Raw genomic sequence first — 57671 nt, forward strand, 5'->3', positions numbered from 1 at the left:
AAAGGCTACACTATCCATCAGTTTTTTTACGCATTAGAAGGCAAAAACCCCTTCCGAAAACAATTCGCAAGGGGTCTTTGAAAGGCTTTTTTAAAAAGAGTTTTCAAGAGTCTTTTTGAGTCGGAAAAAGAACAAGTTTGAAACGGCTAAACTTAATTAGAACAATCCTGTTTTAGTTAGGATAGCCAAGTATTTGTCTTGCCAAAAAGAGTTTGAGTTCGTTACGTTGAGATAAACCACGCCGCCCTCTTCGGTAATGGTGTAAGAGCCGCTCGGACGGGCAGGCACTAATTTTACGTTCTTCGCCTTTACCTCGCTGCTGCTGCCTACTCTGATTTGGCTCACGTTGCGCTTATCGATAGAAGTGAAGTAACTTGCGCTTCGCGCGTCGGGCTTGAAGCCTTTTTTATCATTTACGATAATGTTTTGTTTCTTCAATTCTTTTTCTGTGCCGACAATATAAAATACGGTATTCAATTCGGTGCGGGTGTCATCTAAAACTACGCTGGTAGAATCGAGGGCGTATTCAGTAGCGGCAACTTTGGTTTTCAAACCTTCTACTTCCTGCTCCAATTCTGCTACACGACCGCGCAAGAGCGTAATTTCGGCTTCTTTGTCTTCTACGGTCTTTTTGAGCATCTCAATTTGCTTGGCTAAAAGTGCATTTTGAGAATTAGACTCCTTGTATTTTTTTTCTAATTCGCGAATCATAGCTTTGTTTTCACGCATCTGACGCTCGATTTCTTCTAAGTTTTGGTCTATGCCCAAACCTGCTGCATCTGCCGAAACGCGCTTTCCGCGAATGTCTGCCGTAATTTGGCGGATTTTTTCCTCTGCCTTACGCATAGAGTCCAATTTATTATAGACCATGTCCATCTCTTGGGTCAGACCGCTGATATAAACACTGTCTTTTTCTTTGGCACGCTTAAACTCTTCAAGTTCGAGGCGTAATTTTTTCTCTTCTTCGCTCATGCCACCTGTGCAGCTATAAAAAGCGAGCATTAGGCAAGAGAGTATAGTCAAATAAAGTAATTTCTTCATAAAACGATTGTGAAAAGGGTTAGGGTTCAAGATGCTAAAAAAAGCAAAATCGCGCACAAAGTTAAACACTTTTTAAAGATGCAAGCTATTTTCGCCCTACAAAATGCAAAGAAAATGCGGCGAGCAGCAACTTAGGTCTTTCTTCGCGCAATTTGACTTGTTAAAAGTACATTTTTTCGCGCTCTTACACAAGTTTTGGTAAAATTTATCGAACTATGGCAACTTTTTGAATAATTTTCAGTGCCAAAGGAAGCCCAATTTTACACTTAACAAGAAATTTTGGCGACTCTATTTTGGTGTCTGCCCCCTGCAAAAGGCGTTTCGAGAAACGCCACTACCATAGCCGCTGCGGTTTCAAAATCGACAAAACGGGCAGGAATACAAAGCACGTTGGCATCATTATGCTCACGCGCCAAAGTTGCCAATTCTACATTCCAACACAAAGCCGCACGAATTTGAGCATATTTATTGGCAGTAATGGCTACCCCATTGCCGCTACCACAGATAAGGATTCCGAAAGTCGCATTTCCTTCTACTACGGCTTTCGCTGTCGGGTGTGCAAAGTCGGGATAATCCACTGAATCTGCGCCGTCAGTGCCAAAATTGAGGACTTCGATGCCTTTTTCTGCCAAAAGAGCCGCGATTTTTGTTTTATAGTCTGTGCCTGCGTGGTCGTTTCCGATTGCTAATTTCATGGAAAAAGGAATTTGAGATGAGAAAATGTAGGCACAAAGTTAGGGAAAGTAGGCTACATGTGGCTCAAAAATCTATGCGCATGCCATGATAATTTTCGGCATTTCGGTAGTCTTTTCGCAAAGGAAAACCCTCCCAATCTTCGGGCATCAGGATACGGCGCAAATCGGGGTGCGCCTCGAAGCGGATTCCAAAAAGGTCGTATATTTCGCGCTCCTGCCAATCGGCAGTCTTGAAAAAAGCCGCCACAGAGGGCAAGGCAAAGGCTGCTTCGCCTTCTTTTTTGGGAATTTGCACCAAAATAGAAAAATCATACGCATACACAACCGAACGCCATTGATAGACAAGCTCGAAATGCGAAACGACATCTACGCCAATTTGTGCCACCAAAAAATCTACATAAAAGGCTTCCTCTTGACGTAAGATTTTTGCCACTTCTGCTATTTTTTGAGGAAAAAGCAGGTGCAGATGGGGCGTTTTTTGCTCAAAATAAGACGAAGACTGCGGGGCATTTTGTTGTAATTTGGCTTCTAAGGCTTCTGCAAGTGAGGCAAGTGAATGGAAAGGCGTTTGCATTTTTTATGATAATTTTATTATTTTAAACTTTTATTGATGATTTTTTATTTGTGATTTTTGTTGATTAGGCTCTATTTTCAAGGTGCGCCAAAGTAGCCTTTTTCCCCTCTGCCATCAGTGCCAATTTCTGCGCCTTGCTGATATTAAAATCCAAGTCGCGAATACCTAAAACCTCAATAAAGACCGTCCTTTTGAGGTCGTCGGGGCTATGTATAAGTTGCTGATACTGTGCCTGAAAGAGGGTATTGAAAAGGGCTTTAAGGTAGGAAGGTATGCCCTTGATGCGGTTGTCAGGGACTTTTTTATTAAAATAGAAACCCAATGTTTCATCTTTTGGGCTGCGCGAAAGGTGCAGTTTCAAAACTTCCCTATCAAAAATCTGAATGGCGTAGTTGAGCAAAGCTCCACCATCTACAAAATAGTCGCCTTTGTAGGTTTGGGCTGCAAAAAAGAAAAGCACTGACATAGAAATACGCACAGCCTTTGCCACTTCCATGTCGGGCGTGGTTTTGTAAGAAAAGATGTCAAAACGGTTTTTACTTACATTTGTACCAATTAAGTACAAATCCAACATGCCAGCTTCGTAAAAATCTTGGAAAGTAGCCTTTGGGTTGTCTAATTTGTCGGCAATAAGTTTTTCAAAAAAGTGTAGGAGTTTGTCGCCTTTATACCAGCCAAACTGCGTAAAAATCCTGAAAATACCCGTTGTGCCGCCGTCGGTGAGCTTGCGCATATCCAAATCGAGCAAAATTTGCTTACATTCGGCAGCGGTGTAGCCCAAAGAAAGAATCAGTGCCGCAATCGCTCCCGTAGAAGTACCTGCAATTTTTTCAATGCGCGGCATCAAACCCTGCTCCTCTAAGGCTTCATAAACGCCCTGATAAGCCGCACCCAAGACTCCGCCGCCCTCGAAGACCAGATTTTTAATGGGAGTGTTCATTTCAAAAAAGTTGATTTATTTTTCAACGATTAGTGCTTAGGCGCACAAGATAAAAAATATCTTTGCTATTTCAAAAACAAAGGTAGCTATCACAAAGCAGGCTACTCCTGTCGTATGTCTTTTTGATACAACCTCAACAAGTCAAAGAAATAAGGATAAACAGTGTATTGTTTGTTTCGTACAAATTGCACTGACAAAGTTTGCAGTAAATCATCAATTTTGAAGTTAGCAGGCTTCTGGTAATAATGTAGTCTGCGAATTTTTATGCTTTTGTCCATTGACATTCCCATACTTTTTTCGCCAACAGTATAAATGTTTTCCGTTTCCGAAAAATAAATGCCTTCTAAGGCGGTTTTACTTTCTATTATTCTTTGGCTTTCAGTTTTCTGTGTTGCGGACGTGTCAAACAAAACTCTTTCTTCGGTTTCTTCAATAGCTAATACTAAGTCTTTTGCAAACACAAAATGAGTTTGTTTTAGATTTTCTTCGTGTTTGTCTTTGGTTTCGCCATTTTTTTGGTAGGTCTTGTTTTGTCCGTTTTCATTTCGAGTGTAGTTGCGGTCTGCAAACTGCTTTTCAAATTGAAACCAATCAATTCCCCAATTTTTTAAAAATTCATTGCGTTTTTGTTTTTCGCTTGGATTATCCAAATTTAAAAACTGCAAAACATAGTGATTATCAACATACATAAATGTATTTTGATACATATAAGCAAAACTAACCAATGATGTATTTTTAGATGTTTCAAAACTATATACCAAAGGCAAAGAATTTCTCCTACCTTTGTCAAAAGTTCCATTTATTGGTAATTTATCAACAATATATTTTTTCAATAAAAGTTCATTCAAACAAACATCTAAACGGTACTTGTAGTCCTCAAACTTAAAAATGTCATACTCAAAATAAACATCTGCCGAATTAAAATCATCTGCCTTATTCAAATTGATATTGAGTGTTTGCATTGGAATTTTACTCGCAAACGCTTGATAAATTTCTCGTTTATGGTCATCATAACCTAACAAGAAACCGTCTTCTTCAAAGAGTTGTTTTTCAACGTCTTGCAAAACCAAAATAGGCTTTGTACTACTCTCCAAATCTTCTCTTTTGATTTCTGAAAAGCTAATTTCGTACAAATTCCCAAAATACTTATTCAGTAAATCAATGTAGTCTTGAAAATTATTTTGATTGGGCTTGGGAACATCTTTTTGACGTAAATCCAAAACGCCTATTTCACCTAATAATTTCAAATATAAGCCTGTACCTTCACCTGTTTTTTCATTAAAACCATAACCTTTTACACTGCCTACTTTTTTTGATTGTTTTCCCATTTGTTCCATTGGTATAACTTGAGTCATAAAATGACTTCGCTTTTCTGCTACCCTTTCGCCAAATACCTCGTTGTAATAAGCAACTAATTCACTTTGAAAGTTTCGTAATAATTCACTTCGGCAACCTTGAAAAGCGTTTGTATCGGTTTTGTGGCTATCATACCATTTAATCGCAGGTCTTCGTGGTTTGAAGTTTAGATTTTTAGCGTCTTGGGTGGTCGTATCTCTAAAAATTGTATTCAAATTTTGATTATTTTTTAATCGTTGTCCTACCTCACTCTGTTTGAGTTGGCGTAAATACCTTGTGCCTTGTATTTGCTCAAAATAGTTGTAAAAATTGATATATTTAATATCAAACTTACTATCAAGTTTCTTCAAATAACTTGCCTCTGATGTAATTTGAAATTCGCCTTTACTTTCTTGGATTTTTGCAAGTAAGGCGGTTGTTTTTTGCTTATCGTCTTTGCTATGAATATAAAAGTAATCTCCCTGACAAGTGCGGTGAGCCTTATAATACCAACTTGAAAGAAACAATTTGGCTAAAATGTGCAAATTGCTTTGGGTACAAAGGTCTATTATATTTTTTTCTTGGGCTGTTACCTTTTCTCCTTTCAAAAAATCAAAAGTTAAGGAAATACGCTTTTCAGGTTTTTCAGATTTATCAACCAAAACAAATATACACGCCTTTGGTTGTGCAAATGAGTAAAAATAATAAGGCAAATTTAATTGCTCTTTATAGGTGTTGTGCAGTTTGGCAAACTTATTTTTGTCTTGCGAAAACCTAAAACTATCAGGTACTTCAAGTGTAAAAAGTTGATACTTTTCTTGTAAGGCACTAATATTAATTTTGTCTAAATTGATGACAAAATTAGTGGTAGGCACGTTGTGCTGTTTAGGTGTAGATGTTTTAGCCATTGTTTAATTGGTTTTTAAGTTCAGAAATAAAATACTGAAAATTAGGTGAGTAGTTTTTATCTTTATCTACGGATTTTCCCGTTTTAAGCATGCTTTGAATAACAACGATTTTTGCCTTCTCAAAATTATTACCAACCTCATTAAAATTTTTATCATAATAATTAGTAGGTCTTTCTCCATTACCAAAAGCATTTATGTAGATAACTTTGCAATCTTCTTGTTTATGAAAATCTATAATCTTAGCCAATTTTTCTTGGGCTTTTTCTTTAAAATTTGCCTCGTTAAGTTTTGGGTGAAAAAAGTAGTCATCTTCGGCTAACTGAAAATGCGTAATAGTTTGCTCACTGTAATTTTTAGCATCAATGTACCAATTTTTACCTTCCACTTTCAAATCTATCAACTCAAAAAGTTCATTGGGGATTTCTCTTTCGGTGAGTTCAATTTTTTCATATTCAAAAACGGCTTTTACGGCTTCCTCGCCAATAGCACCCGCCAAAATACACTGATAAAAATAGGGCGTAAAGTAAATTCCTTTACCCGAAAAACCTTGCTCAAATTGGTTTAAGTCAAAATGACCTCTCAAAATTGTGTTGTTTTGCACATTCAGAAAAGCACTATCCAAATGCCATTTTCCAAAACTGCTATCAGGATTAGCCTCTCTTGGTACTATGTTTAGCGTATCTTTTTGTATCCAAAGACATTTTTCTTTGTGGTCGTAAAGGTCTGTTTCAAAAGTAGAAGCATACTTTTGGAATAGTTTGTATTCAAAAGTTTTAGTTGTTATTTTTATACCTTTGTCATTTTCAAATTCTTCAAATTTTGCAAAAGATTGTTTTAGTGCGTATTCTCTCAAATCTTGCCATTCTTTGCGAATTTGTACTGCCCTTTCTTGTGGTAATTTATTTTCTCTTACCAAATTTAGTTGTGCTAATAATTTTTTAATTTCGGCAATACACCTATTATTGATAATCTTCAAGCCTTCCCATTGAATTTGTCTTTGTTGGTATTCTCTACCAAATTTACTTTCAAGAATATAAGCAAATAAAGCCTTTATATTTTGAGAAAAATAAGGCTCATTTCGTTTGAAAACAGCATAAAAATCGTCTTTTGTCGCAAAGTCTTCTAATTGATTATAGACTTCATTTTCTAAGCGAATTATTTGTGTATTCATTTGTTCCCAAACTCTTTCAATACGCCCCAATGCCTGAATGTAAGTAGAAACACGATTGGAAAGCCCGTCTGGTGTATAAATGTAAAAATTATTAAAATTATCAATATTGCGAATGTTATTCAAATATACTTTAAACTGCTTTTCGGAAATAATTTTATTTTTTTCTAATTTTGCCAAATAGTAAATATTTGTCTTTATCTTTTCGTTTTTAGTTTGCTCATTGTCTTTTTCGTATTCAATCGGATTGAAAAAATAATACGGACTATCCAACAAATGAATATTGGAAAAATCTGTTTTTTGCGTTTTATCTTGGTCTTTGTAGAAAAATAGATTTACACCATTGCCCGCAGAAGGATAAGTTGTAACAAGCAAAACAGGCAAACCACGCCAAAACAATTCGTAATAAGCATTTTGCTCTTTTTCGTTTTGGGCAATTTCTTTGCCTTGACTTGCATCAAAAAATAACACTATAAAGTTTTTATCTTCAAACTGAATTTGAAAACAATTTTTGAGAGAATTATTAATTTTTTGAATTTTGTAAGCCTTATTTTCAGGTTCTTTCCAATCTTGAAAAAGTTTTAAAATGTGTTTATGAGAACTAAAAAACAAAAGATTGGTATTATTTTGTTCTTGGTTTTTTGCAACCCACTGCAAAGTGGCAAAAAAATGAACAAGCCGTTTTTTGCGATATTCTTGCTTTTTCCCGCTTTCAAACTCTTGTTGATTTGTATGCACAAAGTTATCAATCAATTTAGATATTTTCTCTGAAATATTGGTTTCCGCAATTTGTACTTGTGCTTGGTTTTTCCTCTTTTCAAACTTAGTTTCATTGGCTTTTTGAATTAGAGAAGTATTATCTTTGGAAATTTCATAATAACATTCACCTAACTCATTTTTCAACCAGTCTAAGTCAAAGTTTTTTACATAGCGATTTATCTCTGCGGTTGCAGACAAGCCAAAAACTAAGTTATTTTGTGTTAAATGCAATAAAATGCTTTCAGGCGTTGTAAAAAGTGAATAGTATTTTAGTTCAACTTCCTCGCTATCTGTTGCATAACCCAAATCGCAAACTTCGTACAAACCAAAGCCGTTGTAATACATTTTACTCTCGTTTGTCCCAACGACCATTCTTTTAAATGGGTGCTGACGAATTTGTTTTAAAATTCGCTTAAATTTATCGGAAGTGCCAAAACAATGCTCTGCCAAATCCCGATGAATTTTCGGGTGTTCTGACTCTAAATTTTTGAACAAACGAATAATGGCGGAGATGCTTTGATTAACAACATTCAACAAAACATAGGCATTTGGTCTGTTCTGTTCGGTGGCTATCTCAAGGTAGCAAGCCTCATCTCGAAAATTTAAAAAGATTGAAAAATTACCAATACTATAGCGGGTTTGGAAAATTGAAGTGCCTCTTAATTTCGCCTCATTACAAAGAAAATGATTCACTTCTGGATAACGCAATTTATACTTTTCTGTAAGATTTTTTATTTCAGTTGTAATTTTATCTAAATCCTGACGTATTTTAGGGTTATTTGGCAAAAAACGCTCCCTTGATAGCTTATACTTAGTAAGGGTTATATAAAAATACTCTACAAAACTAAATGGCTGCTCTACGGCTGTGTCTTTACAAATTTGCGTGAGCAGGTCATTTTCCAAAAAATCAAATTCATCGAGAAAAATAACATTTGTTTCTTCTTTTTCCTTGTTATTTTTGAGTTTATAGAGATTAATGACATCTTTTCCGTCAAAAAAACCATAAAAAGCCTTTTGTAAAGAAACTAAAAATATACGTTTTTCAGTAGGATTATTGACAAAATCCAAATAAGGAAAAAGTACCTTGATTGTTGGATTCTGGATTAGTTCGCTATATACTTTTTGGTTTTTTTCTGCTGAAGCACTTTTGATGATATTTCTAAAAAACGAAAAAATACTGCGGACTTTTTCACTCAGAAAGTCTGTAAGGTCGCTGTTATTAGGAAAATCGTTTGCCTGCTTTTTAGTAAATTCCTGAATCAGGGAATAATTTTGTTTAATGAAATTATTGTTTCCCTTGTAAAGTTTGTTTGCATATTGTTGAATAGCTGTATGGTTGAGAAGAGCCTCAAAATCTTCTTTTTTTATTTTTTTGATAATTTCCTCGTCACGTTCCTGCAAACAATAACCAATGTTAGCACCTTCCAAATCTTTTACCATGGCATCAAGCAACTGCAAACGATTTGCTACATAAAAAAATCGTTTGTTTTTCTCTGTATTCTGTTTAACAGTTTCAACAATGCCACTCGTTTTTCCCAAACCTGTTCCTCCCAAGACTAATTTGAAGCCTGTTGAGTTTTGTAAGGTATTTTGGTAATAAGTTGTGTAAAAAGATTTAGTCATTTTTTATATTCTAATTTCATTTGTTGTAACAATATAAGGAAAAATTATGCTAAGATAAAAGTTTATTCTACGATATATTTTCAGTCAAAATCCACCAAACATAGGACAAGGCAGTGCCTTGTCCCTACACAAACTACTGTTTTTCAGAACGCCCTTGCAAAAGCCTAACGCCTCCTCCTACCGCGCCTGCGCGTGCGTGAGGCAGTTTTTTGTATGATTGGTTCTAATTCTACCAAACGCAAATCTATCGTTCTGCGCTCGATATCTACGGCTTTGACTTCCACTTCTACATCAGCACCTAAGGCATAGACCTTTTGTGTGCGCTGCCCTATGTAGCGTTGGTTGCGTGCGTCGTATTCGTAATGGTCGTCTTTGAGGTCGGAAAGACGCGCCATGCCTTCGCAAGCCGTTTCGGTGATTTCTACATAAATCCCCCATTCGGTGATGCCTGTGATGATGCCTGCAAAGGTTTCCCCTATCATTTTAGACATGTACTCGGCTTGTTTGTAGCGAATAGAAGCGCGTTCGGCATCGGCAGCGCGTTTTTCCATTTCAGAGGCATGGCGACAGAGTTCCTCAAATTTCTGCTTGGCGACACCTTTTGTGTTGTTGTTGAGATATTTTTCCAAAAGCCTATGCGCCATCATGTCGGGGTAGCGGCGAATGGGCGAAGTAAAGTGTGAATAGTGTTCAAAAGCCAATCCGAAGTGTCCGATAGGCTGCGTGGTGTATTTCGCCTTTGCCATCGAGCGGATAGCAAGTTGCTGCAAAACGTTGGCTTCGGGCTTCCCTTCGGTGTCATCTATGAGCTTTTGGATAGAAAAGGCAACCTTTTCGGGGCGCGTATCTACTTCATAGCCAAAGCCTTTGGCAAAGTTTCGCAAGTTTTCGAGCTTTTCGGGGTCTGGATTGTCGTGTGTGCGATAGACCATGACGTTCTTTTCGCCTCCCCCTTGGTATTGATAGACAAATTCGGCTACTTTTTTATTCGCCAATAACATAAATTCTTCGATGAGCTTGTGCGCCTCTTTTCGCTCTTTTGGAATGACGGCAATCGGGATTCCATTTTCGTCTAATTTAAACTTCACCTCTTGGGTTTCGAAACCGATTGCACCCTGCTGAAAGCGTTTTTCTTGCAAATTTTTCGCAATCTGATTGAGCTTTAAAATTTCGGTAGCAAAGTCGCCTTCACCCGATTCGATGCGCTCTTGTGCCTCCTCGTAAGTAAAGCGGCGGTCGGAATGAATGACCGTTTTTCCAAACCACGACTTTAAAATTTTGCCTTCCTCGTTCATCTCAAAGACTGCCGAAAAGGTGAGTTTGTCTTCATGCGGACGCAAAGAGCAAAGTTCGTTTGAAAGGCGTTCAGGCAGCATAGGCACAACTCTATCTACCAAATAAACAGAAGTCGCGCGTTTTTGGGCTTCCTTTTCTAAAAGCGAAAGTGGGTGTACGTAATGGGTTACGTCGGCGATATGCACGCCAATTTCCCAAATGGAATCGGCTTGGCTTGTGCCTGCTTTAAGTTGGCGGATAGAAAGGGCATCATCGAAATCTTTGGCATCAAAAGGGTCGATGGTAAAAGTGGTAATAGGGCGCAAATCGCGTCTTTTGGCAATTTCTATCTCATCAATCGTGTCGGGAATTTGGCTTGCCTTTTCTATCAATTTTTCGTCAAAATCGGTAGGCAAATTAAATTCCAACATAATCGCATGGATTTCTGTTTCATTTTCGCCTGCCTGCCCTAATACGCGCACCACTTCCCCAACAGGATTCTTTTCGCGCTCACTGCTCCATTCAGTAATTCTGACCACTACCTTTTGCCCATGCTCGGCTTCATTGATGCCTTGCGGGGGAATGAAAACGTGCAACTGCACCTTTCGCTGGTCTATGATAGCAAAAGCATAGCGATTGAACATTTCCAAACGCGCCACAAACTCCTCTCGCTTGCGACTGACCACTTCTAAAACTTCCGCTTCGGGGTTTCTGCCGCGCGATTTGCCTGTGAGGAAAAACTCGACCTCGTCGCCATCTATTGCACCCAAAACTTTTCTACTATTGACAAAAGCGTCCTTTTCTAATTCTTCACAAAGAATATAGGAATATTCGCGACTGATGTAGTCAATCGTACCACGATAAGTCTTGCCTGCATATTTTCTGGGGGCAGGTTTTGGGGTAGCCACTTCTCTTTTGGATTCGGCGGTGGCTATTTGCTGTGGCTCTGCTTCTTCTTCTGCACTTTCTTGCGCAAAGGCTTCCAACGATTCAGAATAGGCTTTTTCGTAGGCTTCTTCGGGTGAAAGTGGCGTTTTGAGCGTCTTTGTGTTAGGCTTGTTTTGAGATTCGCTCTCGGCTTTATGTTCAGACTTGGGCGTTTCCGAAGGCGCGTCTTTTTTGGTAGGTTCTATTTTTTCGGAAATAGGCTCGGAAATAGGCTCGGAAATAGATAAGATAGGCAAGGGCGCATCTTCTTCTTGTAGGCGCGTTTCGAGGTGGTTTAAAATCTGGGTATCGTCGGTATTATCGATGAAGTGCATAAGATTGCCTACCCATTTTTTGAGCTTTCGTTTGAGCTGTTCTTTGAGATTTTGCAAAGGGCTATCTCCCATTTTCGGGGACTTTTCACTTTTTTTGCCTTTCTTGGCTTTGGGCGATTTTTCCGCCTGCTTTTTTTCTTTTTTCTTCACTTTACTTTTTTCTTTGTGATTTTTCTTTGATGAGGGTTGAGTAGAAGGATTTGAGTCAGCGTTGGGGTCGGAAGGATTTTCTTGGGGGTTAGCCTCTCCATTCGACAGGGTTTGCGGCATAAAAGGCGGCTGCGAGTCGGTATGTTTTTTCGTTTTTTTGTTTTTTTTAGACATATCTGAAAAGACAAGTGTTGAACAATTTTGATTAAAATTTTAAAAATAGCGAAAAAATTGAATCGTGAGGGTTATCTGATTTCACAATCTTACGCTAAAAAAAGAGAGGAGTTTGGGATAAGTATGGGCAAAAAGCCTACCTTTATCATACTACGCATAAAGGTAAGTAGAAAGTTCGAGAAATAAAAAAATAAGACGACTTTTGTAGCTTTGTTTGCAAAAGTATGCCCTAAACGGTATATTTTTCACAAAAAAAAAACGAACCCTGCGGCTTTTCAAAAATAAACGCTAAATTAGCACCCATAAGCCCCTAAGCCGCACAAGTGGGTGATTTTTGCCTCTGTGGGTTTTGTGCCACAAGGCGCAGGTCTGTTGATTTCAAAGCAAAACTTATGTTTGCATACATACGCAATAAAATTATTTACGGCAGTTCGGTCATTTTTGGCGTAATGGTAGTGGTTTTTCTTATCTTCCATACCCTTCCCGGCGACCCTGTGTCGCTCATTGCAGGGAATAGAGCCACACCCGAAACTATCGCCCAAATCAGACAGGATTTGGGCTTAGATAAGCCTTTGGTTGTGCAGCTTTTGTACTATATCAACGACCTTTCTCCGCTTTCTATCCATCAAAACAGCCCAACACAAGTCGAAAAATATAGTTATTGGCTTGCCATTCCGCTGGGCGATTACAGCCTGATGCTCAAACCGCCCTACCTACGGCGTTCCTACCACTCTAATAAACCTGTGAGCGAAATTTTGAGCGAGCGCATTGCCGAAACGCTTTGGCTGGCTTTGGTTTCGATGAGTTTCGCCACTGTCTTGGGCATTGCCTTGGGGCTATTTTCCGCCCTGAATCAAAACCGCTTTTGGGACAATCTTATCATCACCGCTTCGGTCATTGGTTTTTCCGCACCTTCTTTTATCGCTGCAATCCTGATTTCGCTGCTCTTTGGCTACTACCTAAGCGAATATACGGGGCTTAATATGACGGGTTCGCTCTGGGATAATGACGTATATGCAGGCAAAGGCTTGGAATTGAAAAATATCATCTTACCTGCCCTCACTTTGGGCATGCGTCCTTTGGCTATGATTGTGCAGATGACGCGCAACGCCATGATTGAAGAATTGAGCCGCGACTACATTCGCACTGCACGCGCCAAAGGCTTAAACAAATGGCAGGTTATCGTCAAACACGCGCTCAAAAACGCGCTCAATCCTGTCATTACTGCCGCTTCGGGTTGGCTTGCCTCTATGATGGCGGGCGCGTTTTTTGTAGAATATGTATTTAATTGGAAAGGCTTAGGCTGGGTTACTATCAATGCGGTCAATAACCTCGATTTGCCCGTTATTATGGGTTCTACCCTACTTGTGGCACTGTTTTTTGTTGTCATCAGTATCCTTGTCGATGTTTTGTATGCTTGGATAGACCCACGTGTGCGCCTGCGTTAGTCTGATGTAGCCGCTTTGTGCCAAAACCGTTCTGCTCATTTTTTATTTCCTACAATATGCCTCAAAAAACTACTTCTGCCCTTTTGATGCCCCTTTTTGTTGGCGTTTTTTTTCTCTTTCAAATGCTTTTTTCTGCCCCTTTGCAGGCACAAAATGCAGACGCACAAACTTTTTTGCGGCGTATTCCTTTTTCCGAAAAGCAAAATAAAGCCTTTTCAAAATTGCCCTATCTTTTGCTCAAAGCCTATTGCGAAGGGCGCGTAAAGGGCTACTACCCCTTAGCACCCGATTTAGAAGCCCCCTACGCCGAATTTTCAGCGCACTTTGGCTTTCCTTTAGCCGAAGAAATGCAGGCTGCCGATAATAGCCTCACGCCTACACTTTCTACCGACATTTGTCTGGAAGAAACCTGCCCCAATCTCGACCCACTTTCCTTAGATTGCTTCGAAGTTTATTTGGATTTATTTGAAGAACAAGCCCTCGATACGCGCAAAGGACGTTATAGCTACAAAACAAAGTGGATACGACTTGTCTATTCACACACCTGCACCAACACAGGATTGGAATATTATGGTGCAATTTTTAAGTATGAAGATTTACTAAAATTAGGGGAAAGGTTTGATGTCCCCAATGTAAAAAATCAAGCCCAAGCCCTTACTATCGGGCAAATTTTTTCGCAACGTCTTTTTTCGGGTTTTATCATCGAGCATAACGGCGAAACGATAGAAAACCCTGCCGAATACACCGAAGAACAAGACCGCAAGGTCATCTACAAAGACGTTCAAATCTATGAAGATTAAATCTATGAAGATTAAATTTTGAAGGCTAAATCTTGACAATTAGTTTTGACAATTAAGCCGATTTTCCTCCCTACAAACGGAAAAGAACACCTTTCCTGCCTGCCACTGCAACTTTTTGCCTTTTTTTGCATCTTTGCCTCTAAGGGGGTTAAAATTCATCTTTTTAATCTTCCTATTCTAACCTCACCCCAATAATGTTAAGTTCTGTACAAAGTCTTATGTTCTCAAATTTAATGCGAAATAAAATTTGGGCTAAACCCTTTTTTTAGGTCTGAAAGCCCTTTTTTATTTCAATCTCACTGCGGACAAGGCAATGTCCTGCATTTGCATCTGATTTTTAGAATTTAACACAACTGCCCTCAAACTCCCTTTGATGCTTATGAAATCTTTATTCTTTTTTTTATCTATTTTCTTTGCCTTTCTTACAACTGCCTTTGCACAAAAAACAGGCGTACAGGGAAAAGTTGTAGATGAAAATCGCGAACCGCTGCCCTTTCTCACCATCTACCTCGAAGACGGCACGCAAAGCACCACCACTAACGCCAACGGCGACTACTTTTTAGCCCTTCCAAAAGGCGAGTACCAAATTATTTTTCGCTTCGTTGGCTATGAAACAGTTTCAAAAACAGTTGAAATAAATCAAGAAGTTGTTACGCTTGACCTCGAAATGAAACCCGTTTCCTTTCTGCTCAAAGAAGTAGAAATCACCCCCGACAAGGAAAATCCCGCCTACGCCATTATTCGCCAAGCACAAAGAAAACGCACCTTTTATAGAGATGAACTCAAAGCCTATTCGTTTAAATCTTATATCAAATGTATTCAGAAATTAGACGAATTTGATGTGCCGCGCCTTTTTATTGGTAAGAAAGAGCAAGACGAAATCAAGCGACAGATGAAAGAAAACAAGGGAATTGTGTATCTGTCCGAATCCATTTCGCGCTGCTATTTCAAAGCCCCCAACAGCAAAAAAGAAGTGATGATTGCTTCAAAAGTTAGTGGAAATAGCAACGGTTTTAGTTGGAACAGTACAACAGATATGTTATTAAATTTATATGAAAATCAGCAAAATATACAGGTTGCGCCACGCCCTTTTGTGTCGCCTATCGCCCAAAATGCCTTTTCTCACTACGAATATCGCTATTTGGGTGAAACCAACGACAGAGGGCGGCTCGTGCATAAAATAGAAGTCTTGCCCAAAAATAAATATGGCGCACTTTATAGCGGCGAAATTTTTATTCAGGATAGCACTTGGCGGATTCATAGCGTCAATCTTTTAGTAAAAAAAGAAGCAGGTTTAGAATATTTAGAATATGTAAAAATAAAACAAGTATTTGTACCGCTGGCAGGCGACATTTGGCAGCTCGGTACGCAGGTTTTCGACTTTCGCTTAGATGTTGGCATGATGGGAGTCAAAGTAAAAGGCAATGGTTCTTATGCAGGCTCATTTTCAGAGTACAATTTAGAGCCGCGTTTTACACAAAATAGTTTAAAGAAAGATTTAGGTAATAAATACATTCCCACAAAAAGTGCGAAGGCGAAAACTAAAAAAGTAGCCTCTCGGCAGCAAACCCAAAAGCAATCCAACAAAGATTTGAAAACAAATCAGAAAGAAATTGTAAAAAAAGAAGATGAAATAGACAAAAAAGAAGCCAAAGCCTTCTTTAAAGGCGAAACGATGCTTATTCCCGACAGTGTGAATAAGAAAACAGAAGCCTTTTGGCTCGAACAACGCCCCGTACCGCTTACAGCCGAAGAAAAAGAAGATTATGTCCGTAAAGATAGCATAGAATTAGTGGTAAATTCCAAAGCATATTTAGACTCTACCGATAAGGTAAATAATCGTTTCAAGTTCAATAGCCTACTTTTTGGCTACACTTATCAAAATCGTCATAAAAAATACAGACTTAGTACAAGTTCGCTTATCAATGGATTGAGCTTTAATACCGTTGAGGGTTGGGTAGTGAATCCTTCCATCAATTTAGTTAAATATGATAATGAAAAATATCGCTATCACTCCAATCTTTTTTCTGTGCGATATGGTTTTTCCTCTAAAAAATGGTATTATACCTTTAATCATTTCACAACTTTCGATTTGGTCAAGCGGCGGCAGTTTCGCTTTATCGCCCAGCGCGACATAAATCAATTTCACGTAGGCGCGATACAGCCTTTTATCAATACGCTTTATACGATTTTTGCAGAAGAAAATTACATCAAGCTCTATGAGCGCGATTTGATACATTTTGCCTACAATCAAGAACTTTTCAATGGCGTTTCGATTTATTTGGCGGGACAATGGGAAAACAGAAGAACGCTACAAAATGCAACAAATTTGCCAAAAACTTACATAGACTACGAGCATAAAATCTTCGATACCAATAATCCCATTCCGATTGAAGACCCCAACGTGCTGCCCACACAAAGCAAGGCAGTTCTCCTTTCGGCAAACCTACGTGTGCGGCTCAAACAAACCTATTTGATGCGTCCTTATCAAAAAGTAGTGTTGGAAACGCCTTATCCTACCCTCTACCTACGCTACCAAATGGGCGTGCCAATCTTAGGCGCAAGCAGCAATTTTCACCGTATCACGTTGGAAATCAATGACCAAACCAAAGTAGGGCGCATAGGAAACCTGCAATATCTCTTTAAAGCAGGAACTTTCCTACAGGCTCAAAACCTAACCTTCTTCGATTATCAGCACTTCGATACCTCCCCAATCCTACTGGCTCGCAGCGAAAACCTGCTATTTTTAAATCTGCCTTACTACGCCCATAGCACCAACGGCAATTTCGTTGAGGGACATCTTGAACATGATTTTGGTGGTTTTTTGATGAAAAAATTACCTCTCTTTCGCAAAACCACCGCTACCTTTGTCATCAAAGGAAGTTACTTATACACGAGTCAGAATACACAAGTAAGCAAACCCGTTCATTATGCAGAAATTAGCTTTGGCGTAACTAAAATACTAAAAACCTTACGTCTTGATTTGGTGCATAGCTGGAAATCTAATTGGGCGACACAAGAAGGCATCTACTACCAAAACCCTTGGGGCTTGCGCTTACGCTTCAATAACTAAACGCGCTGCTTTCTACAAAAAAGTGTTATCTTTGTCTATCTATACCTCAAAAATGCAAAGATAACACTTCAAATTTGGTTCAGTTGGAAAAGTTACTCAAAATTTATCAAAAAAGATTAACTGCCTTACACGCCAAAAATCGCAACCTCTTCCTGCCACGCCTCTATGCAGGGCATTATTTGGACATCGAGGAGTTGAATTATGAATTAGCCGCCGACAAAAAGGAGCTAATTGATTATCTAATAGGACAGAATAAAAAGCCACTTTGCATTTTAAAGCAAACTGACAGCCGTAGTAGATTCAATAACCTTCTTAGCAAAAAAATCAATGAGCTATCAAAAAATTTACACCAAATAGAAGAAGAAAGTGGTGCGTATGATTTACAAGTTGGTTACCTTTTTGTTGAAGGGCAACTCCTCAATGGCATGCCTATCCGCTGCCCGTTGGTATTTTTTCCTGTGCGTTTGAAGAGGGTTTTGGATAGATGGTATCTCGAAAAAAGAGAAGAAGTAGGTATTTTTTTTAATAAAGTTTTTTTACAAGCCTACGCCTTATTTAATCAACACAAGTTTGAAGAAGATTTTTATGAAGGGACGCTCGATGCCTTCGAGCCAGATAAGGTTAGTTTTTTGGTAAAAATACACCAAACCTTACAAGCAAACTTTTTAGAATTGCGTTTCCAGACTCAAAATTTTACCAAACAGCTCGCCCCCTTTCAGACCACCACTGTTCAAGATTTCCTCCTCCATAGCCAATTAGGGCAGCTCAATCTTACCCCAAAGGCAGTGTTAGGAATTTTCCCTCCCTCCGACTCACAAATCGCAACAGACTACGATTTTCTATTAGCGCAAGCACCCGATTTTACCTTAGAAAAACATTTTGAAAGAGCAACGCCACCTACCACCACAAAAGCATTATTCGCCCCTTTTTCCTTAGATAGTTGGCAAGAAGATGCACTTTTAAAAATAAAAAATGGAAATTCTTTATTAGTAGAAGGTCCTCCGGGTACAGGCAAATCTCAACTCATTGCCAATATGATTGCCGATGCCTTAGCAGAAGACAAGAAGATATTGCTCGTCTGTCAGAAAAAAGCAGCCTTAGATGTTGTCTATAATCGCCTCAAAGAAAAGGACTTACATCATTTTATGGCAAAAATACACGATTTTAAACAAGATAGAAATAATCTTTTTGGTGAGATTGCCGAACAAATTAAAAATATTGAACAATATCAAATAGAAAATAATAGCCTTAATACCATTCAGTTGGAACGGCTATATAGCGACATAGAAAAGGAAATCATAGAAATAAATAGTGAATTAGAAAATTTAAAAAAAGGACTTTTTTCCGAAAAAGAGTTTGGTATTTCTGCTAAAGATTTGTACGGTTGGTTTGCCCAAAATAAAGTCCGCTATCCTTTTTCGTTACCCTTTGAAGTCGATGATTTTCTTTGGAATAAAGAAAATTTCAATTTATTTTTAAAACAGTTGCGCGAGATTAGCTTTCATTTTCCCAAGCCTCCTACTTCTGAAGTAATTTTTGAATTTATACAAAAAAGAAAACTTTTGGGTATAGAAAATGAAAAAAACTTACATAAAGTAGAAACACTGCTTTCTGATTTTTTCACAATCTATCAAGCCTTAGTGGTGTCATCGGAAAGGCTCAAAATTAAAATCTTTAAAAATAATATAAAAGAAACTAATTTTGATAAAATAAAAGAAAATTTTGATTTTTTAGTGAAAATAGAGGCAGTTTTGAAAGGCAACCCAAGCCATCAGAATATTTTTGAACAGCTAAAAAAATCTGCACCCAAGATAGAAAAAATACAAACTTACATTCAATATCTAACAAATTTGAGTCAGAAAAAGATAGAATGGCATTTGCCTCAAATTCAAGATTATCCTACGCCGATTGAGTTACAAAAATTTCAAAAGCAGCATCAAAATATTTTTTTAAAAATTAGCTCTCTTTTGTTTAGAAACGACATAGAAAAGAAAAAATTGAGATTAGCAAAAGAACTAATAGAAAAAAATAAGCTAAAAAAATACGATTTTTTAACGTTAAAAGTTATTATTTCTAACAGAACTAAATTTGAAAAAAAATTAGCACAATTTTACAAACTTGCTCAAAAATGGCAAGCCCCTAATTTTGATTTAAAAAGCCCAAATCTACTTATAGAAAATTTACAAAATTGGATAGAAAAAATAAAATATATACAAGAATTGCATCAGGAGGCAACCCGACAAAAACTCGCCTTTCAAGTTTCTTTTGAAGAAACGTATCAGGCATATCAAAATATTTTAAATTTAATCCAACAATTTGAACAAAAAAAACAAATTCTTCAACTCTACTTTACAGAAGCACAACTCGAAATTTTGTGCCAAAATCCTTTGGAGCGCGATAAAATTTGGTCGTATTGGGTAGAAAATTGGGAAGCCCTGCATCAGACGGATAAGATTCTTGCCCTTTTTTCAAAACAAGAACTTAACTTATTTGAAAGTTTTTTTTCTTATCTAAAATTCGATTTTGAGAGCTATGCTCCCCTTCTGACGCACTTTTTTCACGCCCGTTGGCTGGCTTTTTTAGAAATGCAGTATCCTTTGCTTAAAAGTGTGAGTACGAAAAAAGTTTTGTTTTTAGAAGAAAAATTACAAAGTTTAATTTTAGAAAAGCAAAAAATTGCCCATCAAATTATAATCATCAAAAATCGTGAACGGATTTATAAAAACAATAGTTACAACCGTCTGGGGAATCGTCTTAGCTATCGCGATTTATTACATCAAAGTCAGAAAAAAAGACAAATTTGGTCTATAAGAAAACTTATTAAACATTTCAAAAAAGAAATTTTCAAGCTCAAACCTTGCTGGTTGGCATCACCCGAAACCGTTTCAGCTATTTTTGAGATGGAAACCACTTTCGACCTTGTTATTTTTGATGAAGCCTCACAATGTTTTGCAGAAAAGGGACTGCCCTCGATTTATAGGGGAAAACAAGTGGTGGTAGTGGGCGATGAGCAGCAACTTTCGCCTTATGATTTATACGCAGTTCGCGCCGAAGAAACGGCTGATAATGAGGAAGATAGCCCTGCACTTTCAGTGGTTTCGCTCTTAGATTTGGCAAAACAGTATCTTTCAAAGGTTGCGTTAAGGGGACATTATCGCAGTCATTTAAGCGAACTAATAGATTTTTCTAATCAACATTTTTATCAAAATAAGCTACAAGTGCTGCCTTCTTTTCAAGATTTTATGCAGTATGAGCCGCCGATTGTGGTAGAAAAGGTGGAGGGCATTTGGGAAGAGGGTAGTAATGCAGAAGAGGCGGTCGCGGTGGTTAATCTTTTAACAAGGCTTATAGAAAAAGGTAAAAAAGATATAGGAATTATTAATTTTAATATCAAACAAAAAAAATGTATTGAAACGGAAATAGAAGCGCGAAATTTGGTTCTGCCCACTTCTATTTTCATAAAAAACATTGAAAATGTGCAAGGAGATGAAAGAGAGTACATCATATTTTCGATAGGATACGCGCCTAATAGGGAAGGAAAGCTACAAGCTAAGTTTGGAAGTTTGAATTTGCAGGGGGGCGAAAAGCGGCTGAATGTAGCCATCACACGCGCAAAGAAGAAAATTTATGTCGTTACAAGTATTTTGCCGCAGCAGCTCAAAGTAGAGCAAACTGCCAACTTGGGAGCAAAATTATTAAAATCTTACTTGGAATATGCCTATCAAGTTTCTAATTATGAGTATAGAAGCAAACTACCTTTTGAAGTAAGAGAAGACTTGCCGCTCTTTCGTTTGCGTCAGCAGTGGGCTACCCATTTTCCTTTTCAAGCCGATTTACCCTTTTCCGACCTCGCTTTATTTTCAAAATCGAACCAAGTATTTAAACTTATTCGCACCGATGATGAAAAATATCACGATTTGAGTAGCAAAGCCTTTCATGCTTATTTGCCGCTATTGTGGCAGGCAAAAGGTTGGGAAAGCGAAATGCTTTGGAGTAGAAATTACGCTTTACTTTTTGAAAAAGAATATGAAAAAATAGCGACTTGGTTTCAAGTATAAAGCAAAAACCGCCTTAGAGCGTGCTGCAAAGCGGTTTTTGGAGATACAAATTTTAGTGAGTAGAGGCGCGAACTTGAATTAAGTTAGCGTGTTACGTTGTTTTTTTCTTTAAATTTTTTGATTTGTCGGCGCAACGCTTCCACAGCGTCATCGGTAGCGGCTTCAAAGCTCTCATCTGCACTTGTGGCAAAGAGCGTGCTGCCCGGCACATTGAGTCGGACTTCAATGATTTTACTTTTCTTGGGTTCTGCGCCTTTTTCAGACTTGATATATACCTCGCCATCGATGATGCCGTCATAAAAAGTTTCAAGTTTGTCCAATTTCTTTTGGATAAAAGCACTAAGCGCGTCGCTACGGTCGTTATCGACATAATTCATTTCTATTTTCATAAAGTCTGACGTTTAAGATGAATTAAAAGGTTGAATAAACAAAGTTGCATCAAGAGTGGGAAAAAATCCGTTTCTTTGCAGAGCGTACTGACTCTGGCGTTAATTTGCGCTTTTTTTTTGAGAAAACCAAATCTTAGGACATAAAATTTTAACCATTCGATAACATGCAAATCACAAAGAGCTTATTTATAGGCAGTAGCCCTGCGGAAAAAGATTGTCCTACGGCATGGCTGCCCGAATACGCCTTTATCGGACGCTCCAACGTGGGCAAATCTTCACTTATCAATCTGCTGACAGCAAACCGCCATTTGGCAAAAACATCAAGCACACCCGGAAAAACACAACTTATCAATCATTTTTTAATCAATGATTTGTGGCACTTGGTAGATTTGCCCGGCTATGGCTGGGCGAAAGTGAGCAAAACACAGCGCGAAGGCTTTGGCGAAATGATAGAAACTTATATTAGAGAGCGCAAACAGCTCGTTACGACCTTTGTTTTAGTGGATAGCCGACTTGCACCGCAAGAAATAGACCTCGCCTTTTTGGAGTTTTTGGGGGAGGCGCAACTGCCTTTTGCTTTGGTATTTACAAAAATAGATAAACTAAATTTTTCCCAATTACAGAAAAATTTGAACCATTACAAAGAAATTCTGATGGAAACTTGGGAAGAGCTACCCCCAATTTTTCAAACGTCATCGGATAAAAAACAAGGGCGTGAGGAAATTTTAAGTTACATTCAAAAATCAAATCAAATATTTGTAAAGGAAAAAAGAGAATCTTACAAAAAGATACCTTTTAAGATAAAAGGAAAATAAAGGTGTAACCGTCGCCGAGGGCGTTGCCCGTCGGCGAGGTTTTCTAAATGCCTGATGTGTATGTGAGCGTTGCCCGTCGGCGAGGTTTTTTAAATGCTAAAAGTATTTGAAATGTAAGCCACAAATTTTTTAGACCTATTTAATATATTTTTTAATAGGACATTTTTTAATAGGTTTCTTTTTGTATCCTGCGAACTTCTTTATTTTGTTTTTTATATGGGATAACCATACGCAAAGAAAAAGCATGGCGATTTAGGTTCTGTATGATTTCTTTACCTTCGCCGATAAAAAGAAAGTTGTAAGAATAAACCAAATGAAGCGCGTTTCCAGCCTTTCCCAAGAGCCTTTTTGGAGAAACACCTGCCATAAAACGCAAACCAGTATTGACTTTTTCGAAGTCGGTATGAACAGTTGCACCCAAACCAAAGGCGGCATAACCTTGCGTCCAGAAGGAAAGATTGAGTCCGTAATAGTTGTTCCAAGGCGAAAGTTGGAGCGTATCATTGCGAAACTGCCCCGTATCACCCAAAGGAAGTTGGCGAATTTCGATTTCTTCTTTAAAAGAACTATTAAAAGGCGCGACTTCTAAGCCCAAACTGGCAGCAAAAAAATGCTTGTTCCATGCCCACCTTGCCTTTGCCAAACCAATTTCGAGGACAGGACTTTTATACATTTGCAAGCCCAAAAGCAGACCGTCGGCTTGCGTTTCCTGATAGATTTGGCGCGAATCGAAGTATTCTTTTTCACTATTTTCACCACAAATTTTATAGACTTCTAAATAATTATTTCGCTGTGTGATGTCCATTAGCACCAAACTGTCCTTTGATTGTCCGTAAAATTCTAAGGTGCGCACCACTTTTCCTTTTTCATTTTGTAGAATGAGAAAAGAATCTTTTTCTATGATATAATTTCCCGTAATTTTTCTATCATAAGTAGCATATTCATATTTTTTTCCGTCTATAAAATGTAAATATTCCATCTTACAGTCGCGAAGCTCGAAAAGGGTGTCGCCTTCTGCAAAAGCCTCTATAAAGAGTGCCAAGCCCCATTTTTCGCCCGCCTTGATGCGATAACTTTCCTGATTTTCTTGTGCTGCCACTCTTGTCGTTAGGGTTAGAAAGAGAGGCAAAGTAGCTATACAAAATTGTGTAAAAAGGCGTAGGAATTGTGTTTTTTTCATTTTTTGATGCGCAAGATGCTAAAATGGTACAATAAAATAATAAGATAAAACAAAGTTATTCCTCCAAATAAGTAGAATCAGGGCGGTGCTTTCGCTGCAAATCGCGCTGTTTCTTTTCTTTTTTGAGCGTTTCCAAATCTTCTCCTTTTTGGCGATTTCTATAAACTTCGAGGGCTAACAAGATAGAAGCCACCATCGATTCTTCGCTGGCGATATTTTTTCCTGCAATATCGTAGGCAGTGCCATGGTCGGGCGAAGTGCGGATAATGGGCAATCCTGCGGTAAAATTCACGCCATTGTGGAAGGCAAGGGTCTTGAAGGGAATCAGCCCTTGGTCGTGATACATGCCCAAAATGCCGTCAAATTTTTTATGGAGTTGCTTTCCAAAAAAACCGTCGGCGGGGTAGCTGCCATAAATGAGCAATCCTTTTTGTCGCAATTCTTCTATTGTAGGATTGATAATTTCGAGTTCTTCCCTGCCTAAAAGTCCCTCTTCGCCTGCGTGTGGGTTAAGCCCCAAAATGGCGATTTTGGGCTTTTCTATGCCAAAATCATAGCGCAAGGAATGTACCATTATTTCTACCTTTTGTATAATTTTTTCTCTATTTACACACTTAGGGACTTCGGCAAGGGGAATGTGTCCTGTCAAGACCCCCACTCTTAGGGTTTCGCTGACCAGAAACATAAGGCTTTCGGCAGTATTAAATTTTTGTGTAAAAAATTCGGTATGCCCTGCAAATTTGAACTTATCTGATTGGATATTGGACTTATTGATGGGTGCAGTAACGAGAGCCTCGATGCGCTTGGCTTGCAGGGCTTGTACGGCAGCTTGCAAAGATTCAAGAGCCGCCTTTCCGCCTTGGGGCGTAACTTTGCCAAACTCTATGTCTACATTTTTATCAGCACAACAGTTGAATACGTTAATTTTATGTGGATTTACACTATTTTCCTGCCAATAATTAAATTGATGATAAGCGAAATCATAGCCAAATGTTTTCTTGTACTTAGCCAGCCATTTGGCAGAGCCAAAAATAATAGGCGTGCAGAGGGTATTGAAGCGGTTTTCAGATAAAGCCTTCATGATAACCTCCATGCCTATACCGTTGATGTCGCCGATAGTAATGCCAATGCGCGGTTTTTTGGGAGCGTTCATTAGTTTTGATTTTAAAGTAAAAAACAAAGACTTTAAACCCCAAGAGCCTCGCAATCTCTTAGGGTTTTTGGGTCAGATGGCGTTAGAGTGGGATATTGCCGTGTTTCTTTTTGGGCAAAGTCGCCACTTTATTTTCGAGCATCTTGAAGGCGCGGATAAGTTTTTGGCGCGTTTCTTCGGGTAGGATAACTTCGTCGATGTAGCCTCTATGTGCGGCGCGGTAGGGATTGGCAAATTTGCGATTGTACTCTGCCTCCTTTTCTTTGAGTTTTTCGGCAGGGTCTTGGGCTTCGCTAATCTCTTTTCGGAAGATAATTTCGGCTGCCCCTTTTGCACCCATAACGGCAATTTCGGCGTTGGGGAAGGCAAAATTCATATCTGCGCCGATATGCTTCGAGTTCATGACATCATACGCCCCCCCGTAGGCTTTGCGCGTGATGACGGTAATGCGCGGCACAGTGGCTTCGCAAAAGGCATAGAGCAATTTTGCGCCGTTGGTGATAATGGCGTTCCATTCTTGGTCGGTGCCGGGAAGGAAGCCGGGTACATCTTCAAAGACCAAAAGTGGAACATTGAAGCTATCGCAAAAACGAACAAAACGCGCTGCCTTTTTGCTGGCGTTGATGTCGAGGCACCCTGCCAAATGTGCAGGCTGATTTGCCACAATTCCGATACTACGCCCTGCCAAACGTGCAAAACCTACCAAAATATTTTCGGCATAGTCTTTATGAATTTCGAAAAAAGAACCCTCATCGACGGTAGTTTCTATCACCTCGCGCATGTCGTAGGGTTTATTAGGGTCTAAGGGTACAATTTGATTCAGGGCAGGACGGCTTTCGTCAGCGGCTTGGTAGGGATAGGTAGGCGCGTCTTCTTCGCAATTTTGGGGAATGTAGGAAAGCAGTTTTTTGATGTTTTCGATACACTCGACCTCATTGGCACAAGAGAGATGTGAAACGCCACTTTTGCTCGCATGGGTATTTGCCCCTCCCAATTCTTCCGAAGTTACGGTTTCGTGTGTTACGGTCTTGACCACATTAGGACCCGTAACAAACATATAAGAGGTATTTTCTACCATCATAATAAAATCGGTAATGGCAGGCGAATAGACCGCTCCACCTGCACACGGACCCATGATGGCAGAAATTTGTGGCACAACGCCCGAAGCTAAGGTATTTCTATAAAAAATATCGGCATAACCTGCCAAAGAAACCACACCTTCCTGAATCCTTGCGCCCCCAGAGTCGTTGAGTCCGATAAGCGGTGCGCCATTTTTCATTGCCATATCCATGATTTTGCAGACCTTTTCGGCGTGTGCTTCGGAAAGCGACCCCCCAAAGACGGTAAAATCTTGCGAAAAGACATAGACAAGCCGTCCAGAAATGGTGCCATAGCCCGTAATGACACTATCGCCCAAGTAATATTCTTTGTCTAAGCCAAAATCTTTGCAGCGGTGCATCACAAAACGCCCAATTTCTTCGAAAGAGCCTTTGTCTAAGAGTAGCTCGATGCGCTCGCGTGCGGTGAGTTTGCCTTTTTTGTGTTGGGCTTCGATACGCGCCTTTCCGCCTGCAAGCAAGGCTTCGCTATTTTTTCGCGCCAAGACCTCTTGTGGGGTTTGGGCAGGGCTATTTGGTTCGGTGTTCATCATATTTTGGGAGGAAATAATGGGAAAACGTAAAGGGTTGTGGGTGCAAATTTGAGAGCAGAAACATTCCCAAAGCAAACAGCCAAGTATCACTTTCGGATAAAAACAAGGCTTTTGGCAAAGATACACAATTTGAAGCAATCTAAAACTGTTGGCGATTGTTTCCTACCCAAAAGCGCAGTAATGTTAAATTCTAATTCCGAATCTAAACCCTAAGGGTCTTGAAGACCCTTAGGGTTTAAGTGCAAATTTTATTTCGTGTCAAATTCGACAACACAAGGCTTTTCAGAATTTAATATCACTACCCAAAAGCGGCTTTCAGGGCAGCGCAGCCGTAGGCTTATGAATGGGCTTCTGGTAGAAAATCTGCCCCAATTAGAGAAAAAAGCGTACCTTTGCCTTTTCAAAACCTATCTCTCTCTTTCTTTTGTTGTTCTTATGGAAACCAAAAAACAGGTCAAGTATATCTTTGTTACAGGGGGCGTAACCTCTTCGTTGGGGAAGGGTATCGTTTCGGCTTCGCTTGCCAAACTTTTGCAGGCACGCGGACTTTCAGTTACGATTCAAAAATTTGACCCTTATCTGAATATAGACCCCGGCACGCTCAACCCTTATGAGCATGGCGAGTGTTATGTAACCGAAGATGGCGCGGAAACCGACTTAGACTTAGGACACTATGAACGCTTTTTGAACATTCCTACTTCGCAGGCAAACAACATCACGACAGGCAGGATTTATTTTTCCGTCATCAGCAAAGAAAGACGAGGCGATTATTTGGGCAAAACCGTACAGGTAATTCCACACATTACAGACGAAATCAAACACAACTTCTACGCCTTAGGTGAAACGGGCAAATACGACATCGTCATTACCGAAATCGGCGGCTGTGTAGGCGATATAGAATCGCTACCTTTTATCGAGGCAGTAAGGCAGGCACGTTGGGAATTGGGGTCAGAAAATACCTTAGTAATCCATCTTACCTTAGTGCCTTATCTAAAAGCGGCAGGCGAACTCAAAACCAAGCCGACTCAACACTCTGTCAAGATGCTTTCCGAAGAGGGGATTCACCCCGACATTTTAGTCTGTCGCACTGAATATACGCTACCTGTGGATATTCGCAAAAAAATCGCGCTCTTTTGCAACGTCGACCTCAAATCGGTCATAGAATCTATTGATGCCGAATCTATTTATGATGTGCCACTGCTGATGCGTCGCGAACATTTAGACGACATTGTGTTAGATAAATTGGGCATCAAAAACGAAATTAAGCCTGACCTAACCGAGTGGAAGCATTTTTTGGGCAAACTCAAAAATCCTACCGAGCAGGTCAATATCGCCTTAGTAGGCAAATACGTAGAACTGCCCGATGCCTACAAATCTATTGTAGAAGCCTTTATCCATGGCGGGGTAGCCAATGAATGTGAGGTCAAATTGCGCTGGATTCGCTCGGAAGACCTCGCCGAAACGGAAGAGTTTGAGAAGCACTTTAAAAATATTGATGCCATTTTGGTAGCACCCGGCTTTGGAGATAGGGGGATTGTAGGTAAAATCAATGCGGTTCGTTATGCACGTGAGCGCAAAATTCCCTTCTTAGGGATTTGTTTGGGTATGCAAATGGCAGTCATTGAATATGCGCGAAATGTTTTGGGTTGGGAGAATGCCCATTCTACCGAAATGATGGCAGAATCGCCCTATCCTGTTATTGATTTGATGCCTACGCAAAAAGCTATCACCGACAAAGGCGGCACGATGCGCTTAGGTGCTTACACTTGCCAAATTGCACCCAACAGTTTGGCGCAACAGGTCTATCAGAAAAGCGAAATCAGAGAACGCCATCGCCATCGCTACGAATTTAATAATGACTTTCGACAAGAGTTGGAGCAGGCAGGTCTGAAAGCCTCTGGTATCAATCCTGAAACCCAACTGGTAGAGATTGTAGAATTAGACACACAAACGCACCCTTTCTTTATCGGTGTGCAGTATCACCCCGAACTCAAAAGCACTGTCGCTGCCCCTCACCCACTTTTTAGTGCCTTCGTAAAGGCTGCCCTGCAATACAAACAGCAGTTGCAGGAGAAGTAGAAATATAGCCTCAAAGTTAGTTTTTTTTACAAAAAACTAACTTTGAGGCGTTCTTACACGTTTGGATTTAGAGTCTTCAAGGCTGCTTTAGATAGCCTCTTATTTTTCCGTGAATATTTCCCAAACTACCTATCAAATGATAGTAGAGTTCAGACTTATTTCCTATCTTTACTGAAACCAAAATTTGAAAGTATATGTTCAAGTTAAGACTAAACAATTATCGTGGATTTCTAAACGAAGAATTCGATTTCTCTCGCGTCAATGTATTGATTGGAGAAAATAGTGCAGGAAAAAGCAGTGTTTTCAAATTCTTGCGCGCATTAAAACAAAGTTTGCGTTTCCCAAATAATAGAGATTACAATCTTACTCTTTTCGCAGATGAAAAAGAAGGGAATGAAAACGTGGACTTAGGTAATTACTACGAAACAATATACAATCATGAAACAGACAGAAATTTGTTATTTGCTTTTGAGTTTAAGGAAGATTATTTTAATTTTTTCTTAACTGATGCTGTTTCAATTGCCAAAAAAAATAACAAAATCAATGAGGCTGTTCGCAAAGAACTATTAGAAGAAAGAGAAAAAATTACGCAAATATTGGGTGGTAAAATTACGACCCCTACCATTTTTACTTGTGAATTAAGCGAAGACTTGGCTAATCATAATAAAATTAAGACGACAATTAGTAACTCGACAGTTGGTGAAGTTGTGATTTTTTTCCCGAATATAGAACAAGAGGTTTATGTGAAAGGCGAAAGTCCGCTTTGCAATCTTACTTTTTGCAATACTCAAAACGAAACCTATACTTTTTCTGAAATTGAATATGAAAAAATGGGATTTACTACCATAGTTGACAGTGACAGTTTAAAAGAAAAAATAAAGCAAAAATTTGAGAACGGCGAAGCGGATAGATTATTTTGGTCTATCGCATTTCTGTTGATTACTCAAAACTATATTCGTAAAATCTTGTCCGACATTAAGTATATCAATCCCTTGCTTTCCGAACCTGCGGAAAGGGTGTATTTAAAAAGGGACGAAAAAATCTCTTTTGATATTAAAGATATTAAAGAAGTTGTATATTTGTTAAGTGGAGATAACTTTTTAAAAAATGAAAATTTAGAAAAGTTCAAATCAGATTATACACAACTGCTTTCGGAACTTGGTTTGTTAGAAGAAATAAAACCTATCAAAGAGAATTTTACTCGAGAATTAAGAGTGGTTGTTAATGGTATGGAAAATAATATCAAAGATGTCGGATTTGGTGTTTCTTTGCAAATGCCTATTTTTGCGCAAGCACTCATTTCCGAAAACCTCACAAAACAAAGCCGTTTAAATGGATTAACCAATAAAGGCGAAACTCTTCTAATAGAACAACCCGAAGTTCACTTGCACCCGCGCTTACAAGCCAAGTTTATTGAAACCTTATTAAGCATTGGAAATAATAACGTGTATTTCATTGAGACACATAGCGAACACATTATCAGAATGTTACAGATTTTGGTAAAAACCAAAAAATTTGACATTACACCTGATGATGTTTCAATTCATTATTTCAGGAAAGATGAGAAAAATATGATTAAATCTAAGCATGAGATAAATGCTAAAACAGGTGAATTATCTCCTGCTTTCCCTGATGGTTTTTTTGATATTTCATTCAATTTAGCATTCCAATTAATTGACTAAGTTATGCACATATTACTTTATGAGGACATCCTTGTGAATTACCTTAACTATAAAGAGGAAAGTAACGACCCTGAAAGTATGGTAAAGGCTATTTTAGAGAATAAAAACTCCATTTTTTTATTTTCTAAAAGGTTGCTATCCTTTCTGGAAGGTAAGGTTAGTAAAGAACTATATCAGAGATTTTTAACCAAATTAAACAATTTGAGAGAAAAAAAACTAGCAGTCAATTATGCAAGTACAGAGGAAACAAGTTCTTTTGAAGAAGAATTTATTAGACTTTATAACATTCATAAATCTAATGTTTTAATAACAATAGCTTTTGAAAAGCCAAGTGAATCAATACAACAAGCTACAAATAATAAGATTGCTGTTTTATCTCAACAACAAAAACCAAACTATCATTGGTTAGTTATAAATTTAGCTATTTTGCACCCATTTACGCTTAGTGTCGATGAGATTGATTTTCGTGATGATGCAGAAACAGATAAGTTTTTTGATGATTTATTTTCTATTCCAAGAAAAATATCAACTATTATCATTTTTGATGATTACTACAATGTAGACAGTCATAACAAATATGCTAAAGTCGCTAATAGAAAAGATATACTTGTATTTTATTGTACTGAAAATCACTATAGATTTGCGAAATACCCGAAACCAGACTGGAATAATAACTTTAATGATGATAAATACAAAATCTTAAAAAAGACCTTTTCAAAATTAGAACTATGGACAAAAAATAGAGGTTCGCATACAAGGAGAATCATTTTTGAAGGCTTCATTGTTAATCCAGATATTGATTTAGACTTTCTCAACAAAAAAAATAATAAAATGTGGTCTGTTCATATCAGATTTAATGAACATCGTGCTAAAGAAATAACTAATATTATCGATATCGACTACAAAAAATATTCTAAATAGTTAAAATTACAATACTTTTTTTTAAAAATTAAAAATTATTTTTTTATTTACAACTTATCTTCTACCTAATGTTTTACAAAAACCAGCCCTCCCCCAAAACAAAAAGCACACGATTTCGCTTTTTCAAAAGAATTTTATACACGCTCTTATTCCTTTTTATGATGCTTACCCTTGCCACAACGCTATTTCTACGCCAAGATAAGTTTGGAAAGCTACCCACAGGAGCGCATTTAGAACGCCTCGAACGCTCTTCCAACTACAAAGACGGCGAATTTCAGAACTTAGAAGCTACGCCTGCCCTAAGCGAGGAGGCAAGTTATGCAGGTATTTTATACGAATTTTTCTTTTCCAAACGCGAGCGCATTTCGCCTTCTGCCCCTCTTCCTTCTACCAAAACTAACTTATTTGAATTAGACAAAGATGAAAATATTTTGGTCTGGTTCGGACATTCTTCTTATTTTATGCAAGTAGAAGGCAAAAAAATCTTAGTAGACCCCGTTTTTAGTGGTTTTGCCTCGCCATTTTCATTTAGCGTCAAAGCCTTTGCAGGTACAGATAGGTATTCGGCAGCCGATATGCCCGAAATTGACTACTTATTTATTTCTCACGACCATTGGGACCATTTAGACTATGAAACCCTTATTGAATTAAAACCGAAGATAAAAAAAATTATCTGCGGCTTGGGCGTAGGTGCGCATTTTGAGCATTGGGGCTTCGAAACTGCCAAAATCTATGAGGGCGATTGGTATGATACAATCGCCTTAGACGCTGGATTTACGACGCATCTTGTGCCTACACGCCATTTTTCGGGTAGGGGTTTCAAGCGCAATCCCTCTTTATGGACAGCCTTTGTCCTTCAAACGCCCACTAAACAAATTTTGATAGGTGGCGATAGTGGTTATGGCAAGCACTTCAAGCACATTGGCGAAAAATTTGGCGCATTTGATTTGGTAATTTTAGAAAATGGGCAATACGATAAAAGTTGGAAGTACATTCACCTAATGCCCGACGAAGTCTTGCAAGCGGCGCAAGACCTAAACGCAAAAGCCCTCTTTCCCGTCCATTCTTCTAAATTCCCACTGGCAAATCACGCTTGGGACGAGCCTTTGCAAAAAATAACAGCCCTAAATGAAGCGCGAGAACAGCCCTTTCCCCTGCTTACCCCTATCATAGGCGAAAAAGTATCCTTAGACTCTCTCAAAACATTCGCGAAGTGGTGGGAAAGGTAGATTTTAAAACCTCAAACACCCACAACAAAAGACCTTTGTCGTAGTAATGTTAAGTTCTGTAAAAAGCCCTATTTTATCAAAGTTTTGTCAAAGTTTTGTCAAATTGAAAACGAAATAAAATTTGACTTAAACCCTTTTTAGAGCCTTAAAACTCGTTTTTATTTTCGTCTAACTTCGGAAAAGACAGTTTTTTAATACATTCGCGTCTAATTTTTTAGAACTTAACACTACTCAATTTCGCCTACAAACAAGCCGTTCTGCCCCCATCTACAGGCAAATTGATGCCATTGATGTAGGCAGCCGCTGGTGATGCCAAAAATGCAATCGCCGCTCCTATTTCCTGCGCTTTTCCAAAACGCGCGGCAGGAATAGTTGCCGTCATTTCAGCCACTACTTCGGCGCGTGTTCGCCCTGTTTTGGCTTCGTTATTGGCAATAATCGCCTCCAAACGCGCCGTTTCAGTCATGCCGGGAAGCAGATTATTGACCGTAATGCCAAATTGTCCCAATTCCAAAGAGAGCGTTTTTGCCCAATTTGCTACCGCTGCCCGTATTGTATTCGAAACGCCTAAACCATAAATGGGCTGCTTGACACTGGTAGAAATGACGTTGATAATCCTGCCATAGCCCTCACTTTTCATGCCTTCTACCAAAGCCTGCACTAAGGTCTGATTGGCAATAAGATGCTGCTCGAAGGCAGTACGAAAAGCCTCTGCCTGCGCCTGATGCGCTAAATTAGGCGCGGGACCGCCCGTATTATTGATAAGAATGTGAATTTTTTTAGCCTGGAAAATAGGCTCTTTTAAGGCATTTTTTAGGGTTTCGAGGTCGGTAAAATCGGCAACCACATAGGCATGCCCCTGCCCTTCACTCACCAAAGGGAGCTGTTCACAGACCTGCGCTAAGGCTTGCGCATTGCGAGCCATCAAGACCACATTTGCCCCTAATTCGGCTAAGGCGATTGCAGCGGCTTTTCCAATGCCTTGTGTGCTACCACAGACTAAGGCGTTTTTTCCAAAAAGCGAGAAATTTGGCATTAGGTAATATTTATGACGATAAAGATATGACTATTGAAGCAAAAAACAGACTTTTTAGTAAAACTAATAAGTGCGTGTTAGGCGTTCATCTACCACAATGATAAAATCGGCAACGCCCATTGCCTCTTGCGAAAGCGTGGCGAGGTCTTTTTGCAAGACGGTAGAAATAGTGAGTATTTCTAAGCTCTTTTTAGACTTTTCTTGTTGATATTTTTCTAAATACCATACAATTCCTTCTCTTTTGTCGGAATGATACGCGCCGTTGAAATGCAAGACGAGCTTGCCTTTTTCATAATGATTCAAAATCTGATGCGCCATGCTTGCATCTTTAAGGGCTTGGGCTGCAATAAAAAAGTTGGCTTTTTCCCCTGCATGTGCGCCCATCATTTGGCGCATATTGGCATAAGAAGGCAAGTCATAGTCGAGGGGAAAAGGCAGAGGGGGAAGTAAGCTTTTGGCTTCTTTTGAAAGATTTTCCAAAGTTGTAACCCCTTCTTTGGCAACAAGAGCCGCATAACGGCGTGGCACATTTGAAGCAACTACTTTCAAATTTTTATCTTTTGCAAAACTTATCAAGGGTTTGTAGTCGGTTTGGTAATTGTTCCAAAGACGTGCTTCTGCCTCAAAATTCTTTTCGGCTATACTACCCTGCAAGTATTCGTCTAAAAGTAACTGATTATCTGTTTCAAACATTTCAGCCGCCAATATCAAATCACTGCCCTTTTTGGCATGCAAATCTTGGGTTAGGCAAAGTTGTAACCAATGCGCAATAGGGTCATTGTGCAGTTCGCCAAAGAGGACAATGTCCTGCCTTTCTGCTGCTGCGAGCAAATCTTGGTAGGTTACTTTTTCCCCTTTTTTATTAAAAATTTGATAGGGTTGTAAGTCTTTTTGTGCAGACAAAGGAGCGGAAAACGCCATGTAAGTTAGAGTTAGAAAAAGAAGAAAATACAGATTCGAAAACATAAGAAAATAGGATAGTGTGGGAAAGGTGTATATCTGACTTGAACAAGAAGATTGAATAGAAATAGAGCCTTAAATGGGGCTTTGAAACAGTCTTGCCCCTACCAAAACCTTATCCCAAAGATAAAGTTTTTTGCAGTCAATAAAAAATCTCTAACCAAGCATAGGGCTTAGTTAGAGATTTTTGTAGGAAATTTTAGAAAACCCTAATATCTTTTAATTACCTTTTAGATACTTTTTAGATGCCTGACACTATTCCTGCCCCTTTTCATCTCTGGCAATATCCTTTAATTGGATATTTTTGCGGATATAAGCGGGCGTTTCCTTGCGCTCCTGCAATTCTTCGGGCGAATATTCATTCACACTCTTAATCGATTGAGAAGCATAGGGGTAGGGCGGCGGTACGGGAGTAGGTTTATAGCCTTGTCCGTACAAGTTCTGCCCTGCTACGCCGTTGAGGGGGGCTGACGCACCATTAGAAGCGAGGTTAGATGTCAGTCCATCTTTTTTTTTTAACCTTTCCGACTCATAATTGGGTTCGTTGTTGTAATCGTCTTCGAGCTGAAAGATGATTTTATCGGGCTTGGTTGGCACAATGGGCGCGACAGGCTCGATTTTGGGCGTTGTAGGTGCTGCGGTTTCGGGTTCTTTCGCAACTTCGGCGCGTGCCTTATTGCGACTGTCGAAAAAATCTTCTTCGTCCTCCTCATCTTTGACATCAATTCTATTCTTGACGCGCTTATTGGTCATCAAATCATAGACACGACGTTCTGGCGTTTCGAGGGGAATATCCTGCTTGGCTTCGAAGCCTGTGGCAATGATGGTAACGCTGATGCTATCGCCCAACTCCTCATCTACGGCTTGTCCGAAGATAATTTCAGCCTCTTCACCTGCCTGCTCTTGGATATATTCGGTGATTTCCTCCAATTCGTCCATCTGAAACTCCTCGTCGTTTCCAACCACGATACTAAGCAAGATGTATTTTGCACCAAAGATATTGGTATTGTTGAGCAAAGGCGAAGAAATAGCACCTTCGGCAGCTCTACGCGCTCTATTTTCGCCTTCGGCAGTGGCAGAACCCATGACGGCTGCTCCTGCATTTTGCATAACGGTTCTCACGTCTTCAAAGTCGACGTTGATGTTGCCTGAAACGGTAATAATTTCGGCAATAGATTTCGCCGCTTTAAGCAAGACATTGTCGGCTTGTCGGAAGGCTTCGCGCATGGAGGCTTTTCCGAAAACCTCGCGCAGGCGGTCGTTTAGAATGACCAGAACGGTATCGCAATGTTCGCGTAGGGTATCGATGCCCTCTTGTGCGCGTTGGCGTTTGGGCTTGCCTTCAAAAGAAAAAGGAGCGGTAACGATACCAACGGTAAGCACGCCGAGTTCTTTGGCGATTTCAGCAATCACAGGGGCTGCGCCTGTTCCTGTTCCGCCGCCCATACCTGCGGTAATGAAAAGCATCTTGGTATTTTTGCCCAAGATATTGCGAATTTCGTCTTTGCTTTCGAAGGCAGCACTTCTACCGCGTTCGGGATTTGCACCTGCACCTAAGCCTTGTGTTAGATTTTTGCCAATCTGCACTTTATTAGGAACGGGGCTTAAATCTAAGGCTTGAATATCAGTATTACAAATGAAAAAATCCACGCCGCGAATACCTTGCGTGTACATGTAACTGACCGCATTTCCCCCGCCGCCTCCTACACCAATGACTTTGATGATAGAAGGTTCTTTTCCAAAACTATAATCTTGTTGATGAGGCATCATAAGAATTTCAAAACCTAATGGTCGGTCTAAAGAGTTCTACTAAGGTTTCTAAAAGATTTCCAATAGCGCAAAATTACAAAAATAATTTCTACTTGGAAAGCAATAATAGGGAAAGAAAAGCGAAAATACAAGGCTCTCGCTAAAAAACTTTCACTTTTTTTAGGGTCTATTAAGAAATTTGGTCGCTTTTGTTGAAAGAATGTCTTTGCAGACATCAATAAAGGCTTGCGAAAAGCTTTTGAGAGGCTTTTGTTTTCTTATCCTACTCCCCAAGTGCGTTCCCCAAATTGTGCCTAATCGGGAACTTGTACTTACTGCACCCTTAATCGGTAGCAATGTTAAGTTCTATAAAAAGTCTTGTTTTGTCAAATTTGACACGAAATAAAATTTGGTTTTGAAACCCTCCCTTTGGGGGAGGGCAGGGTGGGGTTCATTCCTTTTTTATTTCAATCTCACTACGGAAAAGGCAATACCTTGTCCCTACATTTGCATCTAATTTTTAGAATTTAACGTCACTGCTCAATCAGTGGGCGCAATCTAAAACATCTAAAACAAAGGACAAATCAAAAAAAGGACAAGCCAAGAGGTATAAATGTGGGAACAAGCCCTCTTTTCATCAAAACTTCTTAGGGAGGTTTTCTTTTGGAAACGCCCCCAAAAGGATTTTATTGTAAAGGTAGCACAAAAGGCGCGTTTTTTTCGTAAAAAGAGAATAAAAGCCTACTTCTCTGCTTTTTGCGGCATACTTGCATAGAATTTGTAGCTTAAATAGCCGCCAAAACGTTATTTTTGTATTAAGTTTGTATCCGAGTTTGGATTTTGTCCTGAGTGGCTTTCAAAAGGGTAGGTCTATTATGCGATAGGTCGGAAGCCTTTTCTGTGTAAAAGGCGCGTCTTTTTTTTGTAGAAAACCTTTACAAGCCCTTCTCAATAAAATTGAAGCCCTCATGCAAGCCTAAGACGCACTTTTGCGTTATAGTGCTGATAGGGCTTGGAACAACATCTAACTCCCCGACCTATGCGCAACTTGGTGGCACTGCTTCTTTATCCTACCCAAAAAACTATCCTTTCCTTATTTTCTTTGCAAAACAATGAAAAATCTTACACCCACGCATAAAACGAAGGCTACCTATCTTTCCTTCTTATCAGCCTCTTGGCAGCAAGGTCTTTCCTATTCTTCGCCTAAAAAATCGCCTTTTGCCACCTTTTTTATCTTGTTTTTGTTTCAATTTCTATGGCTCACAATGGCAACCCTGCCCACAACTTGGGCGCAAAAGACCGATTACACCGACTACAAACCTTCCTACCGAAAGTGGCAGGATAAGTATATTTTAGATAAGATTAGTTATACTTCGGATAGGACAATTTTTTACTTTCGCTATGTTTCTACCTACGACTACGGCTCGGCTACCTTTTATGGTCCGAAAATGGATTTGGCTTGGTTTCTAAAAAATACCGCCAAACCTTCCGAAGCCTTCGATATGATAGAAATTAAAAATATCGCCATCAATGGGCGCGTGCAGCTTGCTGCCCTTTCTACGGCGGTGAGCAAGTCTTTTTCTTCGCGCAAAGGTGATGTTTTTACCTGCGAGGTGCATTTTCCGCGCCTACCCAATAGCGTCAAGATGGCAGATTTTATAGAAGGACGCGGGGCAGAGCGAAATGAAAACCACTTCAACTGCTTCGATGTCAAGCTCAAAACTTGGGAGGACGACTTAGGCACTACCGACGATTTGAAGGAAACTATCCTCAAATTTGAAAAAGATAACGATTTGCCGCCCTCCGAAATTCCGATAGAAGAAGAACCTATCAAGGAAAAACCCGAAAAAATAGTGGAGCAACCCAAAGAAGAAGATGCCGAATTTGCACGCAAGTTTTTAGAAATGGTCAATGAACTGCGCTCGAAAGGCTGCAACTGTGGCGGACGCTATTTCCCGCCCTCTAAGGCAGTAGAATGGAGCGAAGGGGGGGCGAAAGCCTCGAAAATCTTAGTCCTCAAACTTGCCGAAACCGACGGCATGACCAGCGACGCAGGCGGCATGAGTACCGCTGCAAGGCTTAAAAATGAGGGCATTAGCACGTCCAAAGTCTATGAAAATCTTTCCTATCGCTTCGAAGAAATAGAAAAAGCCTTTCACGGTTGGAAAATGACCCCGCCACAGTGCATGCGTATGATGGACCCGAATGTAAAATTTGTGGGCGCGGCGCGAAAGGGCAAGTATTGGTCTATGATAATGTTTTACTAATTGCACTTTTAGTTAGTAAAAAATATTTTCTACTTTAACCTATGATGCTCTACTCTTTTGTAGAAAATGCAGCCTTAGTCTGTGCTTTTTGTTTTGTCCCGTTGGTTGTTTTTTATGGGATAGCCCTTTTATACGCCAGCAAAATTTGGAGCGCGATTCCGACTTTCGAAATCGCGCCTCTTTTTATGGCAAAATTAGAACCAATAAAAAAGGCAGAGTCATCTGAAAATGAGGCTTTTTCAAAGGAAATTCCCCTACTTTCTATCTTAGTCCCTTTTCGGAATGAAATTTCAAACCTTCCTCTTTTGGCAGAAGATTTGAAAAAACAGACCTATCCTACTTCTCATTTTGAGGTTATTTTTATCAATGATTTTTCTGATGATGGGGGTGAAATTTGGCTCAAAGAATGGATAGCAGCTCAAAAATTAGAACATAAAACAAATTTTATACTTTTAGATTTGGCTGAATTAGAAAAGGAATATCGACAAAAAGACCCAAACTTTTCCATTGGCGAAGGCAAAAAAAATGCCCTCACTTGGGGTGTAAAGCAGGCAAAAGGCGATTATATTTTGACCACAGACGCAGATTGCAGGTTGGGGCAGCAGTGGATAAGCCATTTCGCCGCCTATTATGCACAAAATCCGAAGGCGCAGGCACTTTCGGCGGCGGTGCGCTTCGCGCCTCTTTCGGGTACTTTTGCCCATTGGCAGGCGTTGGAATTTGCCGTTTTGATAGGCGTGGGTGCAGTCAGTTTGGCACGCCACACACTCACGATGAGCAATGGCGCAAACCTTTCCTACCGCAAAGCAGCCTTTGTAGCCGTAGGGGGCTATGCGCAAAATGCGCACCTTGCTTCGGGAGATGACCAATTTTTGCTACAAAGTATTGATGCTTATTTTAAGCCTGAAAATGTGATTTTTTTTGTAAAAAACAAAGAAATGATTGTACAGACAAGCCCACAAAATACTTGGCGAGCGTTCTTTTGGCAGCGCAAAAGGTGGCTTAGTAAGTGGCGCAGCACCCAACACAAGGGCAATGCCTTGATAGCGAGTTTTCTATTTTTCTTTCACCTTCTTTTTTTGGCAAATGGCTTTGTTTTTTTTATTTTTTTTATGTTTTGGATAGAAAATAAAACAGCAGTGCCTCACTTTTGGTTGTATTTTTTTCCTATTTTAGCAGCCTGCAAGTTATTTTCGGAAGCGATTTTCATTAAAAAGGTAGTCGTTTTTTTAGAAAGCCCTATTTCGAGTCTTTCTTTTTGGAAAAACGTCTTATCCTTGCAAATTGTGTATAGCCTCTATGTACTCTTTTTTGGCTTGGTGGGGCTTTTGCTGCCCATAGAGCCGCAATTTGTGTGGAAAAACCGCCACTATAAGCAAAGTAAAGGGTAAAGTTATGGCAAAGTGAGGCTTTTTTTGGCTTTATATCTTGAATTTGGTTACTTTTGTGCTATCTTTCTGCTGCATTTTTCGCCCTTGCCCATGAATACCATCAAGACCAACTCTGCGCCTTCGAGTCCGTATTATTACATTCGCAAACGTTTTTTTAAAAACAAGCCTGCTGTTTTTGGGTTGGTAGTGGTTCTCTTGTCGGTTTGGGTTGCGATGTCTGGTCATTTGATTATGCCTGACCCTACTCCGAAGGCAAATCAGGGGGCAGCCGAAATTCGCAAACAACCGCCTTTTTTCAATGTTACACTACTCAAATTCCGCAAACATTTAGCAATAGAAGAAACCTCTTTTATAGAAAGTATCTATTTGGGCGAAGAAAGTCATTACACCATCACGCCTATCAAAGAGTATGGCATTGAGGACGATACACTTTATTTTACGCCTTATGGCAGAGAAAGACGCGCTTTGGGTCTGCCCTTAGTAGAGGCAGTAGAGCCGCTTTTGGTAGGAAAAAGTACGCAACACACACTTGGAAGTCAGCGCAATTATATGCGCAAAGGCGATAGCATTTTCTTTATAGACGTTTCCGACCGCCTACAAAAAACTACCTTAGCCGAAGTCAGGCAAAAATTTGAAGAACAACAGGTAAGTCAGGTTACGTATTGGCTGGGTACAGACCGCTCGGGGCGCGATATGTTGAGCCGCCTGCTTTATGGTACGCGTGTGTCGCTACTCATTGGGGGCTTGGCAGTGCTAATTTCTCTTTTGGTAGGTATCGCCTTGGGAGCGGCTTCGGGCTTTTTTGGTGGCTGGGTAGATGCGCTTATTTCGTGGTTTATGACCGTCATCTGGTCTATTCCAAGTATTATGCTCGTGATTGCGATAGCCATTACTTTGGGTAGCAAAGGGATTTGGGTTATCTTTGTAGCCGTTGGTCTTACCACTTGGGTAGATGTGGCGCGTGTAGTGCGCGGTCAGGTCTTGGCAATTAAGGAAAAGCCTTTTGTGGAGGCTGCACGTGCTTTCGGTTTGGGCAACTTTCGCATCATCTTGCGGCATATTTTGCCCAATATGTTGGGTGCAATTATCGTAACGGCAAGCACCAACTTCGCCTCTGCCATTCTCATAGAAGCAGGACTTAGCTTTTTGGGCTTAGGCGTAGAGCCAGACACGCCCTCTTGGGGCATGATGGTGCATGAGGGCTACAATGCCATCGGCACAAGCAATAGTTGGCATCTTATCATTTTGCCGAGTTTTTGTATCGCCATTTTAGTTTTAGCCTTTAATCTTTTAGGCAATGGAATAGAACAAGCCTTCAACCCCAAGGGCAGTTCTTATGACGGCAAATAGTTTTTGCATTTAAAGATATAACATTTCACGCTTTTTACAATCACGCTCCTTGAATATGGAAGAACTCATCAAATTTGGTTTGCTCTGTTTCACTACTTTTTTTACTATCATCAACCCTTTGGGGGTCATGCCTGTCTTTATGACCATGACCAGCAACCTAACCTCGCAGCAGCGCAGTGCCACAGCCACGAAAGCCCTCGTTACTGCCTTTTTTACGATGGTCGGATTTGCCTTTTCGGGCAATTTGCTTTTTGAATTTTTCGGAATTTCGGTCGCAAGTTTTCGCGTAGTGGGCGGTATTATTTTCTTTATGATGGGTTATGATATGTTGCAGGCGCGTCTAATTCGTACCAAAATGCAAGACGAAGACGCGAAGGCTTATGTAACGGACATTTCTATCACCCCTTTGGCAATTCCTATGATTTGCGGTCCGGGTGCTATCACTAATTCTATTGTCTTGATGCAAGATGCCCATTCTTTTGCTTTGAAAGCGGTGCTAATAGGAGTCATGTTTTTTGTTTCGCTCATTACTTTATTGGTCTTGTTGGCATCGGGCAAAATTTCGCAGGCTTTGGGCGATACGGGCAATAAAATTTTGATGCGCCTGATGGGACTTATCGTAATGGTTGTGGCTGTGGAATTTACGGTAAGTGGCTTAAAACCTATCGTAGCAGGGATTTTAAAAGCTGCCCAATAAGCATAATAAACATCTTCGCTTCTATAAAAGCCTTATCTTATCAACTTTCTAACGAAATAAAATTTGGACTTAAACCCTAAGGGTCTTGAAGACCCTTAGGGTTTTGGGGCATAGGACAAGGCAATGCCTTGTCCCTACAAAAAAAGAGAGATTTTTTCCAAATGCGAAAAAAATTTTAACACAGGAAAAGAAAAAATGGGGCAAGCCTTTTTGCGCTAAAAAGTGGAAAATGTCAGGTCTTGCCCCTATTTGTGCCGTTGAATTAGGAAACTGAAATGGGTAAATTGGTCTTTAAAAGTTTGATGGCAATGGCTAAAAGGATAATGCCAAAAACTTTGCGCAAGACATTTGCACCCGCCTGCCCCAGTTGTTTTTCTATCCAAACACTGCCCTTCAAAACAATATAAATAATCACTAAATTCAAGATTATACCTATCAAGACGCTGCCCTGATTGTATTCGGCACGCAAAGAAATGAGGGTTGTCATCGTACCTGCCCCCGCAATAAGCGGAAACGCCAAAGGCACGATTGCCGAAGTGCGCGAATCGGCAGGGTCGGATTTAAAAATATCGATGCCCAAGACCATTTCCATGCCCAAAAGCAACATAATAATTGCCCCTGCAATAGCAAAGGAAGCGACATCGATGCCGAAAAGCCCTAAAATTTCCTGCCCGATAAAGAGAAAAACAAACATCAAAGCACCCGCCACAATGGTCGCTTTTCCAGCTGCCAACATGCCGCCATTCTTTTTGCGCAGGTCGATAATAATCGGTATCGAGCCTAAAATATCAATTACCGAAAACAAGATAAGCGAAACCGAGAAGATTTCTTTCCAGCTAAGTTCCATACAAGGGCTACTTTTAGAGGTAAAAGAAAGGCGAAGCCGCCTAAAAAAGAGTGGCTTATCGCGATTCGAGTGCAAAATTAGAAAGAGAAAATCGTAGAAACAACCCCCAAGCACAAAAAAAAGTTCGCCTTTTTGGAAAGACGAACTAAGATAATTCTGTAAAAACTTGCTTTTAGTAGGACAAACCAAATTATATTTTTTGGCTTCTTAAAAAGACCATCTTTTATCGCAGGGCTTTATCGCAAATCAATGACTTCTACTTTTGGATAGTTGGCTACATTAAACTGAAAATAACTATCCTTGACCTCGACATTGGTCGTAAAGTTGGTGATTTCGTAGCGATAGCGTCTGCCTGTCTTTTCGAAGACTTCCCAACTGTGCAGGGTCTTGCTTTTTTTATCTATTGCCAAACGGACTTTGAAAAAGCTAAGGTCTTTGTTATCAGGCACTAATTCGATGATTTCGTGTGCCTTTCCTGCCATTACCTTTTCTTCTACAAAAAGATACTTGTAACCTTTTTTATACATAGAGAAAATTTCGGTAGGATTCAGTCCGTCCGATTCGTCGTAATGGGTAATGGTTACTTCGTTGCTTTCTTTGATGTAGTTCCAAACCGTTTTGTGGTCGTTGAAAATTTCTTGTCCTTCTAAAAGTAGGCGGTACTTATCGCCCTTGACCGTAATTTCGCCTTTGAGTGTTTCCTCTATTTTTTCGCCTTTACTAACCAAATGCGAAGCGAAAGCCGCTTTAAAGGCAGGCATTTTTTGGTACTTTACACTCATGGCATCGAGCGTCGCCTTTGCGCGTGGGTCTTGCTGTGCCGAAAGCGAGAGGGTGAAGAGGGTCGTTAGTAGGATTAGAAAGGTAGTATAAAAGGGTCGTTTCATGTCGTTGAAGAGAATAAAAAGTAAATGACTTCGGTTTAATCGTGCGTTTGCTTGCAAAGTTATCAATAACTATTCCAAAACCGACAAAACGCCCTATCGCTCTGGTGAATTTTAGAAAAGGATAGACCAAAATGGAAATTATAGTTTGGCTTTTCTTCTACTTTTTAGCAGGCAGGTAGCTCCTGAAAAGGGCATTAAAAAAGCAACCCCACAAGGTAGGGTTGCTTTGAAGTGAAATGAAAACAAAAAAACAAAACTACAACTATGAAAAACTTATTCTTTTACAATCTGGCGGACGATAAGGGTTTCACCTACTTGAATTTGTAGGATATAGCTACCCAAAGCCAAATCTGCCATCGGAATTTGGAAAGACTCCGTTCCTACGGTCTGATTGTAGAGGCTGCGTCCTGTAACGTCTATGAGTTGTACCTGCGCCTGACCGTTTTGGAAGGCTTCACCTAAGCGTACAAACAAGACTTCACGGGCAGGGTTTGGATAGATGGCAAAGCCTGCAATCGGCGTTTCCTCCTCGCCTGTCGTAATCATCACATAACGCTCGCCGTTTGATTCGATGCTACAACCACTTTGGTAGGTAACAAGGGCTTTATAGCTACCCGACTGTGTAGGCGTGATGCGCTCTTGGTTGGCAAAAGAAGGCTGTTCTGTTCCTTCAAAGAACCAAGTAATGCTGCTTGCAGGAGCTTGCAAACGCAATGCTAATTCTGTTCCTTCCTGACGAAGACGTGCAGTAGGCGTAGGGTTATTGACCAAATTTACACTGCTTGCGGAAGTCTTATTACAAGTAGCCGAAGTGAGATAAGAAAGACGCACCGAATAATTACCACTTTCAGTTACTTCCAAAGTGTTGCTTGAGGTGATTCGGAACACTCTGCCATCTTTGACCCATTCGTAACGAATGTTGGCATTGGAGGCAGAAGCGGTAAGTAGCGCAGTTTCACCTTCGCAAATGTTATTGTCTGAAATTTGAAGGGTAATATTTTCGGGGAAAGTGTTAAGTGTAACCTGAATTGCCTGTGATTCATTGACGCAACCATTTTGCGTTACACGCACCCTATAAGCACCCGAAGCACTTACCGACAAAGTACGCTCCGTTCCTACTACGGCATCATTGAGTAGCCATTCATAACTACCACCTGCTACCTCACGCGCTGAAAGCGAACCCATTTCACAGAAAACTGCCGTTGTGCCTTCTTCTATCAATGCAGTGGGCTTGTAGTTAGTTCTAACTTGAACTGCATTTGAAAGTGCCGTACAGCCATTTAGACTCACTTCTACACGATATAAGCCAGTAGAAGTTGCACCTAACGAAGGCAAGTTGGTAGTAGTGAGGTATCTATCATTTAAGAACCAATTATAAACTGCGTTCTGCACCGCTTCTGCTTCTAAAACAACGCTGCTTTCACAAGAAAGACGAACACTCTCGCCTAAAAGAACTGCATTTGGCGTAGGCTTAATCGTAATAGGGGCAGGAACACGCGCACTTTCATATTTCTGACCAAAAGCAGAAACATAGAAAACGGTAGCATCAGAAAGTGCAGGAGTAGTATAAACGGCATCACCATAGGGAATTGAGCCGTTCATGATAGGCATCGTGGCTGTTTCAGAAACATACCAACGGAATTTGCCACTCACATGTGTACCTTGCGCACGAATCTGACCCGAACCATTCATACACGCATTGTCCAAAATCGTAACTTCGGGAATTTCAGGATACGTGTATTCATTCGCATAAACAGAAGACGAGCCGCCGCCACTGTTAGTGGCTTGCAAGCGATAGGTATAACGTCCGTCTGCCACTAAGTCTGTGTGTAAATAAGTAAGTGCGTTGCCACTAAAAATAAGACTCTCTACACCACCAGGGATAGCCGTTGCATACAAGTTGTATGAAGTTGCGCCAAAGGCTGCACCCCAAGTAAGCAAGATACTATTTGTACCTTGTGCAACAGCCGTAAAATTAAGCGGTGTACCCGGAGGCTGAACGCCACCACCACCAGTAGAGATTACAAACGTCTGCAAGTTGCCTGAAACCGCGCCTACGGTATTAGCCAAAAGACCCGAACTAAAAGCATCGGTAGTGAAGCCATGTACGGCTGCCACATCTAAAGAGAAGTTAAGACCATCTAAGGTATTGTCATTCAGACCTGTAACGAAAACAGAAAGCGTTGCGGTGCTTGCGTCTGCCACAGATAAGTTGCCTGCTGGAATTGTAAAGACGATACTGCCTGCGTTGATAGTAGCCGTTGAAGCTATATTTGTAGCGTTCAAGCGCAACTGCGCCCCTGTTAGTGCCGAAGTAAGGTCTAAGATGCTACCACCTGATAAGTTCACCGTTACGCCTGTGATAACAGTAGGAAGTCCGTCAGTCGTACCCACATCTTCGATGCCAATATTAAGGACGTTCTTGGTGCTGCCGATATTCATATTGCCTGCCACCACCTGTGTTGCAGGTGTTTCCACCTGACTATCTGCATCAGGCGTAAGGGTGCGGAAATTCCACGTGCTATTGCCCGAAACGGCAGCCGAAGGGACGCTATTACAGCTTTGGAACGCACCTGCGGGCATATTGACGTACAAATCCGTATCCAAAGGAAGCGTTACGCTGGGGTCTATCGTGATGACATTGCCATTGACAACTACCTGACCGCTGGTTACATCAATCGTTTCCACTACGCTATTATCCGAAACGCGGTGAATCGTGATATTACCTGTACCCACCTGCATGGGGTAATTGTAGGTGATGCTCAAATTTGTAGTAGGATTAATGCCTGTGCTATTGTCGGCAGGAGAAAGCGCGATAATAGACGCTCCCACAGGACCGGGCGTAAAGCGATAAATCTGACCCGTAGCAGGTTTGGTAGATATATTAGTGGTGTTAACCGTAGAACTTGCCGTAGGGGACGTGCCAGAGTTATTTAGAGATAAATAGACCGAGTTCGTACCACTACCCAAACCAATAGAAGCTGTAGGCGCACTCAAAGCTCCCGCTTGTTGACGGTAAATAAACTCTATCACATTTGTTGTTTCATAGAGTTTGACCTGAAAAGAAATACCTGCTGCTGTTGCGCCATACTGCCAACGCCAGTTCCTAAACTCTATCGTACAAACACGGTTAGGTGCAGTACCCGTTGTTTGGTAAAGAGCAGTACCACCAGCTCCAGAAAGGTCGTCCCATAAAGGGGCTATAAAAGGACGGCGTTGTCCTCCCACAGGGTTAGAAGCCAAATCGTTAAATGCAAAAAAGTTACTCAATAAGGGGTTGAAAGAGATAAACCCGTTAGAAGAAGCTCTAAATTGCGTAAAAGGCACATTTTCATAGAAAAAGGTAAAGCCAATGGGTTGTGCTGTCGTAATTTGGTCATCAGTTTGGATAGTAGTCATAGTATTCCCCCCCACTATTTGCACATACGCACCTGCGCCACCTGAAATGGCTTGAAAACCATAAGAAGAAACCAAAGCACTTGTAGGCGCAGCCCCTGTAGTGAATCGCCAAGCGGTATTAGAGGTAATCCCCGTAAAAGAGCCACCGTTATCGATAGCACCGTTATCTATCAAAACGTAATATTGTGTGTTACATTCTAAAACAGTACTATTAGGGAAAGTAACCGCACCGCCCACAATCGTAGCCGAAGCCACATTTATTGCCGCTACTTCTACGTTATCCGAAACGCGGAAGATGCGTAAAAAGCCCGTTCCTGCCGTTGCAGTGCCGTTGTTCATCGTGATTTGCAACTGGCTCAAAGTAGGCAAAACACCTGTCGCATTGTTCGCAGGGGCATTGATGGTGTAGGGTAGAGGTACGACAATATTTACTGTATAGTCGTGCGTTTCACCCCAACCTCCTCCGGGGTCACAGGAGTTTGTGGGGGAAGAGTTCCACCTTGTCATCACTCGTAGGCGTGTTGTGGTTGGAGTTGCAGTAAGTGGTATTGCGATTGTGCCGGCAGTTGCTCCTGCACCAGCAGCAGAGGAATACAAAAGTTCCCCTGCATCTTCAAAAGAATCATTGTTGTTGAAGTCAATCCAAATTTTAACGAACTGACCACTAAACCCATGTGTAATGTTAAAGTTATAGGTCTGTCCTACCGTCAAGTTGCCTGTTTGAGCAGCCAAAGCTGTAAAATCACCATAAGCACCCGCACTACAACCCGTTCCTAAATGGTTAATCCCTCCACCTGTAAGGGTAAAGCTATCGATATCGTCGCCTGAGGTGCAGCCACTCGGATGACTGGGTATACAATATTGCCCCTTAACCCCAAAGGGTATGGTAGCTAAGAAAAGCATCCAGATAAGGGCTTTTAGTTGTAAAAAGGTTTTCATAAAGAATTGAAGGGTTTTGAAAAGGAATAGAGAAATTTGGCTCGTTGTATGATTCGGTGAAGTTGTAGTTTTTCCAAATGAAAAGAAAGTCTTTGCCGTTGAAAGGCGAATATTTCCCTATCCGAGCCTCTGTAAAGTTAATAAATCTTTACTTACGAAAAAATTTTTCCTCCGCTTTTTTTCTTCGCAAACCCTAAAAAGTGTAAAAAAAGTAAGACTTTTTTAGAAAAAGCAAATGCTTTCATGAAAAAATGCAAAAGAGCCGTATTGAAAAAGTAGGCGGCTATTGTATGCTTTTTACAGCCCCAAAAAAAGTTAGCCCTGCAAGACTACTTCAAAGCTATTAAAAGCCATTTCGTCGGGGAAGGCTAAGGCGATTTTGCCAATTTGGGTCAGTTCTAAGATTGCCAAAAGATTAAAGACCAGCCAAAAGCGCGTCGGTTTTTCGGCTATCAAATCTTGAAAGGCGAGCCTTTTTTGAGTCGTTAGTTTTTCTAAAATTAGCTCCTTTTGTTCGCTTACAGTATAAGGATAGGGTACGATACTTTTAATGCGCGTTTGGCGCGATTCGTACTGTTCCATCATCTGCTGATAGGCGCGAAAAAGTTTGTAGAGGTCGATGTCTTGCATATCTAATTCTACCGCCTGCTGTTTTGCCCAATGTGCCAGTTCCTGCTCCAAATTGCCGCGCTCCTGCCGTGCAAGCATCATATCTTCCAAATCGGAAAGGTGCGCAATCAGGGGTTTAAAGCGTTTGTACTCCAAAATTTGCTGCACCAATTCGGCTCTTGGGTCTATCGGATTGCCTATTTCATCTATTTTGGGGCGTGGCAAAAGCATCTTCGCCTTAATTTGCATCAGTTGTGCAGCCACCAAGACAAACTGACTGGCTAACTCGATGTTCATCTTCTCTAATTGGTGCATATAGTCCAAAAAGTCGCGCGTTAGTTTTGCGATAGGAATATCGTGGATATCTAATTCGTCGCGCTCTATGAAAAAGAGTAGCAAATCAAAAGCCCCTTCAAAAATGGGCAGCCGCACTTCATACGTCGTCATATTCAGCCTAAAAAAAAAGCCCTGACTATCAAATCAGGGCTTGCATGTAATATTGAATAGGGTTTAAGTTATATGTTTCCAAATTTGACGCGCAAATTTGATTTCTAACTTAACAAATTGAGCGAGAGACGAGGCTCGAACCCGCGACCTCAACCTTGGCAAGGTTGCGCTCTACCAACTGAGCTACTCTCGCATTGTGTTGAAAGCTATTGAAAAACAAAAGTTATTTTCATTCGCTTTCTTATTATCCGACACCAAGACCGCATTTCGCTCTCCGCTTTCGGATTTGTACCAAGAGCGGGGGTCGAACCCGCACCGCCTTGCGGCGACAGGATTTTAAGTCCTGCGTGTCTACCAATTCCACCATCTCGGCAACCGACTTTCACAGTAGAAAGTCTTGTTTTTATATTTTCAACCTTTAAAAAAGGCGAAAATTATAGCTACATTTATCATTTGAGCGAGAGACGAGGCTCGAACCCGCGACCTCAACCTTGGCAAGGTTGCGCTCTACCAACTGAGCTACTCTCGCATTGTGGCTTCAAAAGACTTTTCTATAACTTTTTTCCTATCTAAAACGTCTCTTTCGAAACTGTTTTCTGTCGGAAAAGCCGCTATAAAATTGGCTTTATCAGTGTTTCTTTTCTGTTTTATTTTTCTTTTCTGTATTGCCGTTCTGAATACGAGTGCAAAGTTACGGCAATTTTTCGAACCTGCAAATCTTTCTCGAACTTTTTTTCGCTTTTTTTTCGCAAAAAGTTCGAAAAGGCTCATTTTCAGGCGATTTGGTTCTCATTTTTTTTACAATTTTTGCGATTGGATTTTCTTGGGAAAGTGAAACCCTAAGGGTCTTGAAGACCCTTAGGGTTTATTAGGCGTTGCCTTCTTTTGATTGCGTCGGAAGATAGTTGTAGCGCGAAGCTGGAACTTCGCGCTATAGGTCTTTATTTCAATCTTTTTCCCTAATTACAAAGAGGGCAGGCGAAAAAAAAACAACCGTCTTATTTTTTTTGCGTAAGAATTTGTGTGCTTTGAGAAAAAAACGTATCTTAGCCCAAACTAAACACTTTATCAACTTTTTCTATTATGAAAGACCATTTTCAGATTGTTAGAGATTATCTCTTGGAACTTGGCTATGATATTACTGCCGAAGATGCAGAGGAGCAACTTTTCATCATCAATGACGAAGACGAGGGTATTCGTAATATGGTCATTGATTGTGAAGACCCCATCTTGATTATCGAGCAGTTTATTTTAGACCTCAAAAATGTAGAAGGCAATGTTTTGAGAGAGTTGCTCAAAAAGAACCGCGAAGTGGTGCATGGTGCGTTTTGCTTAGATGATTCGGGCAACCGCCTACTTTTCCGCGACACCTTACAAATAGAGAACTTAGATTTGAACGAATTAGAAGCCTCCATCAATTCGCTCAAACTCTTGATGGCGGAATATTCTACCCAACTTATCGCCTTCAATAACTTATCTGTGATGGCATAGGGGCGCGAAATCGTTTTCTTCCCAAAGATAATCGCGCAAAATCGCCTTGTCTTTCCTTGTTTTTCACCTTTTATCACCTTTTCCAACAACTATGAGCATCTTCAAACGACTTTTCAACATGGGGAAAGCAGAAGCACACAGTGCCATCGATAAGCTCGAAGACCCCATTAAAATGACCGAACAAGGCATTCGCGACCTCAAAACAGACTTAGACAAAAGTTTGCAAGGATTAGCCGAAATCAAAGCCTTAGCCATTCGCGCACGCAGAGAGCATCAGCAAGCCTTAGAGCAGTCTAAAAGTTATGAGCAAAAAGCTATTTTATTGCTACAAAAAGCACAAGCAGGGCAATTAGAGCCTGCCGAAGCCGACCGCTTGGCTTCGGAGATGTTGCGTAAAAAAGAAGAGGCACAAGCCACTGCCGACCGCACAGGCAAGGAAGCCGAGCAGCACGAGCAAAGCGTTGCCCGCATGAACCAAAACATTCAGACGCTCAAAAGCAAAGTTTCTTCTTATGAAAATGAGCTTCGCACATTGAAGGCACGCGCCAAAGTAAGCGAATCTACCAAAAAAATCAATCAGCAATTAGCGCAGGTAGATTCCAGCGGCACAGTAGCCATGCTTGAACGCATGAAGGAAAAAGTAGCCCAGCAGGAAGCCTTAGCCGAATCTTACGGTGAAATTGCACAAGTCAATAAGACGGTAGAAGACGAAGTAGATAAAGTCTTAGGACCGGGTTCGGGCAGCACTTCGGCTTCGCTTTTGGAATTGAAAGCCAAATTGGGATTGGCACAAAACGCCACCCCTGACGCAAGTCAAGACCCAACTACGCCTCCCCCGACGGTATAAGCCCTTCGCCTGCCATCTTTTAGAGGCGAAACCTTTGATAGTTTTCACTTTCATAAAAAAGAGAGGCTATCAAAGGTTTTGTTTTTTGTTTGCTTTTGCAATTTTTACCCTGCTCCTTATGTCTAATTTGCACCTAAAAGCTCAAAACTGTCCCAACTGCCAAGCCGAGCTACCGCAAGAGAGCAAGTTTTGTCCGCAATGCGGTCAGAAAAATGCAGACTATCGTGCTTCCCTACGCGAATTGATGCACGATTTGGTAGGTAGCCTGTTCAATCTCGACTCTCAATTTTTTCGGACACTGCCCTCCTTTCTTTTGCGCCCCGGTGAGCTAACTTGGGCTTTTGTCAGGGGAAAGCGTCAGCAATATGTTCACCCTGTGCGCCTTTATTTGGCTTGCAGCCTGCTTTTTTTCTTCTTTTTCACCAAAATACAGATGCCCATTTGGGAAGAAACCATCAAAAAAGCCAATCGCGTCGTATTAGAAAAGGAAACGGAAATAGATTCTCTTTTCAAAAACATACCCAAAGAGGCGCAAATAGAATTTTCGCAAGAGTTTTCGGATAGCCTTTCCCAAATTCTTGATACAAAAGGCAAAGAAAAGACCATCTTGCTCGATTCTAACCAAAAAGAAATAGCTAAACTTGTTTTAGATTCGCTCAAAAAGCAACAAGAAGCAGCTAAAAAAGGACAAAAATTTGTACTTAACCTTTTTGACGAAAGCCAAATAGAAGGCGAAATGAGCAAGGTCTTATATTGGATACAACAACCAAGTTATACTGCCGAACAGTTGCTCGACTCGCTACAAGTCAATCCGAAAGAGCGCACTCCACTGCTTAGGCTCACTGCCGCACAAGTCTTGAAAATTGGGCGCAACGATTTGACCATCTTTCTGACCGAAAGCATCAATAATGTCCCGCTGCTGACCATTTTCGCCCTCCCTTTTTTGGCTATGTTATTAAAAATTTTATACATCAGACAACGCTATTTTTTTATAGAACACCTAATTTTTGTGCTGCATCTGCAATCTATCGTCTATGTGATGCTGATGTTTATCGTCTGGGGGGCAGCCTTTTCTTTGGCAAGTGCGATAGCGGTTATGATGTTTTTTGCCTTTGGCATTTATGTTTTTTTGGCGTTCCAAAAGGTATATCACCAACATTGGTTTAAGACTTTTATCAAAGCCCATCTTTGGTTTATTGGCTATACTTGGGTCGTTTCCATTTTATTTTTAGTAGATATTTTGTACTCTTTCTATACTTTTTGATACAAAAAATGGCGCAACGTTTCAATTTCGCCTTTCTAACTTATGCCCAATGAAGGGCGTTGTTACAACAGTCAGAAGGTCAAAAAAAGGGTGTTGTACTTCGCACAATTCTTCTGAACCCCCACCCTGCCCCAGTGATGTTAAATTCTAAAAATCAGATGCGAATGTAGGGACAAGGCATTGCCTTGTCCGCAGGCAAATTGAAAAAAATTGCTGGTTCGTTTGGATAATGGCGTGCGCTATTTCTATCAAAAAGATTGGTGGTTCATTCGTGCATAGTTCGGACAACGCGGTGCGTTGTCCCTACAAAAATGCAAATGTAGGGACAAGGCATTGCCTTGTCCGAAGGGCAAATTGAAAAAGTTTGCTGGTTCGTTTGATATAGTTTGGGTAATGGCGTGCGCTATTTCTATCAAAAAGATTGTTGGTTCATTCGTGCATAGTTCGGACAACGCGGTGCGTTGTCCCTACGAGAATGTAGGAGTAGGGACAAGGTACTGCCTTGTCCCGCAATGAGATTGAAATAAAATAGGGTTCAGTCCAAATTTTGTTTCGCTTCCAAACAAGCCTTCTATCATTGCGGCAAAAATCAAAAAAACTATTCGCCTTTTTGTTTTTTGAGCAAATCGCGAATTTCGATAAGCAAATCTACATCAGTAGGTTTGGGCGGAGCAGCAGGGGCAGGGGCAGGCGGTGCTTCCTTTTTTCGTTTCAGGTTGTTCATAGCCTTTACTACCGCAAAAATTACGAGCGCGACAATCAAAAAATTTACGATATTATTGATAAAAAGCCCATACGAAATGGCTACTTCGGGCGTAGTTACGGTTTCGCCCTCCATGACGGCTTTTTTCAACACTAATTTGAGATTGGCAAAATCTACGCCGCCTGTAAGGTAGCCCAAAGGGGGCATGATGACATCATTGACAAGGGAAGTTACAATTTTACCAAAAGCTCCCCCAATGATAACACCCACAGCCATATCGACTACATTGCCCTTGACGGCAAATTCTTTAAATTCTTTTACAAAACCCATATCGCATTTGGTTTGAAGGTTGAAAATAAAAAGGCTTTCTTCTCTTTTTGGATTGCCTTTTTTAGAAAAGAAGAAAGAAAGTCAAAAAAAATGAAAAAAACAAACCTGCCTCGAAATTTTGTGTATTCAAGGCAGGTTTTTAGATTGAGTCGGAAAGATACCACAAAAGATACCCAAAAAAGGGGCTTCACGTGAAGCGTATCGCCTACTATCTCTTTGTGAGTTTGAAGACAATCGGAATGGTCATGCGATAGCGCACTGCCTTACCGCGCTGCTTGGCAGGCTGCCATTTGGGAGAGGATTTTACTACGCGCAAAGCCTCTGCATCACAACTTTCGTGCAAGCCTTTCACAATCTTGACATCGCTCAAAGAGCCGTCTTTATCTACAACAAAGCTCACGAAAACTTTTCCCTGAATATCCATACGGCGTGCCACCTTTGGATATTCCAAATTTTTACCGATATATTCATAAAACTTGTCTGTGCCACCGGGAAAAGTAGCAGGGTTTTCTACGATTTCGAAAATCTCGTCGCTTTCTTTTTCCTGTACAGGGGCAGCAACTGTGGTTACATTCGACACTACGTCGGAAACATCAACTTGAATGTCCTCGATGTCGATTTCAATTTGGTCTTCAATCTTGACCTCATCTTCAACTTCCTGAATTTCAGGCGAAGCCGTAACTACCTGCGGACGCATCTCTGGCGGCGGTGGCGGTGGCTGTACCGTAATAACAGGTTGTTCGGTTACGGTTTCATTCTCTTCTTGTGGGGGAATGAAGTCGGCTAAATCATCACCGTCGTAAGTAGTCCATTCGAAAGCCATCAATGCTAAGGCAAGGCTGATGATAAGCCCTAAGTTGAGTAGCAAAGAACGATATTTCAAAACATCTACGTCGGCAAACTTTCTAACCACTCCGATTTCCTCTTTGTCAGAGCCTTCGAGGGCGAGTTGCTTACCACTTTTATCGATAATGGTGCGGAAGAGATAAATCAATCCGATAATCACGACAACGGCAAGCCCGATGGAAAGGAATAACATAGGTTTGGCTTGTTTGAGGGTTGAAATTTTTTTTCAAAAGTAGGACTTCAAAAGGATTTTTCCTAATCCGAAGGTAGTTTTTCGCATTTTTTTTGCTAAAATTTTAGACCAAGCGAATTTTAAAAGCTATCAGCAGGCTGCCTGCCAAGATTTTCCTTTTGTGCCTTTGCTTCTATAATCGCAAAGGCGCGATAAAGTAACGGCAGCTTTTCTTTTTTTTGCAAAAAAATAGACTTTGCGCCGAAAAGCTATTAACGAAAAGCCCTTAGCGAAGGAGGCAAAGGCAGATTTAGAAGAAGAAGTTTTTTCGGGCTTGCATAAATCGCCATTTTTTGCGTAAGTTTGCCCAATGCTTTAACGTGGCGAAAGTTTAGCCGCTTTCCACTTCAATTCTCCCTACATTTCTATTCAAACCATGAACTTTCCATCAGAACTTAAATACACCGCCGAACACGAGTGGGTGCGCCTCGAAGGAAATATTGCCTATATTGGCATCACCGATTTTGCACAAGGTGAGTTAGGCGACATCGTCTATGTCGATGTTACGACCTTAGAAGAGGAAGTAGCCGCAGGTGCAGTTTTTGGCACTATTGAGGCAGTCAAGACCGTTTCCGACCTCTACATGCCCATTGCAGGGAAGGTAGTAGAAGTCAATGCAGGCTTGGAAGATAACCCCGAAATCGTCAATTCCGACCCCTACGGCGAAGGCTGGATTATCAAAGCAGAGGTAGAAGACCTAAGCAGTGTTGCCGCCCTTATGGACGCTGCCGCCTATCAAGCCCATCTAAATCTGTAATCGCCTTTTGTTTTGTAGCCAAATTTGGGCTTAAAATCCTGAATTTGGCTTCTAACGCCCAATTTTTAGTAACTCCCCTGCTATCACACCAAACATTAAAGTTGTTTAAAAGAAGGACATTTTTGCAAAAATAGCCCTATTTTTGAGGGTAGCTCCTATTAAGTGGCGCAAAGCCTTTCGCCCAACTTTTATTTTTTAATCAGACCAAAACCCAACTAAAATCCAAAGTTACAAACCTTCTTTCTATGAAAATCTTAACTTTCTCCTTCGCGCTGCCTGCTGCTTCTCTTCGCAATTTCGCCCTCCTGCTCTTTTGTGTGGGGCTACATTTTTCTGCCTCTGCACAAGAAAATGCTATCGCTTCTCAAAATAATCCCAAAAATAAACTTTGGCAACACAATACCGATAGGAAAGCTCTCCTTAGCTTTTCTGAAAACAACTACAATTTTGGCGAAATCAAGCAAGGTGAGCAGGTTACTTATACCTTCAAATATTTGAACAAAGGCACGCTGCCACTTGTGGTAACAAACGTACAAACTACCTGCGGCTGCACCGTACCAAAATGGACAAAAGAGCCAATCGCCCCTAACGAAGAAGGCGAAATTACGGTTAAATTTGATAGCAAAGGCAAATTAGGCATACAAAGAAAGGTCATCACGATTATTTCCAATGCCGAAAATTCGAAGGAACAGCTCGTTTTGATGGGGACGGTGAAAGAATAGTGGAGCAAGGATAATGATACAAAGATAATCATACAAGAATAATAGTCAAAAAATAGCAGTAAAAAACAATCCCATATCCTCTCTTTCCGAACCAATAGTTCTGGCAAAACTGTTGGTTCTACAATATTTTTTCGCCTTAAATGCTGATTTTTTCATGCCTGCAAAAAACAAAACTTGGGCAAGCCCTTTGCGCCCCTACTTCGACTTTTTGAGTAGCCTGCTTGCCGACTTCCTGATGCTCTACGGCGTAATAAAAGGGCAGGAGCGTTTTTTTTCCGTACTCTATCTCTACTGGTGGCGCGAATGGTTGCGAACTTGGTATCAGTTGGTGCTACTCTATTTTTGGCACAAAAAACAGCCCTTTGAAGAAAAGGTTTGGAAAGAATTGCGGACAAGAGTGCGGTCGCCCTTTTTCTTTTTAGGAATATACTGGGTTTTTATTGTAATTTTGGTAGGATTTGTTTTGGCTTTTGATGGGGAAGAAAGGCTATACAATCTGCAAACCCTATTTTTCAAAAATCAAATCTTCAATTATAGTCTGCTCCTTATTTTGGGCGGATTCCTACTAAACGGATTGCGCTTTTTTTATACCAAAAAAGAAGGCGCGGGCTTTGAAATAGACGAAAATGACTTAGAAGAAATTTTAGAAAGCGAAAAAGAGAATCAATTACAACATAAAAATCATACAAATTCCCTACCTTTTGCACTGCCACAGCAAAATACCCTTAGCAAAGAAGCCCTCACGATGCACCTTAGCATTATTTTGGGTACGCTGGCTTGGTTTGCACTCAATACCGATAAATTCTCTTGGGGAATAGCAATTCAAAAAATGCTTCATCATTTGATAGACCCTGCCCTCATTGCCCAATATCGCCCTTTTGCTTTTGTGGTTGTTTTTGTAGCCCTAAAAATAGGATTCGATTTGATAAATTTCTACAAAAATCGCGTTCAGAACTAAGCCCTTTAAAATATTTGGCAAACTGAAAGCTATCTAAAAGCTATGTTAGTTGGCTACTCTTTCCTTTTCCAAGACGGAGGCTTTTGCAAAATAAACTTCTGCCTTCACCACATCACCATTTTTTTGGTACAATTCTGCCAAATTCTGATACAAATTCGGCACTTCGGGATTGATTTTGATGGCTTCTTCCAGCGTAATGGTAGCTTTTTTCTGTTCGCCTAAGGTCTGATAAATGCGGCTTAGGTGCAAATAAGGTTCAATCATATACTTATCGGCAGCAACGGCTTTGTGGTAATTTTCGAGTGCCTGATTTTGCTTTTGTTGCTTTTCGAGAAGAGCCGCCATGTGGCTATAAGCCGCTGCATGCTGTGGATTTTCTATGGTGGCGGTTTTGTAGGCAGAAAGGGCTAATTCCTCTTCACCTGTTTTTTCTAAGGCGCGTCCGAAGTGGAAAAAGGCTTCGTCGGCATCTCCTGTGTTATTTTTTTTGCTCAATACGACCCACTGCTTGCAATAGGCTTTCGACTTTTCAAAATTCTGTTTGAGGAACTGCACACGCCC

General features: G+C 40.5%; 41 protein-coding genes and 3 tRNA genes (1 of these 44 only partly in view). 19 read left to right on the forward strand and 25 right to left on the reverse strand.

Annotation, left to right across the window (positions count from 1 at the left end; translation table 11 throughout):
• Nucleotides 1–156: 156 nt before the first annotated feature.
• From G500_RS23395 to rnr, 7 genes are all read right to left on the reverse strand, one after another.
• The gene (locus G500_RS23395) at nucleotides 157–1041 is read right to left on the reverse strand and encodes a Cbp1 family collagen-binding glycoprotein adhesin (RefSeq protein ID WP_154657148.1); all 885 of its coding nucleotides are present in this window, start codon (nucleotides 1039–1041) and stop codon (nucleotides 157–159) included.
• Nucleotides 1042–1307: 266 nt separating this feature from the next.
• On the reverse strand, nucleotides 1308–1736 hold the full coding sequence (rpiB, locus tag G500_RS0112465; protein ID WP_027002795.1) for a ribose 5-phosphate isomerase B: 429 nt from the start codon (nucleotides 1734–1736) through the stop codon (nucleotides 1308–1310).
• 64 nt (nucleotides 1737–1800) lie between these two features.
• Entirely contained in the window at nucleotides 1801–2310 is a 510-nt protein-coding gene (locus G500_RS23400; RefSeq protein WP_051203554.1) for an NADH-quinone oxidoreductase subunit C, read from the reverse strand.
• 64 nt (nucleotides 2311–2374) lie between these two features.
• Nucleotides 2375–3250: a patatin-like phospholipase family protein gene (locus G500_RS0112475; RefSeq protein WP_027002796.1), complete on the reverse strand. Its 876-nt coding sequence runs from the start codon at nucleotides 3248–3250 to the stop codon at nucleotides 2375–2377.
• A 101-nt stretch (nucleotides 3251–3351) separates the two neighbouring features.
• Nucleotides 3352–5493 (reverse strand): hypothetical protein, encoded by a 2142-nt coding sequence (locus G500_RS0112480; protein ID WP_027002797.1) that lies wholly within the window; start codon nucleotides 5491–5493, stop codon nucleotides 3352–3354.
• The gene (locus G500_RS0112485; RefSeq protein WP_027002798.1) at nucleotides 5486–9043 is read right to left on the reverse strand and encodes a hypothetical protein; all 3558 of its coding nucleotides are present in this window, start codon (nucleotides 9041–9043) and stop codon (nucleotides 5486–5488) included. Before G500_RS0112485 ends, G500_RS0112480 begins: the two co-directional genes overlap by 8 nt.
• A gap of 164 nt (nucleotides 9044–9207) precedes the next feature.
• The gene (gene rnr / locus G500_RS23405) at nucleotides 9208–11904 is read right to left on the reverse strand and encodes a ribonuclease R (RefSeq protein ID WP_051203556.1); all 2697 of its coding nucleotides are present in this window, start codon (nucleotides 11902–11904) and stop codon (nucleotides 9208–9210) included.
• Between the two features lie 392 nt (nucleotides 11905–12296).
• On the opposite strand from rnr, the gene G500_RS0112500 reads away from it, so the two are divergent.
• The 4 genes from G500_RS0112500 (at nucleotide 12297) to G500_RS0112520 (ending at nucleotide 21283) form a co-directional block, all read left to right on the forward strand.
• Complete coding sequence (locus tag G500_RS0112500; protein WP_027002799.1) at nucleotides 12297–13352, forward strand: ABC transporter permease; 1056 nt, start codon at nucleotides 12297–12299, stop codon at nucleotides 13350–13352.
• A gap of 56 nt (nucleotides 13353–13408) precedes the next feature.
• Nucleotides 13409–14152 carry a hypothetical protein gene (locus G500_RS0112505; protein WP_027002800.1) on the forward strand — a complete coding sequence of 248 codons (744 nt, stop codon included), beginning with the start codon at nucleotides 13409–13411 and terminating at the stop codon, nucleotides 14150–14152.
• Between the two features lie 379 nt (nucleotides 14153–14531).
• Complete coding sequence (locus G500_RS0112515) at nucleotides 14532–17225, forward strand: DUF5686 and carboxypeptidase regulatory-like domain-containing protein (protein ID WP_161626130.1); 2694 nt, start codon at nucleotides 14532–14534, stop codon at nucleotides 17223–17225.
• Nucleotides 17226–17308: 83 nt separating this feature from the next.
• Nucleotides 17309–21283, forward strand: a complete 3975-nt coding sequence (locus G500_RS0112520) for a DEAD/DEAH box helicase (RefSeq protein ID WP_027002802.1) — start codon at nucleotides 17309–17311, stop codon at nucleotides 21281–21283.
• 83 nt (nucleotides 21284–21366) lie between these two features.
• On the opposite strand, the gene hpf is transcribed toward G500_RS0112520, so the two are convergent.
• Nucleotides 21367–21672: a ribosome hibernation-promoting factor, HPF/YfiA family gene (gene hpf / locus G500_RS0112525; RefSeq protein WP_027002803.1), complete on the reverse strand. Its 306-nt coding sequence runs from the start codon at nucleotides 21670–21672 to the stop codon at nucleotides 21367–21369.
• A 164-nt stretch (nucleotides 21673–21836) separates the two neighbouring features.
• On the opposite strand from hpf, the gene yihA reads away from it, so the two are divergent.
• Nucleotides 21837–22487 (forward strand): ribosome biogenesis GTP-binding protein YihA/YsxC, encoded by a 651-nt coding sequence (yihA, locus tag G500_RS23410; RefSeq protein WP_035757358.1) that lies wholly within the window; start codon nucleotides 21837–21839, stop codon nucleotides 22485–22487.
• 166 nt (nucleotides 22488–22653) lie between these two features.
• On the opposite strand, the gene G500_RS0112540 is transcribed toward yihA, so the two are convergent.
• The 3 genes from G500_RS0112540 to G500_RS0112550 form a co-directional block, all read right to left on the reverse strand.
• Nucleotides 22654–23667 carry a hypothetical protein gene (locus G500_RS0112540; RefSeq protein ID WP_027002804.1) on the reverse strand — a complete coding sequence of 338 codons (1014 nt, stop codon included), beginning with the start codon at nucleotides 23665–23667 and terminating at the stop codon, nucleotides 22654–22656.
• 55 nt (nucleotides 23668–23722) lie between these two features.
• Entirely contained in the window at nucleotides 23723–24820 is a 1098-nt protein-coding gene (gene pdxA, locus G500_RS23415) for a 4-hydroxythreonine-4-phosphate dehydrogenase PdxA (RefSeq protein WP_051203558.1), read from the reverse strand.
• 82 nt (nucleotides 24821–24902) lie between these two features.
• Nucleotides 24903–26471 carry an acyl-CoA carboxylase subunit beta gene (locus tag G500_RS0112550; RefSeq protein ID WP_051203559.1) on the reverse strand — a complete coding sequence of 523 codons (1569 nt, stop codon included), beginning with the start codon at nucleotides 26469–26471 and terminating at the stop codon, nucleotides 24903–24905.
• Between the two features lie 435 nt (nucleotides 26472–26906).
• Here G500_RS0112550 and G500_RS0112555 point away from each other — a divergent pair, with 435 nt between their 5' ends.
• The 4 genes from G500_RS0112555 (at nucleotide 26907) to G500_RS0112570 (ending at nucleotide 32382) form a co-directional block, all read left to right on the forward strand.
• A complete protein-coding gene (locus G500_RS0112555) occupies nucleotides 26907–28550 on the forward strand; it encodes a CTP synthase (protein WP_027002806.1) in 1644 nt (547 codons plus the stop codon).
• Between the two features lie 194 nt (nucleotides 28551–28744).
• Nucleotides 28745–30232 carry a DUF3696 domain-containing protein gene (locus G500_RS0112560; RefSeq protein WP_027002807.1) on the forward strand — a complete coding sequence of 496 codons (1488 nt, stop codon included), beginning with the start codon at nucleotides 28745–28747 and terminating at the stop codon, nucleotides 30230–30232.
• Nucleotides 30233–30235: 3 nt separating this feature from the next.
• On the forward strand, nucleotides 30236–31153 hold the full coding sequence (locus G500_RS0112565; protein ID WP_027002808.1) for a hypothetical protein: 918 nt from the start codon (nucleotides 30236–30238) through the stop codon (nucleotides 31151–31153).
• A gap of 158 nt (nucleotides 31154–31311) precedes the next feature.
• Entirely contained in the window at nucleotides 31312–32382 is a 1071-nt protein-coding gene (locus G500_RS0112570; RefSeq protein WP_035757394.1) for an MBL fold metallo-hydrolase, read from the forward strand.
• Nucleotides 32383–32623: 241 nt separating this feature from the next.
• On the opposite strand, the gene G500_RS0112575 is transcribed toward G500_RS0112570, so the two are convergent.
• From G500_RS0112575 to ftsZ, 3 genes are all read right to left on the reverse strand, one after another.
• A complete protein-coding gene (locus G500_RS0112575) occupies nucleotides 32624–33418 on the reverse strand; it encodes an SDR family oxidoreductase (RefSeq protein WP_027002810.1) in 795 nt (264 codons plus the stop codon).
• A gap of 63 nt (nucleotides 33419–33481) precedes the next feature.
• Nucleotides 33482–34384, reverse strand: coding sequence for a ChaN family lipoprotein (locus tag G500_RS0112580; RefSeq protein ID WP_027002811.1), 903 nt, complete (start codon nucleotides 34382–34384; stop codon nucleotides 33482–33484).
• Nucleotides 34385–34633: 249 nt separating this feature from the next.
• Nucleotides 34634–36148, reverse strand: a complete 1515-nt coding sequence (gene ftsZ / locus G500_RS23420) for a cell division protein FtsZ (protein WP_086047901.1) — start codon at nucleotides 36146–36148, stop codon at nucleotides 34634–34636.
• 1091 nt (nucleotides 36149–37239) lie between these two features.
• Here ftsZ and G500_RS25105 point away from each other — a divergent pair.
• Genes G500_RS25105 through G500_RS0112620 form a run of 4 tightly spaced genes read left to right on the forward strand, consistent with a single transcriptional unit; the run spans nucleotide 37240 to nucleotide 41832 of the window.
• Complete coding sequence (locus G500_RS25105) at nucleotides 37240–38394, forward strand: CAP domain-containing protein (protein WP_027002813.1); 1155 nt, start codon at nucleotides 37240–37242, stop codon at nucleotides 38392–38394.
• 41 nt (nucleotides 38395–38435) lie between these two features.
• The gene (locus G500_RS0112610; protein WP_027002814.1) at nucleotides 38436–39785 is read left to right on the forward strand and encodes a glycosyltransferase; all 1350 of its coding nucleotides are present in this window, start codon (nucleotides 38436–38438) and stop codon (nucleotides 39783–39785) included.
• A 24-nt stretch (nucleotides 39786–39809) separates the two neighbouring features.
• Complete coding sequence (locus G500_RS0112615; RefSeq protein ID WP_245574487.1) at nucleotides 39810–41135, forward strand: ABC transporter permease; 1326 nt, start codon at nucleotides 39810–39812, stop codon at nucleotides 41133–41135.
• 55 nt (nucleotides 41136–41190) lie between these two features.
• A complete protein-coding gene (locus G500_RS0112620) occupies nucleotides 41191–41832 on the forward strand; it encodes a MarC family protein (protein ID WP_027002816.1) in 642 nt (213 codons plus the stop codon).
• 262 nt (nucleotides 41833–42094) lie between these two features.
• On the opposite strand, the gene G500_RS0112630 is transcribed toward G500_RS0112620, so the two are convergent.
• From G500_RS0112630 to G500_RS0112665, 7 genes are all read right to left on the reverse strand, one after another.
• Nucleotides 42095–42679 (reverse strand): MarC family protein, encoded by a 585-nt coding sequence (locus tag G500_RS0112630; protein WP_027002817.1) that lies wholly within the window; start codon nucleotides 42677–42679, stop codon nucleotides 42095–42097.
• A gap of 236 nt (nucleotides 42680–42915) precedes the next feature.
• Nucleotides 42916–43566 carry an outer membrane lipoprotein periplasmic chaperone LolA1 gene (lolA1, locus tag G500_RS0112635; RefSeq protein WP_027002818.1) on the reverse strand — a complete coding sequence of 217 codons (651 nt, stop codon included), beginning with the start codon at nucleotides 43564–43566 and terminating at the stop codon, nucleotides 42916–42918.
• Nucleotides 43567–43839: 273 nt separating this feature from the next.
• Nucleotides 43840–47904, reverse strand: coding sequence for a GEVED domain-containing protein (locus G500_RS0112640; protein WP_027002819.1), 4065 nt, complete (start codon nucleotides 47902–47904; stop codon nucleotides 43840–43842).
• A 315-nt stretch (nucleotides 47905–48219) separates the two neighbouring features.
• Nucleotides 48220–48960, reverse strand: a complete 741-nt coding sequence (locus G500_RS0112650) for a segregation and condensation protein A (protein ID WP_035757363.1) — start codon at nucleotides 48958–48960, stop codon at nucleotides 48220–48222.
• Between the two features lie 120 nt (nucleotides 48961–49080).
• Nucleotides 49081–49153, reverse strand: a tRNA-Gly gene (locus tag G500_RS0112655).
• Between the two features lie 96 nt (nucleotides 49154–49249).
• Nucleotides 49250–49333, reverse strand: a tRNA-Leu gene (locus G500_RS0112660).
• A gap of 83 nt (nucleotides 49334–49416) precedes the next feature.
• Nucleotides 49417–49489 (reverse strand) — tRNA-Gly (locus G500_RS0112665).
• Between the two features lie 554 nt (nucleotides 49490–50043).
• On the opposite strand from G500_RS0112665, the gene G500_RS0112680 reads away from it, so the two are divergent.
• The 3 genes from G500_RS0112680 to G500_RS0112690 all read left to right on the forward strand — a co-directional run bounded on the left by G500_RS0112680 (nucleotide 50044) and on the right by G500_RS0112690 (nucleotide 52562).
• Nucleotides 50044–50451, forward strand: a complete 408-nt coding sequence (locus G500_RS0112680) for a YbjN domain-containing protein (RefSeq protein WP_027002822.1) — start codon at nucleotides 50044–50046, stop codon at nucleotides 50449–50451.
• Between the two features lie 91 nt (nucleotides 50452–50542).
• Nucleotides 50543–51298, forward strand: coding sequence for a PspA/IM30 family protein (locus tag G500_RS0112685; RefSeq protein WP_027002823.1), 756 nt, complete (start codon nucleotides 50543–50545; stop codon nucleotides 51296–51298).
• A 118-nt stretch (nucleotides 51299–51416) separates the two neighbouring features.
• The gene (locus tag G500_RS0112690) at nucleotides 51417–52562 is read left to right on the forward strand and encodes a DUF3667 domain-containing protein (protein ID WP_161626137.1); all 1146 of its coding nucleotides are present in this window, start codon (nucleotides 51417–51419) and stop codon (nucleotides 52560–52562) included.
• A 248-nt stretch (nucleotides 52563–52810) separates the two neighbouring features.
• Here G500_RS0112690 and G500_RS26015 read toward each other — a convergent pair whose 3' ends face one another.
• The 3 genes from G500_RS26015 to G500_RS0112705 all read right to left on the reverse strand — a co-directional run bounded on the left by G500_RS26015 (nucleotide 52811) and on the right by G500_RS0112705 (nucleotide 54634).
• Nucleotides 52811–52978: a hypothetical protein gene (locus G500_RS26015; protein ID WP_161626131.1), complete on the reverse strand. Its 168-nt coding sequence runs from the start codon at nucleotides 52976–52978 to the stop codon at nucleotides 52811–52813.
• 182 nt (nucleotides 52979–53160) lie between these two features.
• Nucleotides 53161–53595, reverse strand: coding sequence for a large-conductance mechanosensitive channel protein MscL (gene mscL, locus G500_RS0112695; RefSeq protein ID WP_027002825.1), 435 nt, complete (start codon nucleotides 53593–53595; stop codon nucleotides 53161–53163).
• 208 nt (nucleotides 53596–53803) lie between these two features.
• Nucleotides 53804–54634: an energy transducer TonB gene (locus G500_RS0112705; protein ID WP_051203563.1), complete on the reverse strand. Its 831-nt coding sequence runs from the start codon at nucleotides 54632–54634 to the stop codon at nucleotides 53804–53806.
• A gap of 415 nt (nucleotides 54635–55049) precedes the next feature.
• On the opposite strand from G500_RS0112705, the gene gcvH reads away from it, so the two are divergent.
• From gcvH to G500_RS0112730, 3 genes are all read left to right on the forward strand, one after another.
• Nucleotides 55050–55430 (forward strand): glycine cleavage system protein GcvH, encoded by a 381-nt coding sequence (gcvH, locus tag G500_RS0112720; protein WP_027002828.1) that lies wholly within the window; start codon nucleotides 55050–55052, stop codon nucleotides 55428–55430.
• 245 nt (nucleotides 55431–55675) lie between these two features.
• A complete protein-coding gene (locus G500_RS0112725; RefSeq protein ID WP_051203565.1) occupies nucleotides 55676–56152 on the forward strand; it encodes a DUF1573 domain-containing protein in 477 nt (158 codons plus the stop codon).
• 154 nt (nucleotides 56153–56306) lie between these two features.
• On the forward strand, nucleotides 56307–57110 hold the full coding sequence (locus G500_RS0112730; RefSeq protein ID WP_154657149.1) for a hypothetical protein: 804 nt from the start codon (nucleotides 56307–56309) through the stop codon (nucleotides 57108–57110).
• Nucleotides 57111–57155: 45 nt separating this feature from the next.
• Here G500_RS0112730 and G500_RS0112735 read toward each other — a convergent pair whose 3' ends face one another.
• Nucleotides 57156–57671 carry the end of a tetratricopeptide repeat protein gene (locus G500_RS0112735; protein ID WP_154657150.1) on the reverse strand. The gene runs 1677 nt beyond the window's last position, so the window shows 516 of its 2193 coding nt (coding positions 1678–2193); the start codon falls outside the window, past its right edge; its stop codon occupies nucleotides 57156–57158.

Origin of the sequence: Hugenholtzia roseola DSM 9546, from assembly GCF_000422585.1 — a bacterium.
Lineage (GTDB): Bacteria > Bacteroidota > Bacteroidia > Cytophagales > Bernardetiaceae > Hugenholtzia > Hugenholtzia roseola.

What these genes read in the sequence shown, in the direction of transcription:
- G500_RS23395 (WP_154657148.1), bottom strand. Translation starts at nt 1,041, where the DNA reads ATGAAGAAATTACTTTATTTGACTATACTCTCTTGCCTAATGCTCGCT.
- rpiB (WP_027002795.1), bottom strand. Translation starts at nt 1,736, where the DNA reads ATGAAATTAGCAATCGGAAACGACCACGCAGGCACAGACTATAAAACA.
- G500_RS23400 (WP_051203554.1), bottom strand. Translation starts at nt 2,310, where the DNA reads ATGCAAACGCCTTTCCATTCACTTGCCTCACTTGCAGAAGCCTTAGAA.
- G500_RS0112475 (WP_027002796.1), bottom strand. Translation starts at nt 3,250, where the DNA reads ATGAACACTCCCATTAAAAATCTGGTCTTCGAGGGCGGCGGAGTCTTG.
- G500_RS0112480 (WP_027002797.1), bottom strand. Translation starts at nt 5,493, where the DNA reads ATGGCTAAAACATCTACACCTAAACAGCACAACGTGCCTACCACTAAT.
- G500_RS0112485 (WP_027002798.1), bottom strand. Translation starts at nt 9,043, where the DNA reads ATGACTAAATCTTTTTACACAACTTATTACCAAAATACCTTACAAAAC.
- rnr (WP_051203556.1), bottom strand. Translation starts at nt 11,904, where the DNA reads ATGTCTAAAAAAAACAAAAAAACGAAAAAACATACCGACTCGCAGCCG.
- G500_RS0112500 (WP_027002799.1), top strand. Translation starts at nt 12,297, where the DNA reads ATGTTTGCATACATACGCAATAAAATTATTTACGGCAGTTCGGTCATT.
- G500_RS0112505 (WP_027002800.1), top strand. Translation starts at nt 13,409, where the DNA reads ATGCCTCAAAAAACTACTTCTGCCCTTTTGATGCCCCTTTTTGTTGGC.
- G500_RS0112515 (WP_161626130.1), top strand. Translation starts at nt 14,532, where the DNA reads ATGAAATCTTTATTCTTTTTTTTATCTATTTTCTTTGCCTTTCTTACA.
- hpf (WP_027002803.1), bottom strand. Translation starts at nt 21,672, where the DNA reads ATGAAAATAGAAATGAATTATGTCGATAACGACCGTAGCGACGCGCTT.
- yihA (WP_035757358.1), top strand. Translation starts at nt 21,837, where the DNA reads ATGCAAATCACAAAGAGCTTATTTATAGGCAGTAGCCCTGCGGAAAAA.
- G500_RS0112540 (WP_027002804.1), bottom strand. Translation starts at nt 23,667, where the DNA reads ATGAAAAAAACACAATTCCTACGCCTTTTTACACAATTTTGTATAGCT.
- pdxA (WP_051203558.1), bottom strand. Translation starts at nt 24,820, where the DNA reads ATGAACGCTCCCAAAAAACCGCGCATTGGCATTACTATCGGCGACATC.
- G500_RS0112550 (WP_051203559.1), bottom strand. Translation starts at nt 26,471, where the DNA reads ATGATGAACACCGAACCAAATAGCCCTGCCCAAACCCCACAAGAGGTC.
- G500_RS0112555 (WP_027002806.1), top strand. Translation starts at nt 26,907, where the DNA reads ATGGAAACCAAAAAACAGGTCAAGTATATCTTTGTTACAGGGGGCGTA.
- G500_RS0112560 (WP_027002807.1), top strand. Translation starts at nt 28,745, where the DNA reads ATGTTCAAGTTAAGACTAAACAATTATCGTGGATTTCTAAACGAAGAA.
- G500_RS0112565 (WP_027002808.1), top strand. Translation starts at nt 30,236, where the DNA reads ATGCACATATTACTTTATGAGGACATCCTTGTGAATTACCTTAACTAT.
- G500_RS0112570 (WP_035757394.1), top strand. Translation starts at nt 31,312, where the DNA reads ATGATGCTTACCCTTGCCACAACGCTATTTCTACGCCAAGATAAGTTT.
- G500_RS0112575 (WP_027002810.1), bottom strand. Translation starts at nt 33,418, where the DNA reads ATGCCAAATTTCTCGCTTTTTGGAAAAAACGCCTTAGTCTGTGGTAGC.
- G500_RS0112580 (WP_027002811.1), bottom strand. Translation starts at nt 34,384, where the DNA reads ATGTTTTCGAATCTGTATTTTCTTCTTTTTCTAACTCTAACTTACATG.
- ftsZ (WP_086047901.1), bottom strand. Translation starts at nt 36,148, where the DNA reads ATGATGCCTCATCAACAAGATTATAGTTTTGGAAAAGAACCTTCTATC.
- G500_RS25105 (WP_027002813.1), top strand. Translation starts at nt 37,240, where the DNA reads ATGAAAAATCTTACACCCACGCATAAAACGAAGGCTACCTATCTTTCC.
- G500_RS0112610 (WP_027002814.1), top strand. Translation starts at nt 38,436, where the DNA reads ATGATGCTCTACTCTTTTGTAGAAAATGCAGCCTTAGTCTGTGCTTTT.
- G500_RS0112620 (WP_027002816.1), top strand. Translation starts at nt 41,191, where the DNA reads ATGGAAGAACTCATCAAATTTGGTTTGCTCTGTTTCACTACTTTTTTT.
- G500_RS0112630 (WP_027002817.1), bottom strand. Translation starts at nt 42,679, where the DNA reads ATGGAACTTAGCTGGAAAGAAATCTTCTCGGTTTCGCTTATCTTGTTT.
- lolA1 (WP_027002818.1), bottom strand. Translation starts at nt 43,566, where the DNA reads ATGAAACGACCCTTTTATACTACCTTTCTAATCCTACTAACGACCCTC.
- G500_RS0112640 (WP_027002819.1), bottom strand. Translation starts at nt 47,904, where the DNA reads ATGAAAACCTTTTTACAACTAAAAGCCCTTATCTGGATGCTTTTCTTA.
- G500_RS0112650 (WP_035757363.1), bottom strand. Translation starts at nt 48,960, where the DNA reads ATGACGACGTATGAAGTGCGGCTGCCCATTTTTGAAGGGGCTTTTGAT.
- G500_RS0112680 (WP_027002822.1), top strand. Translation starts at nt 50,044, where the DNA reads ATGAAAGACCATTTTCAGATTGTTAGAGATTATCTCTTGGAACTTGGC.
- G500_RS0112685 (WP_027002823.1), top strand. Translation starts at nt 50,543, where the DNA reads ATGAGCATCTTCAAACGACTTTTCAACATGGGGAAAGCAGAAGCACAC.
- G500_RS0112690 (WP_161626137.1), top strand. Translation starts at nt 51,417, where the DNA reads ATGTCTAATTTGCACCTAAAAGCTCAAAACTGTCCCAACTGCCAAGCC.
- mscL (WP_027002825.1), bottom strand. Translation starts at nt 53,595, where the DNA reads ATGGGTTTTGTAAAAGAATTTAAAGAATTTGCCGTCAAGGGCAATGTA.
- G500_RS0112705 (WP_051203563.1), bottom strand. Translation starts at nt 54,634, where the DNA reads ATGTTATTCCTTTCCATCGGGCTTGCCGTTGTCGTGATTATCGGATTG.
- gcvH (WP_027002828.1), top strand. Translation starts at nt 55,050, where the DNA reads ATGAACTTTCCATCAGAACTTAAATACACCGCCGAACACGAGTGGGTG.
- G500_RS0112725 (WP_051203565.1), top strand. Translation starts at nt 55,676, where the DNA reads ATGAAAATCTTAACTTTCTCCTTCGCGCTGCCTGCTGCTTCTCTTCGC.
- G500_RS0112730 (WP_154657149.1), top strand. Translation starts at nt 56,307, where the DNA reads ATGCCTGCAAAAAACAAAACTTGGGCAAGCCCTTTGCGCCCCTACTTC.